This is a genomic window from Vibrio sp. 10N.222.54.E6, assembly GCF_041473955.1.
Lineage (GTDB): Bacteria > Pseudomonadota > Gammaproteobacteria > Enterobacterales > Vibrionaceae > Vibrio > Vibrio tasmaniensis_A.
Map to the genome: position 1 here is coordinate 188,012 of NZ_JBFRTD010000036.1, position 57,165 is coordinate 245,176.

Annotated in this window: 45 protein-coding genes and 2 pseudogenes; 24 read left to right on the forward strand and 23 right to left on the reverse strand. The window is 43.2% G+C overall.

All coding sequences use genetic code 11. From position 1 onward, the window contains the following. The first annotated feature begins 503 nt into the window (after window positions 1-503). Complete coding sequence (locus tag AB4513_RS20505) at window positions 504-2,174, forward strand: FapA family protein (RefSeq protein ID WP_017102241.1); 1,671 nt, start codon at window positions 504-506, stop codon at window positions 2,172-2,174. A 147-nt stretch (window positions 2,175-2,321) separates the two neighbouring features. On the opposite strand, the gene AB4513_RS20510 is transcribed toward AB4513_RS20505, so the two are convergent. From AB4513_RS20510 to AB4513_RS20535, 6 genes are all read right to left on the reverse strand, one after another. Then, window positions 2,322-4,436, reverse strand: coding sequence for a type I secretion system permease/ATPase (locus AB4513_RS20510; protein WP_009846012.1), 2,115 nt, complete (start codon window positions 4,434-4,436; stop codon window positions 2,322-2,324). Between the two features lie 17 nt (window positions 4,437-4,453). Next, on the reverse strand, window positions 4,454-6,364 hold the full coding sequence (locus tag AB4513_RS20515; RefSeq protein WP_009846011.1) for a LapD/MoxY N-terminal periplasmic domain-containing protein: 1,911 nt from the start codon (window positions 6,362-6,364) through the stop codon (window positions 4,454-4,456). A gap of 5 nt (window positions 6,365-6,369) precedes the next feature. Further along, window positions 6,370-7,038 (reverse strand): transglutaminase-like cysteine peptidase, encoded by a 669-nt coding sequence (locus AB4513_RS20520; RefSeq protein WP_012600028.1) that lies wholly within the window; start codon window positions 7,036-7,038, stop codon window positions 6,370-6,372. Between the two features lie 59 nt (window positions 7,039-7,097). Further along, window positions 7,098-8,489, reverse strand: coding sequence for an HlyD family type I secretion periplasmic adaptor subunit (locus AB4513_RS20525; protein WP_009846009.1), 1,392 nt, complete (start codon window positions 8,487-8,489; stop codon window positions 7,098-7,100). 112 nt (window positions 8,490-8,601) lie between these two features. Then, a complete protein-coding gene (locus tag AB4513_RS20530; RefSeq protein ID WP_102257707.1) occupies window positions 8,602-9,906 on the reverse strand; it encodes a sigma-54 dependent transcriptional regulator in 1,305 nt (434 codons plus the stop codon). Window positions 9,907-10,006: 100 nt separating this feature from the next. Next, window positions 10,007-11,905 carry an ATP-binding protein gene (locus AB4513_RS20535; protein ID WP_372070652.1) on the reverse strand — a complete coding sequence of 633 codons (1,899 nt, stop codon included), beginning with the start codon at window positions 11,903-11,905 and terminating at the stop codon, window positions 10,007-10,009. A gap of 190 nt (window positions 11,906-12,095) precedes the next feature. On the opposite strand from AB4513_RS20535, the gene pdxH reads away from it, so the two are divergent. Further along, window positions 12,096-12,731, forward strand: a complete 636-nt coding sequence (pdxH, locus tag AB4513_RS20540; protein WP_009846006.1) for a pyridoxamine 5'-phosphate oxidase — start codon at window positions 12,096-12,098, stop codon at window positions 12,729-12,731. Window positions 12,732-12,818: 87 nt separating this feature from the next. On the opposite strand, the gene AB4513_RS20545 is transcribed toward pdxH, so the two are convergent. The 3 genes from AB4513_RS20545 to AB4513_RS20555 all read right to left on the reverse strand — a co-directional run bounded on the left by AB4513_RS20545 (window position 12,819) and on the right by AB4513_RS20555 (window position 17,075). Then, entirely contained in the window at window positions 12,819-13,601 is a 783-nt protein-coding gene (locus tag AB4513_RS20545) for a helix-turn-helix transcriptional regulator (RefSeq protein WP_102257702.1), read from the reverse strand. A gap of 376 nt (window positions 13,602-13,977) precedes the next feature. Beyond that, entirely contained in the window at window positions 13,978-15,807 is a 1,830-nt protein-coding gene (locus tag AB4513_RS20550; RefSeq protein ID WP_009846004.1) for a formylglycine-generating enzyme family protein, read from the reverse strand. A 158-nt stretch (window positions 15,808-15,965) separates the two neighbouring features. After that, window positions 15,966-17,075, reverse strand: a complete 1,110-nt coding sequence (locus AB4513_RS20555; RefSeq protein WP_009846003.1) for a PEGA domain-containing protein — start codon at window positions 17,073-17,075, stop codon at window positions 15,966-15,968. A gap of 498 nt (window positions 17,076-17,573) precedes the next feature. Between AB4513_RS20555 and AB4513_RS20560 the strand changes: the two genes are divergently transcribed. From AB4513_RS20560 to AB4513_RS20570, 3 genes are all read left to right on the forward strand, one after another. After that, on the forward strand, window positions 17,574-18,398 hold the full coding sequence (locus AB4513_RS20560; protein ID WP_102257703.1) for an AraC family transcriptional regulator: 825 nt from the start codon (window positions 17,574-17,576) through the stop codon (window positions 18,396-18,398). Between the two features lie 181 nt (window positions 18,399-18,579). Continuing rightward, complete coding sequence (gene putA, locus AB4513_RS20565; RefSeq protein WP_009846001.1) at window positions 18,580-21,735, forward strand: bifunctional proline dehydrogenase/L-glutamate gamma-semialdehyde dehydrogenase PutA; 3,156 nt, start codon at window positions 18,580-18,582, stop codon at window positions 21,733-21,735. Window positions 21,736-21,746: 11 nt separating this feature from the next. Next, window positions 21,747-22,451: a 1-pyrroline-5-carboxylate dehydrogenase gene (locus AB4513_RS20570; protein WP_009846000.1), complete on the forward strand. Its 705-nt coding sequence runs from the start codon at window positions 21,747-21,749 to the stop codon at window positions 22,449-22,451. On the opposite strand, the gene AB4513_RS20575 is transcribed toward AB4513_RS20570, so the two are convergent. Further along, on the reverse strand, window positions 22,448-22,603 hold the full coding sequence (locus AB4513_RS20575) for a hypothetical protein (protein WP_009845999.1): 156 nt from the start codon (window positions 22,601-22,603) through the stop codon (window positions 22,448-22,450). The two genes, AB4513_RS20570 and AB4513_RS20575, sit on opposite strands and share 4 nt — an antisense overlap. A 34-nt stretch (window positions 22,604-22,637) precedes the next feature. On the opposite strand from AB4513_RS20575, the gene putP reads away from it, so the two are divergent. Further along, entirely contained in the window at window positions 22,638-24,128 is a 1,491-nt protein-coding gene (putP, locus tag AB4513_RS20580) for a sodium/proline symporter PutP (protein WP_029222791.1), read from the forward strand. 440 nt (window positions 24,129-24,568) lie between these two features. Beyond that, complete coding sequence (locus AB4513_RS20585; protein WP_372071041.1) at window positions 24,569-24,739, forward strand: hypothetical protein; 171 nt, start codon at window positions 24,569-24,571, stop codon at window positions 24,737-24,739. A gap of 62 nt (window positions 24,740-24,801) precedes the next feature. On the opposite strand, the gene AB4513_RS20590 is transcribed toward AB4513_RS20585, so the two are convergent. After that, window positions 24,802-24,972, reverse strand: a complete 171-nt coding sequence (locus AB4513_RS20590) for a hypothetical protein (protein WP_009845996.1) — start codon at window positions 24,970-24,972, stop codon at window positions 24,802-24,804. Between the two features lie 279 nt (window positions 24,973-25,251). Between AB4513_RS20590 and AB4513_RS20595 the strand changes: the two genes are divergently transcribed. After that, window positions 25,252-25,740 carry an Lrp/AsnC family transcriptional regulator gene (locus tag AB4513_RS20595; protein WP_009845995.1) on the forward strand — a complete coding sequence of 163 codons (489 nt, stop codon included), beginning with the start codon at window positions 25,252-25,254 and terminating at the stop codon, window positions 25,738-25,740. Window positions 25,741-25,850: 110 nt separating this feature from the next. Here the strand turns inward: AB4513_RS20595 and AB4513_RS20600 are convergent, their stop codons facing one another. Continuing rightward, complete coding sequence (locus tag AB4513_RS20600; RefSeq protein WP_009845994.1) at window positions 25,851-26,555, reverse strand: DUF445 family protein; 705 nt, start codon at window positions 26,553-26,555, stop codon at window positions 25,851-25,853. Window positions 26,556-26,852: 297 nt separating this feature from the next. Then, a complete protein-coding gene (locus AB4513_RS20605) occupies window positions 26,853-28,703 on the reverse strand; it encodes an ABC transporter ATP-binding protein (RefSeq protein WP_009845993.1) in 1,851 nt (616 codons plus the stop codon). A 566-nt stretch (window positions 28,704-29,269) separates the two neighbouring features. Between AB4513_RS20605 and AB4513_RS20610 the strand changes: the two genes are divergently transcribed. Then, window positions 29,270-30,244, forward strand: a complete 975-nt coding sequence (locus AB4513_RS20610; protein ID WP_009845992.1) for an arginine deiminase-related protein — start codon at window positions 29,270-29,272, stop codon at window positions 30,242-30,244. A 150-nt stretch (window positions 30,245-30,394) separates the two neighbouring features. On the opposite strand, the gene AB4513_RS20615 is transcribed toward AB4513_RS20610, so the two are convergent. The 10 genes and pseudogenes from AB4513_RS20615 to AB4513_RS20660 all read right to left on the reverse strand — a co-directional run bounded on the left by AB4513_RS20615 (window position 30,395) and on the right by AB4513_RS20660 (window position 41,119). Then, window positions 30,395-31,027, reverse strand: a complete 633-nt coding sequence (locus tag AB4513_RS20615; RefSeq protein ID WP_009845991.1) for a triacylglycerol lipase — start codon at window positions 31,025-31,027, stop codon at window positions 30,395-30,397. Window positions 31,028-31,160: 133 nt separating this feature from the next. Then, window positions 31,161-31,244: pseudogene (locus AB4513_RS20620) on the reverse strand (AraC family transcriptional regulator); the annotation flags it as partial. Next, a complete protein-coding gene (locus AB4513_RS20625; RefSeq protein ID WP_009845990.1) occupies window positions 31,238-31,783 on the reverse strand; it encodes a mechanosensitive ion channel family protein in 546 nt (181 codons plus the stop codon). The gene AB4513_RS20625 and the pseudogene AB4513_RS20620, both read right to left, overlap by 7 nt. After that, on the reverse strand, window positions 31,783-32,718 hold the full coding sequence (locus AB4513_RS20630) for a CorA family divalent cation transporter (protein WP_009845989.1): 936 nt from the start codon (window positions 32,716-32,718) through the stop codon (window positions 31,783-31,785). The genes AB4513_RS20625 and AB4513_RS20630 overlap by 1 nt, the downstream gene beginning before the upstream one ends. A gap of 325 nt (window positions 32,719-33,043) precedes the next feature. After that, entirely contained in the window at window positions 33,044-34,666 is a 1,623-nt protein-coding gene (locus AB4513_RS20635) for a phosphoethanolamine transferase (RefSeq protein ID WP_009845988.1), read from the reverse strand. A 231-nt stretch (window positions 34,667-34,897) separates the two neighbouring features. Next, entirely contained in the window at window positions 34,898-35,467 is a 570-nt protein-coding gene (locus AB4513_RS20640) for a porin family protein (RefSeq protein ID WP_372071036.1), read from the reverse strand. 617 nt (window positions 35,468-36,084) lie between these two features. Beyond that, window positions 36,085-36,381: a Bor family protein gene (locus AB4513_RS20645; RefSeq protein WP_009845986.1), complete on the reverse strand. Its 297-nt coding sequence runs from the start codon at window positions 36,379-36,381 to the stop codon at window positions 36,085-36,087. A 122-nt stretch (window positions 36,382-36,503) separates the two neighbouring features. Continuing rightward, window positions 36,504-37,823, reverse strand: a complete 1,320-nt coding sequence (locus tag AB4513_RS20650) for an ATP-binding protein (protein ID WP_009845985.1) — start codon at window positions 37,821-37,823, stop codon at window positions 36,504-36,506. A 36-nt stretch (window positions 37,824-37,859) separates the two neighbouring features. Beyond that, on the reverse strand, window positions 37,860-38,564 hold the full coding sequence (locus tag AB4513_RS20655; protein ID WP_009845984.1) for a response regulator transcription factor: 705 nt from the start codon (window positions 38,562-38,564) through the stop codon (window positions 37,860-37,862). 359 nt (window positions 38,565-38,923) lie between these two features. Further along, complete coding sequence (locus AB4513_RS20660; RefSeq protein WP_102257704.1) at window positions 38,924-41,119, reverse strand: EAL domain-containing protein; 2,196 nt, start codon at window positions 41,117-41,119, stop codon at window positions 38,924-38,926. Between the two features lie 278 nt (window positions 41,120-41,397). On the opposite strand from AB4513_RS20660, the gene AB4513_RS20665 reads away from it, so the two are divergent. The 15 genes and pseudogenes from AB4513_RS20665 to AB4513_RS20735 all read left to right on the forward strand — a co-directional run. Beyond that, window positions 41,398-42,501: a hypothetical protein gene (locus tag AB4513_RS20665; protein WP_009845981.1), complete on the forward strand. Its 1,104-nt coding sequence runs from the start codon at window positions 41,398-41,400 to the stop codon at window positions 42,499-42,501. A 426-nt stretch (window positions 42,502-42,927) separates the two neighbouring features. Next, window positions 42,928-43,530 carry a transcriptional regulator BetI gene (betI, locus tag AB4513_RS20670; RefSeq protein ID WP_009845980.1) on the forward strand — a complete coding sequence of 201 codons (603 nt, stop codon included), beginning with the start codon at window positions 42,928-42,930 and terminating at the stop codon, window positions 43,528-43,530. A 116-nt stretch (window positions 43,531-43,646) separates the two neighbouring features. Then, window positions 43,647-45,107 carry a betaine-aldehyde dehydrogenase gene (gene betB / locus AB4513_RS20675; protein WP_009845979.1) on the forward strand — a complete coding sequence of 487 codons (1,461 nt, stop codon included), beginning with the start codon at window positions 43,647-43,649 and terminating at the stop codon, window positions 45,105-45,107. A gap of 72 nt (window positions 45,108-45,179) precedes the next feature. Continuing rightward, window positions 45,180-46,907 carry a choline dehydrogenase gene (gene betA / locus AB4513_RS20680; protein WP_009845978.1) on the forward strand — a complete coding sequence of 576 codons (1,728 nt, stop codon included), beginning with the start codon at window positions 45,180-45,182 and terminating at the stop codon, window positions 46,905-46,907. 152 nt (window positions 46,908-47,059) lie between these two features. Continuing rightward, complete coding sequence (locus AB4513_RS20685; protein WP_009845977.1) at window positions 47,060-48,037, forward strand: choline ABC transporter substrate-binding protein; 978 nt, start codon at window positions 47,060-47,062, stop codon at window positions 48,035-48,037. A 107-nt stretch (window positions 48,038-48,144) separates the two neighbouring features. Next, the gene (gene choW / locus AB4513_RS20690) at window positions 48,145-48,987 is read left to right on the forward strand and encodes a choline ABC transporter permease subunit (RefSeq protein WP_009845976.1); all 843 of its coding nucleotides are present in this window, start codon (window positions 48,145-48,147) and stop codon (window positions 48,985-48,987) included. A 2-nt stretch (window positions 48,988-48,989) separates the two neighbouring features. Next, window positions 48,990-50,204 (forward strand): choline ABC transporter ATP-binding protein, encoded by a 1,215-nt coding sequence (choV, locus tag AB4513_RS20695; protein ID WP_009845975.1) that lies wholly within the window; start codon window positions 48,990-48,992, stop codon window positions 50,202-50,204. A 363-nt stretch (window positions 50,205-50,567) separates the two neighbouring features. Next, window positions 50,568-51,050 carry a MarR family winged helix-turn-helix transcriptional regulator gene (locus AB4513_RS20700; protein ID WP_009845974.1) on the forward strand — a complete coding sequence of 161 codons (483 nt, stop codon included), beginning with the start codon at window positions 50,568-50,570 and terminating at the stop codon, window positions 51,048-51,050. A 442-nt stretch (window positions 51,051-51,492) separates the two neighbouring features. Further along, entirely contained in the window at window positions 51,493-52,149 is a 657-nt protein-coding gene (locus tag AB4513_RS20705) for a Qnr family pentapeptide repeat protein (RefSeq protein ID WP_009845973.1), read from the forward strand. Between the two features lie 232 nt (window positions 52,150-52,381). Beyond that, window positions 52,382-52,642, forward strand: a complete 261-nt coding sequence (locus AB4513_RS20710; protein WP_009845972.1) for a DUF5062 family protein — start codon at window positions 52,382-52,384, stop codon at window positions 52,640-52,642. A 468-nt stretch (window positions 52,643-53,110) separates the two neighbouring features. Further along, a complete protein-coding gene (gene ectA / locus AB4513_RS20715) occupies window positions 53,111-53,644 on the forward strand; it encodes a diaminobutyrate acetyltransferase (protein WP_009845971.1) in 534 nt (177 codons plus the stop codon). Between the two features lie 35 nt (window positions 53,645-53,679). Continuing rightward, window positions 53,680-54,945: a diaminobutyrate--2-oxoglutarate transaminase gene (ectB, locus tag AB4513_RS20720; protein ID WP_009845970.1), complete on the forward strand. Its 1,266-nt coding sequence runs from the start codon at window positions 53,680-53,682 to the stop codon at window positions 54,943-54,945. Between the two features lie 13 nt (window positions 54,946-54,958). Next, window positions 54,959-55,345 (forward strand): ectoine synthase, encoded by a 387-nt coding sequence (locus AB4513_RS20725; protein WP_009845969.1) that lies wholly within the window; start codon window positions 54,959-54,961, stop codon window positions 55,343-55,345. 79 nt (window positions 55,346-55,424) lie between these two features. Continuing rightward, on the forward strand, window positions 55,425-56,849 hold the full coding sequence (locus tag AB4513_RS20730; protein ID WP_009845968.1) for an aspartate kinase: 1,425 nt from the start codon (window positions 55,425-55,427) through the stop codon (window positions 56,847-56,849). A 182-nt stretch (window positions 56,850-57,031) separates the two neighbouring features. Next, window positions 57,032-57,165, forward strand: a pseudogene (locus AB4513_RS20735) (IS4 family transposase); the annotation flags it as partial.

Consider the following 57,165-nt stretch of genomic DNA (forward strand, 5'->3'; position numbering starts at 1 on the left):
GAACGACAGAGCATATGTAGAGCTGTTAATTAGATTTACAGTGTAAATTAGAAGGCCGGATTTACACTGTAAACTGAACAGCAGTATGTAATGACCTATGTAATTTCAATTATCCAATCTTTATGCAATTTCTCACTTTGTTGAACATGTCCATCATGACGCTCATTTCCTATCTCAATTCTACCGATCTAATCATCGCCGTTGTTTGGAAGGTATAATTTCATATTATCACATCCATTCATCCCGAATCGTTTGGTGATGAAGATCCGTCGCTGTATTGCGATCTTATGCTCGTACCCAATATTCATAGTTTGAAAAATCGTGAAAGAATTTTTCTTGTAAAGGTGAAGAAGAGATTAGAATCGGTCAGTCTTATTTATGAGTCCCTTTGCAACATCGAAAGTAAGTGATGTGACGCTGATTATTCTACTGTAGTGATTCTAAGCACTGAGCGAATTATATAGACTGCATAACAACAGAGTTATTAAGGGTACACAATTCGAATGTGGGATAGCATCGTTACATTGTCGGAAGATAGGAAGCAAGTGATGGCATGTCTGCCGTCTGGGTTTGTGGTCAACGCAAGCTTTGACAATAAGACATTACCAACAACCTTAGAAGCTTTGAACGCATCAAACTATTTTATTTTCGAAGAAGAGATACTGCGTTTTGTCACTCTTGCTAAAGAAGGTAAGGGAGAAGCTTATCAAGGAATATTGATTGCTGAAGTTCGTAATTCCAGTGTTACGGTTGAACTGTCTGATGATGAGATGCTCGCAAGTCTTGTTGTAACTGGGGCATATAATGGGCAGGCATTACGTGGCAGCGATATCATTCATTGCTTGGCTCAGGCTCACATAACGAAAGGAATTAATAAGCTAGCACTTAGAAAAGTCTTAATGATGAGTAGCAAGCTAAAGCCGGGTGAAAAATTTACTCAGCCCGTTGCCAAAGGTTCTCCAGCTGTGAAGGGTAAAGATGCTAAGTTTTCAGCATTGGTTGAAGATATTACTCATCAAGTATTAAAGCCTCGTAGTAAAGACGCCGGTAAGATCGATATGCGAGATCTCGGCGAAACCATTACCGTTGGCCAGAATGACCCGCTAATGAAACGTACTCCTGCCACCAAAGGTATTGCGGGCTTTACCGTCCAAGGTCGAATTATCCCACCCCTTCCGGGCCAAGACAGTTTGATTAAGCCAGGAAAAGGAACCCACATTTCCCCTGACGACCCTAATTTATTACTTTCTTCATCCTCTGGTCTGCCCATTATTAAAGAGCGAAGTATCGAAGTGGATGACGCCTTATGTGTTAGCAATGTCGACGTATCTACTGGGCACGTTAAATTCAAAGGTAATGTGTTTGTCTCTGGGAATATAGAACCTGGAATGATAGTGAAGGCGACCGGAAGCATTACTGTTGGTGGCTTTATTGAATCTGCAGAAGTTCAGGCTCAGGGGGATATAAAAGTCGCGAAAGGAATTATTGGTCATACGACCAAAGAGGATGAGCCAAAAAGCTGTAAGGTACTTAGCAAAGGCTCTATCACAGCAAGCTACGCACAGAATACTGAACTGCAAACCGGCAATGACATTCTACTCAATCTACATAGCATGAGTAACGACATTCGTTGTGGCAACAACCTCATTGTGATGGATACCTTTAAGAAGCATGGCACACTTAGTGGCGGTGAAGCTAAAGTCGGCGGTAAAGTGGAATGTGTTTTCTTAGGCGTTGAAGGGGATACAGCAACTAAGGTTCATGGTTTTGCTCGCTTCGAGGGATATCAAAAAAAGATAGCTCAACTGAAGGAGATTTATAAGCACGCTCAAGAACAAACCATGGACGTCATCCGTCAAGAACTCGAATTTAAGAAGCGACCAAAAGCGGAAAGAAGCGAAGAGCAAGCGTTGGAGATTGAGCAGCAACGGGAAAAAAACAATCAAGCGATAGAGAAGACTAAATCGCAGTTGGATACACTCGAAGCTGAATTTGAGACAAACCTTGCCGAGTGCACAGTAGAGGCGCACGAGAAAGTGTACACCCGTGTATCTGTTTTGTTTGGTGATGAGATGGTGACGACTAAGAGAACGCACGGCGGCAGTGTTTTCTCGTTCAATCAATATGAAATTCAATGTTCTTTCAAAATGGAGAAAGAAGATATCTCATTGTAATTGAGCGACTCTGAAATTGCCCAAGACAGAATAGAGCGGTTCGAGCCGTTTTCACTCATTAGAACAAATAAGAAAGGGGGAGCTGATGCTCCCCCTTTGTTTTTGCTGATATTGATTTAGTTTGATTCTTTAAGTCACATGAGCGCTTTAACTTGCCGCTTTTACCTTTCCTTGCTTTAAGTCTGACAGAACTTGTGATTTTGGTCCGTCGGCAATAATGCTGCCTTTCTCCATCACAATCACTCTATCTACGATATCCAACATCGACGTTTTGTGGGTGATAAGAATCAAAGTCTCACTAGGTAACAGCTGGCTCAGCTGATGCTTAATGTGCATCTCTGAACGGTTATCCATAGCGCTGGTAGGTTCGTCCATCAATAATACAGGAGGGCGCCCTAGGAAGGCTCTAGCTATGGCTATCGACTGACGTTGACCTCCTGAGAGTAAACCACCACCTTCACCTACTTGGCGTTCTAAGCCTGCCGGATCTTGCTGAGTAAAAGCGGTTACACCTGCACGGTTGGCAGCATCCATGACATCACGATCGTCAACCAACGGGCGTCCCAAGGTAATGTTGTCTCTTACCGTGCCATAGAATAGGTTACTGTCCTGCGGCACACAGCCTATATTGCGTCGTACGTCGACATGGTGAAGTTGTTCCATATCGGTGTCATCAATGCGAACATGACCTTCTGTGGGCTTATACAGGCCCATAATCAGGCGTTCAAGTGTGCTTTTACCTGAACCAATTCGCCCAATAATCGCGACCTTTTCACCTGGACTAATATTAAGAGTCAGGTCTCTTATAGACGCGATTGGCGAATCAGGGTAATGGAATGTTACTTTATCAAGCGCGATATGCCCTTGAATAATCGGACGGTGGATGTATCGCTTACCTTCCTCTTGTTCACTGGGCATCGACATGACTTGTTCAATCAAGGTCATTGATGACTTCGCTTGGTTATAACGCGTAGAAAGCAATGATAACTGGACAAGAGGACCAATTGCTCTACCACTCAACATAGTAGCGGCAATCAAGCCACCCATTGTAAGAGTGCCTTCTGCCATTAGGTACACACCAAAAATAATCATTCCCACATTGGTACTTTGTTGAACAAAGCCAGCAGTATTTTGGATGCTATCGGTAATACGACGACTCTTGATATTCCAGTTCGCCATGTGCGCAACAGCTTCTTCCCAGCGGAATTGGAACTGGCTTTGAGCGCTGAATAGCTTAACGGTTTCTAGCCCCGCTAAACTCTCAATTAAGTTTGCGTACTTCTGAGAAGCAAGGCGAGAGCCTTCTTCAATGGTACGACGCAGCGGGCCTTGTATTAACAACGCATAGATGATCAGTATCACCACGCCAACGACAGGAACAAACACAAGGTTGCCAGCCATTAACCAAATTAACGCCAAGAACATAAGAGCGAATGGCAAATCGATTAATGAGCCTATTGTTGCCGAAGTAAAGAACTCACGGATTGACTCGAATTCTTGCAGGTTTTTAGCAAAAGCACCGACAGAAGCAGGCTTCGCTTCCATACGAATCCCGAGCACCTTACTGAACAACTTAGATGAAATCAGGATATCGGATTTCTTACCCGCAACGTCAATAAAGTAGCTTCGCATTAACTTTAAAAGTAAGTCAAAGAGGAAGACGACAAAAATACCACTCGCGAGTACCCATAGCGTCTCAAACGCAAGGTTTGGTACCACTTTGTCGTACACCAAACGAGTAAACATTGGAGCTGCAATAGCGAAAAGGTTGATTAGAATTGATGCGATCAGCACATCACGATAGATTTTTTTAGATTGCCAAATCGTGCTCCAAAACCAGTGACCTTCGCGCGTTTTTAAAATTTCTGGTGAGCGTTCATCATAACGGAATTGTTTCTTTACTAAGAAGTAACGGCCGATGAATTGCTCTTTCAATTCTTCGATAGGGATGACGATTGGCATCATCCCACTTTCCGTTGTGATGATTTCGGCTTCTTGCTTCTCAATATCGATACTATTAAGAACGCAAGCCTCACCTTGCTTGAGTAACAATACGGCTGGCAGAATTAAGTGAGGGATGTTTTCTAGATCGGAACGGTTTTCTTTGGCCACTAACCCCGCACGCTCGGCAGAGCGAGGGAATAGGAAAGGGGTTAGCTTTCCATCAGAGAGTGGTAGCCCATTGATCAACGCTTCGGGCGAGTTGGCTAACCCGTAATACCGACTAACGTAGATCAGTGAGTTTAATAGTGGATCTTGCATGCGATATAACCTTACAACTATTTATCAACAATGAAGCCTTGGAACACTTCTACGTAGTTATCAGACAAAATATCTAACTGAGTCTGAGTTTCAATTCGTGACGCAATAGTCGTCACACCAAGGTTATGAGCCGTTCTTGAGATAGACGTTAACGTAAATTTCTGTTTTTCGTCATCAAGGTTATGAGTAAATAGGTAATCCAGCTTCACATAGCTAGGGCGGTACTCGTTGATGTAATCGAGTGATTGGAAGTTGCGTCCATAGTTATCGACACCAAACACCGCATCAGCGTTGCGAATGGTGTTACACAATAGTGCTGTGTAGTGAGGAACATTGACGAAACAGTTTTCTGGAATTTCAAAATGCAACAGATGAGCGATTGACGCATTTTTCTCAAGAGACTTTCCGATCCAACGGATGAAGCTTGGCTGAGAAATACTGCTTGGCGAGATATTGATAGCAACGGGGCTCGTAAGCTCTTTTGCATTCAGTTTATCAATCATCTTCTCGATAACGTATTGATCGAGGATGTGGCTCATTTCAAGCTGTTCTAATGCGTATAAGTATTGGTTGGCACCGTAACGAACCCCCTCTTTCTCAATCGCAGAGAACACTTCTTGGTGATAGGTTTTGCCAAAACTATTATTTGCAGCTTGGAAGCGGAAAGTTACTAGGTCATTGATGATTGCTTCTTCGACCAACATGCGCCATTGCTGTTTACCCATTACAGCGCCATGGTCGTCAGCAGTTACGTAACCGTAAGCGAGCTCACGGTTAGCTTTCGCGCTAGACAGTGCGTTATCGACCAAAGACATGATTTCAGTACTGGTTTTACGTTTCTTGCTGTATGTCACACCGAGAGCTATGTGTGGATTTGCCATACCTGTTGGATCTGAACCTAGATTTTGAATGCAGTTTACGATGCTGCTCGCGACGAGTTTCAGTTCATTTTCATCAATGTTCGGCATAATGAAGCCAAACTCATCACTAGAAATACGAGCGATAGTAATATCTGGAGATGAAATAGAAGCCTGTAGCTGTTCAGCTAATTGGTGAACTAAGGCATCGCCTTCTTGATAGCCTTTGTCATCATATTCTTCACTAATAAATTCGGCTTTTAGCACCGCCAGACCACCTAAACTAGACTCTTCTAACCACTGAGTTAGTTGAGACATGTAGTAAGCACGGTTACCTAACTGAGATACAGGATCGATATACGCGCGTTCACGAAGTCGTTGCGCTTCTTGTGCTTGGCTCTTAAATGCAAGTTCAACTTGAGTCGACATGTGGTTAATACCGTCGACGACTAAGATGAGGTCTTTTGTTTTAGGGCGAACCAGAGGCTCACCGAACTGATTTTTGGCGATTTGATCCATTTTTTTTATGATTAATGACAGCGGACGTAGTGCTCGTTGGAGTATCCATGAAATCGAGATCAAACCCAGTAAGAAAATCGCTCCAAAGAAGGTCACTAGCCGTGTAAATGCCTCCCAAAGCTGAGTATAGGCTGGGCCTGGGTGGCTCACTATCTCAACTTCAGCAAGTTGCATCCAACCACTGGTAATCACGCGGCGATCATGAATCGGTTTAAACAAATTCAGGTTGGTAAACCATTGTGGGACACCACTTGGTTTCACAGGGTATGAACGAAGAATATCATCTCCTGTGTCTAAAAAAATCAATCGTACGACAGAGTAAGAACTACCATCAAACAGTGCGTTGATAACAGACTCTACAGCCACTTGATCCTTTTCTTCGAGGTAAGGGGCGAGCGCCAGTCCAACAGTATTAATGGTATTATTTACTTCAGAGCGTTGCTGCTCTTCTAAGTAGTCACGGGTGGTATTGAATTCGATCATAAAAACTGAGGTCATCAGTAATATGAAAACCGCAACCATTCCGACCACAAGCTGTTTATATAAAGTCATTGTACCTACTCATCGTAATTGATAATGGGTTTGTTTAATTTTAGAGAGCGCTCACGCGAACGTAAGTCGTTCCATAAGCTCAATCTTGAAGATTTTCCTGATAACTTGCCGCTGCCTGCCGCCGACTTGATTAACCATAGGTTTTTACCATTGAAGCTGTATATCGGTCGTAGATCTCTGCGCTTGGAGCCGCGTTTTATTTCAGGGTTTAAGTTGTCTAAAATTAGTGGTTCTGCACTGGGTGTAGAGTAGTAAGCCAACACCATATGGAATTGGTTTAACTCAAGTGCTTTTACATACACTAATCGTAATTTCTTATCTGGGACGCCGAGTTCAAGTAAAGAGAAGTATTTTGCGATAGTGAAATCTTCACAGTCACCCGCGTTACTGCCCAAAAATTCCAGCGGTGTCGCCCAGTAGTCATTCTTTCCCCAAAGTATACTGTCATCGACAAAGTACATTTGGTTGAAGAACCGATTTACCGAATCGAGTTTCTCTTTTTCACTTAACCCTGCGTACGACGTCATATTTGAGCGCCATGTCGACACTCGCTTCCCTGCTCTTTCTCCGTAGGTTACAGAGACTGCGTCGATCCACCTTTGGTCACTCTTGTTCAGTGCCCCGGAAGTAAAAGAGGTAAGGAACAGTAGCAATAACGAAAACCGAGACTTCATTGCTGCTGCTCTTGTTTTTTCACTGCTCGTAGGAAGACGTTATCAAGCATTAACCGTCCTTACTCTTTTAGTGCATTGTTTTGAGCACTCAAAATTGGCTTCAACATATATTCAAGCACGGTTCTTTTGCCGGTGATGATATCGACAGAAGCGGTCATACCAGGAATGATAGGCAGCTCTTCATTAGCCCCAAAGCTGTACTTCTCGGTACGAACACGCACGATGTAAAAACTATTGCCTTCTTCATCTTGAGTGGTGTCAGCACTGATGTGTTCTAACACACCCACTAAACCACCATATTTAGTAAAGTCATAGGCACTGAATTTAACCACAGCGCTCAATTCTGGACGGAGGAATGCGATATCTTGTGGAGCAATTTTCGCCTCAACTAATAGGGAATCTTCAGTTGGTACAATCTCAACAATGTCCATACCCGGCTGGATAACACCGCCTACGGTATTAATACCAAGCGTTTTGACGGTTCCTGTTACTGGAGAAACTACTACAGTTCGATTAACTCTGTCTTCAAGGCCAACCGCTGATTCCGTCATTGCAGAGAGCTTATCTTGTGCTTGGTTTAGCTTCTCTTGTTGTTCTGATCGGAAGTTCAATGCAGCATCGATACGACTGAGCATCGCTTCTTTGATTGCTGAACGTAGAAGAGGGATTTTGAGTTCGCTAGAGGTCATTTCTCGGCGAGTGTCGTTAACTTGTCTTTGCAGCTTGAGCAGTTCAATTTTTGGCACCACCCCTTCATCAGCAAGAGGCTTGGTAATATCCAGCTCTTGGCGGGCAAAGTTGTAACTCTGTCTTAAATTCTGAACACGCGCTTTTATTTCAACTAGGTCTTGTTGCTTCTGTCCAACCTGTTGATCAAAAACGGAAAGTTGGTTCTTCAGGTTATTCAGATCTTGACGATATTCTGCTTTTTGGCGATTAACCAATTTGGGGTGAAGGTCGTAGAATAGTGGTGGGAAGGCGAGTTTACCATAATCGAGTAAGACACTTTTTTTCCACTCTTTTACTGAGAATTCTTCATTGATAACCACACTGGTCAGTGAGGCGGACAGCATGAGTACATTAGCCGTTAAGTTCGCAACTTGTTGCTCACGTTCACGAAAGTCAGAGCGGAATCGAGTGTCATCTATTAATAGTAATTGTTGCCCTTTTTGAACTCGTTGCCCTTCTTTGACTAAAATTTCTTTAACCAAACCACCTTCAAGGTTTTGCACCACCTGAATCTGAGAGGAAGGGATCACCTTGCCTTGGCCAACAGTCACTTTGTCGATTTCAGCCCAAGCAGACCAACCAATAGCAGCGACAAAAAACAGAACGATAACCCACAACATAATACGCGCACTGGTGGGCGTATTGAGGAGCAGTGCCGCTGTTTTGTCATCGACATACTCAAGTTCGGTCTCATTCAATTTGCTGAAATTTTTCTGACTCATAACAGTCCTTGTTCGCTAAATAAAAGTGCAAGCTTTGTGAGTGTATTCTTACTTTTGATAAATGTTAAGGCTTTGCTCCTTTAAATCTTTGAATTTATATATTTTTTAACTCTTATTGTTTTTTGAAATCTGTTTTATCAAGTTGGTGCTTTCTCAGCTTGTCATAAAGCGTTTTTCGCGATACTTGCAGCTCTTGCTGTACCTCTTTTAAGCGCCCTTGATGACGATGTAGTGCCTCTATCAAGAGGATTTGCTCAAAGCTATCGGTTCGTTGGCTTAATGACAGTTGTTGCTCTTCAGTCTTTAGATCGATGTGGTCTTTGTCGCTTTGCTCTTGATTATGATTAGGCTCTGATTCAAGCGATGCCAGCTTGGGTTTAGTCAACACTCTGAGCTCTGCATGTTGGCGAAGCTGTCGAATATTTTCACTCCAGTGAGTGGCGATCAATCGTTGAACCTCTTTTTCTGTAATCACCGGAGGGGGTAACTGATATCGACTTGCCGCACCACGAGCAAAATGTTTAAACAAAGAACCAATATCTTCTGTTCGTTGCGCTAGCGGTAGCAAATCAAATCGACGGAACTCACTTACCATTGTAGTAGGAAGTATTGTGGTTGCTAAAATGATACAAGTTGCACTGGTCTTGCATGAGTTTTCACGAAGTAGAGTGGGTTTTAGGTTCGCTAGCCACTGCCATTGGTCTTGAGTTAATGCTTCTGTTTCATGGATATAAAGTGTCCCACCCTGATGTTTCAAGAACAGTTGCAAAACAAACTGATGGAATGTCGCTTCGTCACTGCGTGGCAAATTAAACGCAGCAACAGGGCAAAGCTCTGCGGCTTGATGGCTGTGAAGATCGTGCGTGTACTGCGCCGTGACCCTTTTACCCGTTCCTAAATCGCCGACGAACAGTAGAAGTGGGTTAGTTTTGGTATCTAGAGAGATCAGTTCTCGGCGTAATGTCTGCATTGATGGCGATTGACCAATCAACTTTGGACCCACCTGATTCTGTACCGCCAACTCTTTACGTAATAGATTATTCTCTTCAACCAGTGCCAGCTTATCCGATGCTTTTTTTACTGCGGTCAGCAGGGCATCGACCACAAACGGTTTTTCCAAAAAATCATAAGCGCCAGCTTTCATTGCGGATACGGCTGTTTGCACATCCCCATGGCCTGTCTGTACGATGACCTGAAAATGAGGGTTTTGATTCAGCAGCTTTTGTGTCAATTGAATACCATCCATCACTGGCATGTGAATATCGGTAATGACAATCCCAGCTTGCGTCACATCTATTCTCTTTAGTGCCTCAATGGCATTGGGGAAGCAGGTAATATCGATGCCTTCAATGAGCATGGCTTGTTCTACGGAGTCTCGAATGGCGGGTTCATCATCGACAAAATAGAGTTTAGGCAGAGGGTGCAAAAGTCGAATCCTTAACAGTATGTGAGGTTAGCTATGTGTGAAATTAGCAGTATGTAAAATTCATTTTCTAATCAACGATAACAACGGCACGTTAGCCCTTATCGTTATATAACGGGATGTTTAGCGAGAATACCATGCCTGAAGGCTCTAATCGGTTGGCGCTGATCGTGCCGTGATAAGCTTCAATAATCCGTTTCGATATTGAAAGCCCTAGCCCTAAGCCTTCCGGTTTAGTGGTAAAAAATGGGTTGAACAGCTGTTCTAGCTTATCGTCCGGCATGCCAATTCCGTTGTCCCAAATGATCAGCTGACAAGAGTTATGATGCAGTTGCCATTCGATGCCTATCTGTGGGCTGGCCGGTTGGTCAACGTTTTCCAGGTTTTGTTGCTCCTGCAAGATTTTCTGTTCAAGAACTTGTTGTTGAAGCGCTTGGGTCGCGTTGTGAATTAGATTCACCAGTACTTGCTCAAGTTCGGTTGGATGAATGGCAATATTAATGTGATTTGGCACTGTGCTTAACCTTAGCGTGATGCCTTGTTTGATCATTAGCGCACTAAGAATACTGGTCGCGTTGTTGATCGATTGATGCAGGTTTGCGACGTGATGTTCTTGCTTGGTGACCTTACGAGTGAAGACTTTAAGACGCGCGATGATGTCGGTAATTGAGGTATTCAAAGCAATCATCTTATCGAGATTGCTTTTGACCAAATCTGTCCGTTCCATTTCTAGCAGCTTTAAGCTGTTCTCACTGTAGGTTCGAAGCGCTGCAAGCGGTTGGTTGATTTCGTGGTTAATGCTGGCTGACAGCTCTCCGAGTACCGCTAATTTTGCTGTTTGGGTCAGCTCTTGTTCTGTCTGCTTCAGCTTTAACTGCGATGCTTGGTATTGAAAAATGGTTTGCTGAAGTTGTTGATTGGATTTCTTCAAATAGTGAGTACGTTTATCAACGGTTTGTTCTAGGTTTTGGTTGAGCCGGGTTAGCGCCACTTTCGCGACGTAAGTCTGTCGCCACGACCACGCGATGAGCATCACCAAGCTGTAAATCACCACGAAGATGACATCGATCTGCAGCACTTTAATAAGTTCTGCTTCGGCCTTTTTTAATGCGACAACTTGGCACTGATTGTTACTGAAGGTTGCGGGGTAAAGATTGAACGGCCCAAGTTTAAACAATCGGTTTGCCGTGAGTTCTCTTTGTACTCGATTTGGTTGAATGTTGTTGGGCTGATTGGCGTCGTTAACTTGTTGTTGATAGTTGGAAGAGCGAAAAGCTTCTATGATCGAAATTTCGCTTTGACCGTATTGGCGCTGCAGGGCGATATCGGTTTGTTGCTTCTGGCTTAATGGCAACAACGAGTGATAAAGCCACTGAGTTTGGCTGGAGAGAAAAACCACTTGGTTAGAGTCGAGTACCACAATCTCAAAATCATCGCTGGTTAGGATGTTTTCAAGGTTCTCTAGACTCACTTTAACGGTGATAACCCCAACAATGTCATTCTCTATATACAGGGGCGAAGACAAAAAGTAACCGCGTACGTTGGAGCGAGCACCCAGTGCGACATAGTGTGTGCTGTTACCTTCAATCGCGGACGCAAAATAAGGACGAAACGAGAAGTTCTCACCCACGAAAGTACCGAGCTTCTGGTAATTACTGGAAGCGACCACAGTACCGCTTGGGTCATGAATATAGATGGTGTCAGCTTGGCTTTGATTAGACCATTCAAATAGCAATTGATTGAGCTGCGCCGCGGAAATCTTGTCTGTTTGTGGTGATGAGTCAAAATAAGAGAGCAGACGTGGGTCATGGCTGAGCAAATCAGGGATCTGTTTGAATTTATCCAGTTCAGAGTCGATTTGTAGGTTCGCTTTATTGGCTGCTTCGTTGAGCTTTTGAGTGACCACTTTTTCTTGAAATTGTACTGCCAAAAAATGAGTTGCGCTCAGCCCAATAGCCCCCAATAACAATGAGAATAAAACGAAGGGAGTCATTATGTTAAGCAGTATCTTAGTCACTAGGATCTCAGCATGTCATCGGTTTGTATAAAGATTATCAATATGATGGATAGAGTACCGAGATCTTGTTAACACAGAGCACCTTCTGTGAGACAAAACCATGGCTTAGACTTGTGTTTCAAAGGATTACAGCGCAAAATCAAAAAAAATTGAAAGGAGCAACCAAATGGAACTGACCGATATTCGTCGCGAATACGCTAAGGGTGGATTGAGACGTAAAGACTTAGCCGCAGACCCGATTGAGCAATTCAATCTATGGCTAGAGCAAGCTATTGAAGCTAAGTTGACGGACCCTACTGCCATGACAGTTGCTACGGTTGATGAAAATGGTCAGCCATTCCAGCGAATTGTTCTGCTAAAGAATGTTGATAAAGACGGCTTCGTTTTTTACACCAACTTAGGTAGCCGTAAAGCGCATCAGCTAGAGCACAATAGCAAAATCAGTTTGCATTTCCCTTGGCACCCTCTTGAGCGACAAGTTCATATTACGGGCACGGCTGAAAAACTGACAGCAATGGAAAATATGAAGTACTTCTCGTCACGACCAAAAGAGAGCCAATTGGCCGCAATTGCAAGTAAGCAAAGTAGCCGTATCTCTGCTCGTGGGATTTTAGAAGGTAAATATCTAGAGCTTAAACAGAAGTTCGCGAAAGGAGAGATTCCTGTGCCTTCTTTCTGGGGTGGCTTCCGTGTGCGTGTGGATAGCATTGAGTTTTGGCAAGGTGGAGAGCACCGCTTGCATGATCGCTTCTTGTTCTCACGCCAAGATAGCCGTTGGGATATCGACCGCCTAGCGCCTTAATTTGCTTAACTGCTTAACTGATCCAAAAATACCGTTGATTAGACTTATCAACGGTATTTTTTTGTCTGCATCTCATCAAACCAATATCTAGTCACTGTGCAGAACAACGGAGATCTGCTTTTTAAGCAGGGTTTCTGGGATCATAGAGCCTAGCCCCGAGTCCAACGCATACTCAATCAACCGGCTTTTACTGCGCGCATCAAATTTCTGTTTCAACCTGGCGACATGCCCTTCGACTGTTTTGATTGAAATGTTCAACGTAGACGCGATGTACTGTGGTTTCTTGCCGAATAGCAGCAAGAACAGCACTTCTGATTCTCGCGAAGTCAGTCGCTTTTTGAGCTTTGATATGCGTGGCTTTGATCCTGCAATGGACACTTGATTGTCTTTTTCGCAAGTTGCCTGACACACCCAATGGCCTACTTCTAAGATGGCGGTGTCGGTGAGTTCTTGACCATAAAAAATGGTGCCTTGAACTTCGCCATTCCCATCAAGCCAAGGGGTTTTAGTAAAAATATGGGCGTGCCAGCGTCCGTCTGGATAAGGGTGAATATCGAGGATTTTAAGAGTACTGCGTGTATCCATTACATGTTTGTCTTGAGCCCTGAAATCCTGCGCGCATTCGGTTGTTTGACTAGGCATATCGAAATCGGTTAAGCCCGTACAAGTTTCGTTGGGTTTTAAGCCAATTAATTGGTTGTAAGCAAGGTTGGCATACACGAAGACAGAGTCAGTATCTTTGCACCCCCAGCAACCTGGAAGTTGTTCAAATAAAGAACGATGTATGGAGTTGAGGGGATTCGGCAAGGTTTTATCTCGTAAGAGGAAGTATTGCAATGATATCAGTTTCTTATAGAGCTGCAATGACAATTAGAAGTCGAGTTATGCATCAAAAATGGAGTGTGATTAATGGTTGAACGGTATGTTGTTTAAGTGTGCCTTTATTGATCAATAGCTAAGCAAAAAGGATGAGAAAAAAGCAAAAAAAAACCAGCCTGAAGAAGGGCTGGCCAAAGACAAGATATACCTTGTCGACACGTAGAAGATTTCCAGTTTAATTTACGAGGGTCATGTAAATTAAGCTGAGGTATCAGATAGATACCCAGAGTGACTTACTACTCTATCGACGAATTTACTCCTAGGCGAGATCGAATATAAGGAGGGAATTCCCCTATAAACACTGACTCAACCTGATACTAGGAGAATCTAAGGTAAATATTTGAGGGCTTTGAGGAATACCAAGAGCTTATAGCTCTCGTAATACTCGGAATCCTAAGTAGTTAGCGGCAGTAGAAGGCGAAACGTACAGTTCAGCAAACACTTTTGCCTCTTCAGGAGAGAAGCTCCACGCGCCCCCCTTAGCGATGCCTTTTTGGGTTGCAGTCCATTCCCAAACGTTACCTACCATGTCGTAGAAACCCGTTGGCGTTGGCAAGAATGATTTTACAGGAGAAGTACTGACGTTTGACCACTGTGTACCAGACCAACCAGTATTAGCTCTACCTGAACGGAATTTGTTGCCCCACCAGAAGCTGGTATCTTGACCCGCTCTTGCCGCCGCTTCCCACTCTTGTTGTGTTGGTAGGCGGTAAGTAAAGCCTGTTTTTTTAGATAACCAACGTGTGTACGCTTTCGCATCGCTTTGGCTGACGCATACAACGGGTGAGTTATCGACTTGCTTGAAACCAGGAGCTTTCCAGTCATTGTCTGACACAGTCGTGATTTCTGCATTCACGAAGGTATCACAAGTGTTCATCAGCTCTGCGTCTGTCTGGTAACCCGTATTTTTCACAAATGCTTTAAAATCTTGAACACGAGTTGGGGTTGCCGCTAATGCAAATGGCTGTTTGATCGTGACTTGCTCAGCGTTATTTTCACCGAGTAGGTAAGTCCCAGATCCAACCACAATCATTTCTGGACTTTGAGCACCATTGCCCATTGGGTCAGCAAACTTAGTCCCCACATTCAGTGAGTTCTGCTTCGCTTGTAATACTGCTCTTAGGTTGTGATCTCGGGCTATTTTCAGCTCTTGGTGGAAAGAAAGGTAACCTTCTTTCTCAATCGTAACCATGTGTTGCCCTGTAGGTAGCATCACTTCAACCGGTGTGCTGCCATAGTTCACACCATTGATAGAAACCTTGTCATTATATTGATTTGAACGAACCACCAAGTTAACCCAAGCAACTTCTTTCTGCTGATCATCGGCTTGCAGATCGCTCTGATCGAAACAGTTTGAGGATTGAATGCCAAGTAAGCGGCAAGGAGTGTTCTTATCTGGACGAGTTTCTAAATTCGCAGCAACCACTGCTCGGTAACGGTTATCTTCGGAGAAGCCAGATGATTTCACGCTGTGTTGTAGAACGTGAATATTCAAAGATGCAGACGCTAGGTGTTCTTTTACTATTTTTGATTCTGTCGCGTTGGATACAAGGCTATTTTGAAATTGTTTTACTGCTTTTTGAAGTGTCAAAGCCACCGTTTGGTCTGAACATTGAGCTAACGTCATGTCGCTGCTACAGCGGTTGGTAAAGCTAACAGTATGTTCTTGTGTTTGAGTGACCTCGCTTCTTAATCTCTCAGCTCTTGCTCTTAGTTTGTCTTGATTCAAATGGGCGATAGACATTTCTACAGCCGATTTTTCGGCTTTGATGGCCTCTAGTTCCATCACTAAGCTTTGAAGCTTTTGCTCTGAATCCGAAATCGTAAGCTTGTGCTCTTTTACCGATTTCCAGGCATCTTGAAAGCGGTTTTGAGCTGGTGAGATATCGAAATCTGGCTCATCAATCATGCGAGTGTAATCTTGCTCTAGGCTAGTTTTCGCCGTTGCGAGTTTTTGCTCTGATTGAGCTAATAACTTGGCTTGACGTGCCATTTGCTCTGCTTGGTTGTCGACTTGATTTTGTTTGTCCGCCATCTTCTTCTCGATAGCCGTTAAACTGGCATGTTCTTCGAAAAGAGAGCTTTCAATGTCGATGACTGATGACGTGATTGCTGGAGATGTCGCTTCAGCGAAAACAGCAGGCGTCATTAAGCATGGAGCAAGTGCAAATAATAGAGTAGGAAAACCTTGGCGCATGTTGGGCTACTTCAGTCGTAATTTAGGTTAATTGAATATTCTAACGAAAACGCCATTTCGTTTGAAGCTACTTTCTATAACTACAAACAAGATGGCGAGTATTCATTCAGCTTTGTGAAATAGGCACGGCTATTTATATCAGGCTTAGCTTTATATATTTAGATTTCATTTTCTTTACTAGGAAGGAGTTTCACCCAAATAGTATCGCTGCCGTTGATAGTCACTGTGCGGTTGTATGATTCGTAACCTTCTTTTGAAATGGTTACTTGGTGACGACCGCTCGGTAGCGAAACCTCTAGGGGTGTGCTGCCGTATTTAATGCCGTTGATAGTGACTGAGTCATTGTACTGATCAGAACGTACCATCACGTTTGCCCACTGCTTGTCGCTCTTCTTTGTAACCTTAACGTCGCTGTCCGTTAAACAGTAGCGAGTTGAAACGTTCAATAAGTTACATGCTGCAATCGCTTCTGGTTTTGCTTGAAGTTGAGCTTGCATCTGCACAAAGTAAGAGTTGTTTCCAGAGAAACCGCTCTTGATTGCTTGGCTGTCTTGAACATGAATGTTCAATTGAACACCTTGTAAGTTTTGCTTCGCTAGCGTGCTTTCTGTGAGCTGTTCAAGTAATTTGCTCTTGAAGTTTTGTACTGCTTTCTGCTTCGTCAGGTGTTTACCTTGAGCAATACACTCACCCAGTGTCATTGTTGATGAACATGTGGTGGTGTAGCTCGTTTCAAGAACGGCACTTTCACGAAGTTCTGTTGCAATACGTTTAACGCGAGCTTCAACTTTTGATTCTTTCAAGTTAGCCAGCTCATTATTCAAACGAGCTTGCTTTTGCTTAATTTGAGAAAGGTAAATTTCGTTCTCATTCATCGCTTGCTGATTATCTAGCTGAGACGATTGATTCTCTTTAACCGCAGCCCAAGCATCTTGGTATCCTTTCTGAAAAGAAACCAGATCCGTTTCTGGATCGTCAAGTAAGCGACTGTATTGTTTGTCGAGTACAGATTTAGCTCGGTTACGTTTTGCCTTTAACTCTTCACCTTCACGTAACAACTTACTGTTCTGGTTTTGTAGTTGTTTTAAGGTCTCAGTTGCCGATACTTTGGTCGCTGAAATACGCTCAATATCTGAGTTTTTCTCTGTTAGCTTTGCATCGATAGCTGAAACGGGATCGACTTGATTCAGTTCTTCAGCTGATAACGATGCAGATACCCAAAGTGGGGATAGCGCAAGTAAAAGCGCTGAAATTCGAAAGTTAGTCATAGGTCCCTGCAACTTGTATATTTAAAATTGGCTCGTTAATAAAGTGTCTACTTCCTAGTTGTCAGTCACTAGTTATTAGCAATTAACACAGTACCCGTCTTTATACCGTTTTATTGCCCTCCAATCTACTCAAAAGCTAAGTTTCGGTACTTCGGATACACTTTTTACATATTTACACCGAAATAATTGAGCTATATAAGAAAATATTGTCGTTATGGTGTAGTCATTTGGTTTCCATTTGTGACTTGCTTTGACTTTTGGTGCTCAGATTTATTTGCTCTTGGAACAAGCAAGAGTGGCCTAAAGATTGGAAGGTTGACTTTACAAAGCCCGTAGTTTGGGCTCACTTGATCATACTTCCGGAGACATGATCACGTGGTTATCAATAATGATCTTTCTTTGAAGAAGAGAAAACATCTCTCATGATCATTTACAAATTCATCTTCTGCAGATTTCAGAGTATTATTCTTACTATGTCGACCTGAGTATTTTGATGTTATGCCTAAACCGTTACCCTTTCCGAACTTTGACTTGTCCCCGCTAAGCCTTACTGGCCCTCGCCCTGCGGAGATCATTACTTTGCCTTCGCATATGGATTGTCACGATCACCATTATTCGCAGGTAGTCATTGGTTTAAAAGGTCAGGCGGAATTTGAAGTGAGCGGTAAAGGTAATCTTGTCGGTCCAGGGCAAGGCTGTGTAGTCACGGCTCGCTCTGATCATGCTTTCGGTGGAGTGGTTGGTCAGTCGGATATTCTCGTACTCAACATGCCTATGCCAACCGATGATGACCCTCTGATGCTAGAGAAGATTAACCAGTTAGAATCATCCAACGTCTACTTCCAATTAGATGCGCAAATTCAAAAGCTTATCCATATGTTGGTGCAAGAGATGCAGGCCAGTCCTGATGATCTGTTGTTGAGTCGAGCTTGTAATGACACGGTGATTGCGTTGATGCAAAGACACATCTCGGCATTTGAAACCTCGATTAAAGATTCGCGTTTCGATCTTGAGTCGTTGGATCGCTACATCGAACAACACTTGGCTAATAAGATCTCAGTCGCGCAGCTTGCAGGCAGTGTGTTCTTGGGCGAAAGCCAATTCCACATGCTATTCAAAGATCAAATGGGCATTACCCCTCACCAATATGTTTTAGGAAAGCGTATCGACCGCTCTCGACACCTTATTGAACAAGGTAATTTAAGCCTTGGACAGGTTGCAGAACTGGCTGGTTTTTCCGGTCAATCCTCCTTTACTCACACCTTTTCTCGCCTTCAAGGCATGTCACCATCTCAATACAAAAAGCAAACTTCTGTTAAATAGTGAAACAAAACGGCATATTATATTAAAGTTTCATATGTGACCTTGTGTTTGTTTTGTTAATAAAGCGAGTTTTTAGCAAAAAACTCGGAGTTTTTGACAAGTAATCCTTATATACTCTAAATACACTGCAGCCATTGTAGAGATCCCGGGCTAATTCCGGGTGTGAGATTAAGGAAAACGCATGTTTACAGCTACTGATGTGTTAAAGCCAGAATTCAACGAGCAGTCGCTTGCTGATCTATGGTCGCTTATCTCACCATTATATATGGTGGATGAAACCCAATGGCTAGAGCAACTTCTGCCGCTAGCTACCCCTTCTGAGTCAGAAAAGCAGCAGATCACAGACAAAACGACATCATTGATCGAAGCTATCCGTGCGGATAAGACTTCTATCCAGATGATCGATGCATTGTTGCTTGAATACAGCTTAGATACTCAAGAGGGCATCTTGCTAATGTGTCTGGCGGAAGCCTTGATGCGTATTCCTGATTCAGCAACCGCTGATGCGCTGATTCGTGACAAATTAAGCGTTGCGGATTGGAAGTCTCACCTAAAGAATTCAGACTCAGTATTTGTTAACGCATCCACTTGGGGATTAATGCTAACAGGTAAGGTGGTTGGACTTTCATCTAAAGAGCAGAGTGCGGGTCAAGCCGTTAATCGCTTAGTGAACAAGCTTTCTGAGCCGGTGATTCGTAAAGCGATGCACCAAGCAATGAAGGTGATGGGTCACCAATTCGTTCTTGGCCGCAGCATTGCTGAAGCGCAAAAGAACGGTAAGTCTATGCGTGATAAAGGCTTTACCTACTCATACGACATGCTAGGTGAAGCGGCACTGACCACTGCTGACGCAAATAAATACTTCAAAGATTACCTAATGGCGATTGAAGCCGTAGGTCGAGACAACTATGTTTCTCCACAATCGAAGGTCTCTTCAAAATCGAGCCCTGCGCCATCGGTATCGATCAAGCTTTCTGCGCTTCACCCACGTTATGAAGTGGCGAACGAAGACCGCGTACTGACTGAACTTTGCGACACGCTAGAGCAGCTATTGCGCCGTGCAGTAGAGCTCGATGTTGCGATTACGATTGATGCGGAAGAAGCGGATCGCCTAGAGCTTTCTCTTAAATTATTCGAAAAACTGTACCGTACTGATCTTGTAAAAGGTTGGGGTAAATTTGGTCTGGTTATTCAAGCCTACTCAAAGCGTGCACTACCGGTTCTAGTATGGCTAAACCGCCTAGCGAAAGAGCAGGGTGATTTGATCCCGCTTCGCTTGGTGAAAGGCGCGTACTGGGACAGCGAAATCAAATGGTCGCAACAAGCTGGCTTTACTGATTACCCAGTTTACACTCGTAAAGAAGCTACTGACGTAGCTTACCTTGCTTGTGCGCGTTACCTATTGAGCCCAAGTGTTCGAGGCAATATCTTCCCGCAGTTTGCGAGCCACAATGCTCATACGGTTTCTGCTATTGCCGTCATGACCGACCATAAAGACTTTGAATTCCAACGCTTACACGGCATGGGTGATTCTCTGTACAACCATGCGATGGAAGCTTACCAACAGTCGGTACGTATATACGCACCGGTTGGCAGCCATAAAGATCTACTGCCATACCTAGTACGTCGCTTGCTAGAAAATGGTGCAAACAGCTCGTTTGTCCACCGCCTAGTTGATGCGCGTTGCCCTGTGGCAGAGCTGACTCAACATCCTGTCGATATGCTTCTGGCATTCGATACATTGCACAACACTAAGATTCCTCTGCCTCCAGCGGTATTCCCTGAGCGTAAGAACTCTTACGGTGTGAACATTGATATTGAAAGCGAAGCGCATCAATTTGAAGAGAAAGTAAAAAGCTTCTTAAACAACCAATGGACTGCGGGCCCTGTGATCAACGGTGAATCTCTTGCCGAAAGCATGATCAAGGCTGATCAGAACGTTGAGCAAGTGACGGCACCTTATGATCGTCGTATTCATGTGGGTCAGGTGGCTTTTGCTAACCTTGATCATGTTTCCGCAGCGATCACTGGCGCAGACGCAGCATTCGCTGATTGGAACGCAACTTCGGTTGAAACCAAAGCGGCTGCACTTGATAAGTTGGCTGACCTGATGGAAGACAACCTCGCTGAGCTGGTGGCGATTTGTCATCAAGAAGCGGGTAAGACAATTCACGATAGTGTTGATGAAGTACGTGAAGCAGTCGATTTCTGTCGTTACTACGCAAAACAAGCTGACAATCTACAAGGTTTCGAACTAAAAGGTTTTGATGGCCAAACACGAATCGCTTCTCGACAAGGTCGTGGTGTGTTCGTTTGTATCAGCCCTTGGAACTTCCCTCTAGCTATCTTCCTTGGCCAAATTACTGCAGCACTAGTGGCGGGTAATACGGTTGTGGCTAAGCCTGCCGAGCAAACAAGCTTGATTGCTGCTCGTGCGGTTGAACTGATGAATGAAGCGGGCTTCCCTGCTGGCACGATTCAGCTACTACTGGGTCGCGGTGCTGAGATCGGCAGTGCGCTCACCAGTCATGATGCGATTGCGGGCGTTGCCTTTACTGGTTCTACACCAACGGCACAGCGTATCAATGTGTCATTAGCCACTCGTAATGCTAAGCCAGTTCCGTTTATTGCGGAAACAGGCGGCCAGAATGCGATGATCGTCGACAGTACTGCACTGCCTGAACAGGTAGTTCGTGATGTGATTCGTTCAGCATTCGCTTCAGCAGGTCAGCGTTGTTCTGCACTACGTGTGCTTTACATCCAAGAAGACATTGCAGACCGCGTGGTTGGATTGATTCACGGTGCAATGGACGAGCTGAGTGTTGGCATTCCACACCTTCATAAAACCGATGTTGGCCCTGTTATCGACCAAAACGCAAAACAGAAGCTAATGGCGCACTTAGAAAACATGACCAATACCCAGAAGAAGGTGGCTCAACTTTCTCTAGGTAGTGATTGTGAACATGGTGATTTTGTTCCACCAAGTGCTTTTGAAATTGATGACATCAACTGCTTGAAAGAAGAACAGTTTGGCCCAGTGCTACACATTGTTCGCTTCAAAGCGAGTGAGCTAGCGCAAGTGGTAGACCAAATCAACCAAACGGGCTTTGGCTTAACCATGGGTATCCACAGCCGTAACGAGACAACTTACCGTTGGATCGAAAAACACGTTCGTGTGGGTAACTGCTACATCAACCGTGACCAAGTGGGCGCCGTTGTTGGTGTTCAACCATTTGGTGGTCAAGGCTTGTCAGGTACTGGCCCTAAAGCGGGTGGTCCTCACTACCTATATCGCTTTACTGATATTCATTTCTCTCAATCACAAGACAAGGCATAAGGAGCATTATCATGGTTCATCAAGTGACAGGTTTTTCTGATGCTTTGCTAGCGTGGGAACAATGGAATCTTACCGATTTTGATTACAAGAGTGCTCAGGTACTTGCGCTTAAATCAGAGATCGAAAGTCAATCTGCGCCTTTGGCGATGGTGGCGACTTATCATCTAGAGCAAGCGTCTGCACTGCTTTCTGAACATCACCTAATGGCAGGTCCTACGGGCGAAACCAATGAGCTATATGCCGCAGGTCGCGGTGTGGCTTTGGTGATTGTTGATGATTGCGAAGTGAAAGTGCCAGCGCTGCAAACTGCAATGGCTTTGATTACTGCCGCGCTATTGGCAGGTAACAGCGTTCAATTGTGCAGTGATGATGTGCAGTTCAATACGTTAGTTGCAGACGCAGCTAAGTCGGCGAACTTGCCAACTAACTTGGTGCAAGTTGCCTCGTATGACGCTGCTCAACAGTTGTTGTCTTGCGATGTACGTAGCGTGGGTTACGTAGGTAACTCGCAAACGGCACAAGCTATCAATTTACAGCTTGCTAAGCGTGACGGTGCAATCGTCGGTTTAGTAGCTGAAACGGATCTGGTGACAATGAATGTTGCTAATGATCCACACCTATCGCTGCGCTTCATTACCGAGCGTACGCGAACTATAAATATAACAGCCGTGGGCGGTAACGCGACCTTGCTCGAACTTGGAAGTGAAGCTCACTAACCTTCAGTAAAATTGGCTCTAAGTACTTTTGGTTTTTTCCATTGTTGGGTTTTCTCCATCTTTGGATTTAATTCATAGTGCCTTGGAGCCTCAATACCTAACTCAATGCACTCGCTTGCCTTACGGTGAGTGTCTTGCATTGAATTAGGCATGGAAGGCTTTCTACAAAATGAGGACTATCAAATGATAGAAAACAGTTTTGCAATAACGACGACGTTCATTGCGTATCTAATTATGATGCTAGCGATCGGTGTTATTGCTTACAAACGTACATCTAACTCAACAGACTACTTCCTAGGTGGTCGTTCGTTAGGCCCATGGCCTGCTGCACTTTCTGCTGGTGCATCAGACATGAGTGGTTGGTTGCTACTTGGCCTGCCTGGTTACGCTTACGCTGCTGGCTTTGAAGCATTTTGGCTTGCTGGTGGTCTACTTGTTGGTACTTGGGCAAACTGGTTAATCAGTGCAAAACGTCTACGTACTTACAGCATTACGACTGAATCACTGACGCTGCCTGAGTTCCTATCTCGTCGTTTCAATGATAATTCTAAGCTGATCCAAACAATTTCTGCTTTCTTTATCCTTTTATTCTTCCTTTTCTACACAAGTTCAGGCTTGGTAGCAGGTGGTAAATTGTTTGAAACGGTATTCGGCCTTGATTACACAACAGCGGTAATTATCGGTACAGTCTGTGTAGTTTCGTACACTCTGTTTGGTGGTTTCCTAGCGGTATCTTGGACTGACTTGGTTCAAGGTCTACTCATGTCTGCAGCGCTATTGATTGTACCAATCGCGGCAATGAACGGTGGCCTAGGTCAGCTTTCTAGCGACCTACACAACATCAACCCAGAGCTGCTAACGCTATGGAATGATGCGAAGGGTGAGCCACTGTCTGCTATTGCGATCATCTCACTAGCGGCATGGGGTTTGGGTTACTTCGGTCAACCACACATCCTTGCGCGTTTCAAAGCAACACGTAGTAATAAAGACCTAACAACAGCGCGCCGCATTGCCGTTATCTGGACTGCACTGTCTATGATTGGTGCAATGCTTGTGGGTCTTGTTGGTCTAATCTATGTGACGAACTCTGGCGCACCTAAGCTAGACGATGGCGAGAAGATCTTCATGCTTCTTGTGAACGCGATGTTCCACCCAGTAATCGCCGGCATCCTACTTGCTGCCATTCTAGCGGCAATCATGAGTACTGCGGATTCACAACTTCTTGTTTCTTCATCTGCAATGGCAGAAGACCTGTATAAGCAAGTTTTGAAGAAAGACGCAACGTCAGAAGAGATTGTTCGTGTCGGCCGTTTCGCGGTTATTCTAATTTCTCTTGTTGCTCTTGTTCTGGCGATGACACCAGACAGCTCAGTACTTGGCCTTGTATCTTACGCATGGGCTGGTTTTGGTGCTGCATTCGGTCCTGCAATCGTATTAAGCCTATACTGGTCTCGTATGAACCGTAACGGCGCTCTAGCGGGTATCGTGGTTGGTGGTGTTACGATTGTACTTTGGAAGCAGTTCACGGGCGGTTGGTTCGATGTTTACGAAATCGTACCGGGAATCATCCTATCGACGCTTTCTATCGTTATTGTGAGCCTAATGACTGGCGAGCCAGAAGACGAAGTGAAAAAGCAACACGCTGAGTTCAAGAAGAACCTAGTTGAGCTAGACTAATTTACATTGTAAAACATATGTGAATTAGCAAAGAACATTAGCTAAAAAGCAATTGTAAAAAGTAATTGAAAAATAAAAGTAATAGAGTCACTTCGGTGGCTCTATTTTTTTATGTGGGCACTACCTTTGTCTTATAAAAAACCAGTAGGATACAGAAGAAGCACGGCTGTTATGAGGTTTACAATGTAAATCGAAACCAAATGATAGAAGGGAAATAAATAGAAGATAAAGGCTTTTCATAGCGCTTGATGTCAAAAAATAACCGATAAAATGGCTATTTTTTGAACTTGGCGCTCACTTTTGTTATTAGCTCGGTGAATTATTACACTGAATTGGACATCATGTGTCAATTATCAGTAACCACTAAAGACCTATAGGACAAAGGTATGCCTGATCTCTATTGCAAAGGATGTAAAAAAACAACACTACATAAGTCTATAATGAAACGTTGTGAATCTGAGCCTGAGACAACCTCTGGCCGTGTGATGCAATGGACGTCAAAGCTATTTAGTGGAAACCTGTACTACGACATGGAAACTCAACACTTCTGTCGAACGTGTAACTGTCGTTGTGAAACAGGAACTGCAGTTCCCCAAGTTGGTCTGGCTTAGATTGTAGTAAGTGCTTACTAACTTAGATTTAAAAACCTCCCTGATGGAGGTTTTTTCGTTTTTTATGCCGCTTTTAGTGAAGGTTCTGCCTCGACGACATTACCATCAATCTTAACTTCCCAGCCATAGTTTGAGTATTCACTTGCGAGTGCTTGGGCAACATCTTTTGATACCGTTACGTGTGTCCATGAACCGATTCCGTAAGGTTTATATGCGAGTTCTTGCGTTTTCATAATAGAGTCATCCTTTCTCTTTGAGAATTCTATTATTCACTTTGGCCTATATCCTTTCTTTCGTTTCTGGCTCAACTTATTTGTTAATCGGGTCATTTCTATAATAATTTGTTAATAACTGGAGTTTGATTTATAAGGGTTGTTATCGCTCCGTTCGGTTTTATATTTAACGTGAATAGGAATGGTCTATTTAGTTTTCTAAATGTGTGAGCAAGGTTTTCTTCGATTGCTCTTAGTATGGAATATACTGAGCGCAATCTAGAATGTTTAAGGAATATTATGTCTCAGCATCAACTCGATCGTATCGATAAAGAGATACTAAGAATTCTGCATATGAAAGGCCGTTTGCCCGTTGTTGAACTAGCGAAACAGGTCAACCTAACAACTTCACCTTGCTCTGATAGGTTGAAGCGATTGGAAAAAGTGGGCTACATCACAGGCTATCATGCTGAGCTTTGTTCAGAAAAGTTGGGGCTCGATGTCCAAGTGTTTATCCATATTCGCCTCGATCAAACCAGTTTTTCAATTTTTGATAAATTTGCACAAGCGGTTGAAACGATGCCTGAGGTCGAAGAGTGCTATTCGCTGTCGGGGGATTTTGACACCATGATCAAGGTTCGAGTAAAAGACATGAAGGCGTACCAAGCGTTTATGGCAACGAAATTGGGTACCCTGCCAGGTGTGATTCAGACACGCAGCGAAGTGGTGATTGAAGAACACAAGAAGGGCTTTGGTGTTAACCCTGAGCTGTTGGCCACCATAAAATAGTGACCTGCTTTCGCCTTACCAAGGTTATTTACATATAAAAAATGGAAGCCAATAAGCTTCCATTTTTTGTTGAACGTCAGATAAAGAGCAATCGGATAAACTTCTCCGTCTTACAGCGTAATTGCGGCAGAGATTAAACCAATCACACCGCCGAATACCCCACCCCAAACGACCAACCAACCAAGGTGTTTTTTGATCATGGTCTGAACCATCTCTTTAACCAGTTTTGGTGTCAGTTCATTCAAGCGCTGATCGATGATCGCTTCAATGTTCTCTTTGATTTCATCCATCATCGCAGGTGATTCAAGTTCATCCTTGATGGCATTTTTTACCGAATCACTCTTGCTGATTTCGATCACAGACTCTTGCATCTTCTCCACGAATGGCGCTTTCATTGGCTGTAGTGCTTCAGTGCCGCCAACCATCGCTAGCATGCCACCAAACTGTGAGTTTTCGATAACATGCACCAGCGATTCGAATGCAGGGTTAAAGTCGATCTTCTTAATCACAGGCTCTAGGTTGAGTGACTTTCCTGTCATCTCACTACTCAGAAAACGGTCGATGTTACTTTCGGTAAAGAACTGTTCCATCATCAGTTGTTTGATGGCTGCCTTGAACTCTTCAAAGCGCGCTGGAATAACGCCAGAACCATATAGGCCGGGTACTTTCTCGAACAACATGTGAATCGCAAGCCAGTTGGTGATGGCACCAGAAAATGCGAATAAACCTGCATAAAGCAAGTATTGGTTTGCTGTCGCATAGCCGCCAGCAAGCAGTGCTAACGCAATAACGTTAGTTAAGACACTTTTGTTCATGGTTGATCTCTAAAAAGAATACTGCGCGCATTTTAAGAAAAAAACGCCAAGAAAAAAACAAAAGGATCGATGAAGTTTATAGAACCAATGAAAACAGATGAGAAAGGGGCAGAGAATAACAGGCATAAAAAAGGCTAGCCTCCCCCCGAAGTCTAGCCTTATTCCAGAACGCGCAAGCGAAGCGTCATTGCTGTTAATGTCATTATATGATTACGACATAACATTCTGCCATGTGTAATTTACCGCCAATTAACATTTTGGTGTGAATTACGCCGCACTTTTAAAATGGAATATAAATTAAGCGCTCGTTGTCTGTTCAAGATCATCACCAATAAAGCCACCAGTCTGGTGATTCCACAATTGAGCATAGATGCCATTTTGTGTAATCAGCTCTTGGTGCGTGCCTTCTTCGACGATATTACCTTGGTCGAGTACGATCAAACGGTCCATTGCTGCAATCGTCGATAAACGGTGTGCAATCGCGATAACGGTTTTGCCTTCCATTAGTTCAATCAAGCTCTCTTGAATCGCTGCTTCTACCTCAGAATCGAGAGCAGATGTTGCTTCATCTAGAACCAACAGCGGAGCATTTTTCAGAAGAACACGTGAGATAGCGACACGTTGACGCTGCCCACCAGAAAGCTTAACGCCACGTTCACCTACTTGAGCATCGTAGCCAACGTTACCAAACGGGTCAGTTAGCGTTTCGATAAACTCATGAGCGTGTGCCTGTTTAGTCGCCGCGTATACCTCTTCGTCTGATGCCTCTGGTCGACCGTAAAGAATGTTGTCTTTGATCGAACGGTGCAGCAGTGAGGTATCTTGAGTCACCATACCTATGTTGCTACGCAGAGAATCTTGAGTAACGCTCGAGATCTCTTGGTCATCAATCAGGATGCGACCACTTTCTACATCGTGGAAACGCAGCAGTAAGTTAACTAGGGTCGATTTACCTGCACCTGAACGGCCAACCAAGCCGACTTTTTCACCCGGTTTGATGTTTAGGTTTAGGTTGTTAATCACCCCCTTATTCTCACCGTAGTTAAAGCTCACGTTGTCGAAGTTGATACCGCCTTGTGGAACGTCCAAAGGCTTTGCGTCTTTCTTGTCTTCGATAGCAATGGGCTTAGACAGTGTTTTAATACCATCAATTACAGTACCTAGGTTTTCAAACAGACCGCCGATTTCCCACATGATCCATTTCGACATACCGTTAATACGCAGAGCCAAGCTGACTGCAATCGCAATCGCACCGACCGTGATTGCGTTATCTAACCATAGGTAAATAGAGATACCGGCAATGCTGAATACCAATAGATAGTTAGCAAATTCAACGCAGATGTTGAAGCCTGTAACCAAGCGCATTTGGCGATGGACTGTGTCTAGGAAGCCTTCCATCCCTTCTTCTGCGTACTCGGTTTCTCTTTTACTATGAGAGAAAAGTTTGACCGTAGCGATGTTGGTGTAGCTATCAACAATGCGTCCTGTCATCAGTGAGCGAGCATCCGCCTGTTCTGAAGACACGTCTTTCAGCTTTGGTACGAAGTGCAGTTGGATACCGACGTAAATGAACAACCAAATCAACATTGGAGCCATTAAGCGCCAATCCGATTCAGCGAGCATGAACAGCATCGCTGTAAAGTAAACCGTCACGTAAACAAACACATCGACCATTTTGGTCACGGTTTCACGTACCGCGAGCGATGTTTGCATGACTTTGGTGGCAACACGCCCGGCAAAGTCATCTTGATAGAACGACAAACTTTGCTTCAAAAGGTAGCGGTGCGCTAACCAACGAATCGACATTGGATAGTTGCCCAGCAAAGTTTGGTGAAGCAATAGCGAATAAACACTGATCAAGATTGGCATCACGACCAACAGCAGAACGCCGAGCCCCATCAGTGTCGACTCGTTGTCTGCTAAGAAAGTGTCCGGGTTGCTGGTTGATAGCCAGTCAACCAGTTGTCCCATGTAACCGAACAGCGCAACTTCGATGATCGCGATGGTCATGCTCATCAATCCGAGCAAGATCAACGGCTTTTCAAAACCTCGTGTGTAATGGCGGCAGAATGCCAGTATTCCAGTAGGAGGTTGTATCGGCTCTCCCTTTGGAAAGGCTTCAGTAAAGCCTTCAAATTTCTTGTACATAGTTTTCCCTTTATAAGCTACTGCATCTTTGATGCTAGAGCATCGTGATGTGCAGCTTTGTTTTTATAGTCTTGATTTGAATTTTTCAGTTTTAGTTTGAAATTATATAAGTGCCAACGCGTTCTTATAAGTATTAAGCCATTCGATAGATTTTTGTTTAGTTCTTATGTAAGTACTTGGTTTAAGCGACACAGAACACCTCCAAAGAGTGTCTTTCATGAAGCTAATTTTAGATTGAATTAGACAGGAAAAGTTAAGCTTATTTCAAACGTAATTGATGGTTATGCAACGGTGATAATCCTAACGTTAAATGGATTAAATTGTAATCAAAACTCGTGTGGAGTTGAAAAATGAAATGAGAATATTTATCCAGTAAATTCTTTAACGAATATGCATACAGTTGGTTCTTTCTGATGTGCTGTTATCTTGCAGTAAAAATTACCGACTAATCTAAAATTCGCAGTAATTACTTGGGATAAATATTCAAATCATTGTGATTTTCAGTGAATTTTGTCGTAACAAGTTGTTTACAATTCTGAGGTAAATAAAAGATAGGGACGGTTAAAATGTTAAACCTACACAAAAAATCACTGCATATTACTAATGTTCAAAACGCAAATTGCGTTGTTATGGTGCCGCCAAAAGAATTTAAATTTAACGAAGAAACAGCCCGTGATAACGAGTTTCAGCACAGAGTCGATCTGACTGAAGCTGAGGTAAAGTTAGAAACGATGGCCGAGTTTAAGGCTATGGTGGTTTCGCTACGTAAAGAAGGTGTGCAAGTTGTAGAGTTTGATTATCCGGAACTGGGTGTTGAAACCCCTGACGCAGTGTTCCCAAACAACTGGTTCAGTACTTGTAGTGATGGAAGCCTATTCACTTTCCCTATGGCGTGTGAAAACCGTCAAAATGAAGTTAAGCCGAATGCACTTATTGAAGCGTTGGAAGCGTCTGGTCGCATTGTTAATCACAGTGAGTCTATGGAGTCGTACGTTGCTCAAGGTTCTTATCTAGAGAGCACAGGCGTGATGGTGATCGACCATATCAACAAGACCATTTATGCTGCGCTTTCACAACGTTGTGACCGCGAAGTATTGGAAGATTACGCGAAGCGCATTGGCTATTCTCGCGTGGTCTCGTTCCAAACGGCATTACCGTCTGGTCAACCGATTTACCATACCAATGTGATGATGGCGATTGGCGATAATTTCTGCGTGATCTGTGATGAAGTGATCCCAGAGTTTGAGCGCCGCTTTGTTGTGAAGTCTCTTGCCAAAGACAAGCAAGTTATCTCTATCTCAATCGATCAGATGAATCGTTTTTGTGGCAACATCCTTCAGCTTGAAACTGTGAATGGCGACAAGGTGATCGCGATGTCTCAATCGGCTTATGATGCGTTTTCTCCAGCTCAGTTAGCTCAGCTTTCGACACACGGTAAGCTACTACCATTTAACGTGAAAACGATCGAAGACATCGGCGGTGGTTCGGTGCGATGCATGTTGGGCGAGGTGTTCTTACCAACCCGAGTGAATCGTCTGTAGCAAGTATAGAAAGTATAGCAAGCGCTCATTTCCAGCAATGGATCTTCGAATACCACTCTTATCGCAGAGTGGTATTTTTGTTTTTATCTATCACAAATAAGAGAACAAGAGCTCGATACAGGAGTCAACGCGCAAAGCTACTGAAAAAAGCTATGAAGCGTCCTTAAAAGCTCTGTGTTCAATGAACTGAGCCGACAGTGTTACGACTTCCTTAGAGTAGACCAGCGCTGTGTGGTTGAGTTTGAGGGCGTAAGTATCAGTGGCTCCTCTCAGGTTGGCGTCTTCGAGTGTTACTGTGCCATCCCCAGGATTTCTTCCCAATACAATGCGTCCTACGCCAGCGTCGTAGGTGCCAGTAATTACGCCAATCGGCACATCAATATCGTAGTCACCCAAGCCATCGCTTAAAATCATTTTGCTCGAACCAAATATAAATCCAAGCCCATGATTAGACAGTGTTTTGGCGATGGTTGCCCCATTGTGCGGAGTGCCTGCTGTAATAATGCAGGTGTCGGCGAAGTGTGGTTGGTAGAATTTAAAGTAATGACGAATCAGCAAGCCACCCAGTGAGTGACCGAAAAAATAGACCTCATCATACTCATTAAAACGAGCATTCACGAAACGATTGAGACGTTTGGCTGCAGAAGGGAAACGCAGCGAGTTGTAGGCAAACTTGTGCGTTGTAAAGCCGCGTTTTTTGAAGTTTCTATCCAGATATTGCATGATCAACGCAGGCATATATAGACCATGAATTAAAACTATATGTTTGTTTTTATTATTCATTTTTGTCCTCCGTCTGATGGTGTCTCCAGTATATTTAGTCGCAAATCTAAACTCAATAAAACTTGCGGCTAATGGGACACAAAAGACAGAGCCTTCGCTATAGAAAGAATGTGCGTTATAGACAAAGAGTGGGTTACTCTGATCTCACTCCTCCATACACATCAATCGTTAACCCAACTTGTTTGGCATAGGTATTCGGTGTTAGGCCTGTTACCTTATTGAAGCTTCACTTTTTGCTTCAGGTTCAACCAAAACCTTTATCACGCCTTTTTGTAAAATCAGGTTGTTGGGGTAGGTGATAATGTTACCCGAACTGTGTCGAAGAATAACGTGGAACATGGTGATATCGATGATCACACCGCTGATGTCTTCGTCTTTCTCCGCGACTCTTACTCTGTCGCCAATGCGATAAGGGAAGACAAAAAATATTAGTACGCTGGCTGTGAGGTTACTTAGAATGGACCATTGCGCGAATAAAGCGACACCCAGCACCGCAAATATGGATGATAAGAACAGCGAAATATCACCAAAACCCAAGTTAAGAACAATCGTAAACACAGCGATGAAGAGTAGAAACAGAACAATATTGAAACACTTAATCACGAACTGCTTTCGCTTCAATTCGACACGCTTATTTTCCGCTAATGTTTCTATCCAGTTCTTACCTAAGCGTTTGATCACCCAATACACAGTGATAAGAAGTAAACCTAAAACTACTTGTCTAAGCCACATATTGGATTGCAAAAACTCAACCATTAAATAAACCTCAATTTTTTCAAAATAATGACCTCTGCCGCTATGACTACGAGCAGCCCAACGCAAAAGAGTGGGAATGCTATTGGGTTATCTGTTCCGGGTATCCCCGCGATATTGACACCCAGTAAACCGGTGAAAAACCCAGCAGGGAGGAAAATACCTGCAATGATAGAAAATAGGTACGTATTTCTATTCATTTTTTCAGCTTGTTGCTGACTTAGGCTCGCTAAAAATACATTAATTTGTTCGATGTAAAACTCAACAGACTCGTTAATTCTCAGGATGGTATCAAGGCTGTTCTTTATATGACTGTTGTGATTACTCAATGGTGCAGGTAGGTCACTCATTAAATCTTCAAAAACGTATTTCTGTGGCTTCAAATAACGCCTTAGTCTGAGTAGCCTTGAATGTAGAGCGTTAATGGATCTTATGTCGATATTGGAGTTAGATTCTAACTCGTCAATTAATAGTTCGACGGGTGCTAGGAAGGTTGAAATACTGTGGTTGATTCCACGGATCATGCCCAACAACACATCAGGCAATGATGTGGGGCCTTGGTTTTGAATGAGATCAGACACCAGATTACTGACCGCTTTTGAAGGAACTTTACGTGTCGATATTAAAGTGCCTTTGTACCATAAGATGCGTAGGCTAAGCATGTCGTCAGGGTTAGCACCTTCGTTTAGATTAATGCCTCGCAGAATCATCAAAAAACAGTCGTGTCCAAACTGTTCGAACCGAGGGCGGGTGTCATCGGTGAGTAATGAATCGATGATGGCATTTGGAACCGTATTACTGTGGAGCCATTCTCTCAAACCGTCAGCATCTCTTTGGCAGTGATACCAAGTTGATTGCTCGAATGAGGCTGGGCTGGTGGTGTGTTCATGTGCCACACCCTCAGAAAATTGCCAGCTTGAAATTATGAAAGCGTCCATTCATTTGTCCTTAATGATATGACATTAACATTGATATTAGGCGCCATTCAGGCACGGTATTGAACTGAGCTAATCTTGGTAAGTTCAATGAGCGATGTGAGTGAGATAAAGTCTAATAAGACAGGTTGGTCTTTGGAGCACGACGGACTCTTCCATTATTGTTTCTATTAAATGTAGCTCATTGTTTCGTCGTTATAAATTAGCACTCTGGCTCCATGTTAGCGACGAAAAAAAGAAAAGACCGAGGTCTTTTCTTTTTAGGGGAAGTTGAGGAGAGCTTATTCAGGCAACTCGAGTTTTCCGATGGTTTACATAAGCAAAAACACTACCGACACGCAGCAAAAATATCTTGGCTCGCTCGGTATTCTTTAGTTTGCACGTCCATCAGGCCAAGCAAGGAGTCGAACAGGTTATCGTGAGAAAAGCTCTGCTCTTTCCCCGCCTTTCTTAAGCAGGTCTCGCTTATCCCTTTCTGCGCAGCAAAACCATCAGACATCCATAGGATCATCGGTACGTGGGTTTGTTCTTTTGGTGCCAGCGAGTAGGGCATGCCGTGAAGATACACGCCATTCTCCCCTAAAGACTCTCCGTGATCCGAGATATACATCAGTGCGACATTGTACTTGTCGGTCAGTTTCTCCAGTTTCCGAATCGCCTGTGAGAGAAAGAAATCCGTGTACAAGATGGTGTTGTCGTAGGTGTTAACCACTTGCTCTTTGGTGCAGTTTTCAATGTCTGCACGAGCGCAGTCAGGCGTAAATTTCTTATGTTCTTCTGGATAACGCTCAAAGTACGTTGGGCCGTGAGACCCCGAAATATGATAGAAAATGATGCTATCTTGTTTAAGATCTTGAGTATCTTGTTCGAAGTTCTCTAGCATGGCTGTGTCATAGCACACATCTTTATTACACAGCGGGTCGCTGTCTTTGGCGACGAGCGTCATCTCTTTGATTCGATGTGCGACCGCCTTGTCTCCCCCATCATGCTCTCGCCAGATAGAGTGAATGCCCGCGCGGTTCATCATGTCGACCACGTTATCTTGGTTGTAGGCTTTGTCGCGATCGTAGTTGCTGCGATTCATGTTCGAGAACATACATGGCACAGAAACCGCGGTGGCTGTTCCGCACGACTGAACATCAGAGAAAAATATCGGGTTGTAAGGCTTGGTATGAGCGTTGGTTTCTCTCTCATAGCCATGATATTGGTAGTTGTACACGCGTGCGGTTTCACCAAGAACAAACACTAATAATGTTGGTTTGGTTGCCGCTTTGGCTTGTGCTGTTTGCTTCGCATCTAATCCTAACTCTTGATAAGGGATGGGCTGTTTTATGTAAGTGTTATTGATATATTTAACCGTTGATGACACATACTCGGTCGGGATGATCATCTTTTTGATGTGCGAATGATTACGACCAATCGATACGTAATCTTTGTAGAAAAGCCCGGCAATAATGGCAATGACGATCAAGGAAGAGAGCAGCCCAATCGATTTCCAGACAAAGAAATCTTTCCAAGATTCTTTTTCAAGTTTGGTGAACAACAGGATGAACGATGGAATACCGCCCATGGCAAGTAACCATAAGATGGAGTGGGTACTTACATAGCTTGCTGCTTCACCACTATTGGTCTCAAACACATTCTCTATCATCCCGTAGTCGACGAATATGCCGTAATTGAACATGCTGTAGCTGACTAAGGTTGAGGTGATCAGTAATAAGATGAAAAACGGCTTGGAGAATATCGGCCAATTAAAGACTTGGAAGATAAAATTGAAGGCAGCAAGGAAGAAGAACGGGATGGATATAAGAAACGCGACACTTTCAGACTTTGATACCTGAACAATACTAAACAGTTCTAGGGAGAGAGGGATGTTGATGATAAGCAGATAATACACAGCCAACACAAAGGGCAGTTTGTTTATCGACATGTTTAAGCTTGGTAGATTCATAGGTCTTTTTTCCTGCGTATCTTATCTCTTTATTTTAGTCTCCCTATCAAGAAAGCTCTAATATCAACGCATAAAGATCGAGAAGTGATGGTGAGTGATAACCGGCTAAAGTGAAATGACTCGATAGGGTGTATAGATACAAAAATTCACTTTACTGTGCTGCCTTATCATAGGGCAGAGTAGCAAAGTGAATTTGAGTTATTTACTTACAACGTGGCCGTGAGGAGCACATTAGAAGTTGTATGAACCACCGAAGCTAACACTGTTGAACGCTAGTGTGTGGTCATCGTTTTTGAGAGAACCCTGATAGGAATAGTCATCAACACTCACCGCGTCAGCTTGTGAAATAAGGCGAAGTGTTAAGTGTTCAATCGGCGTGTATTCAACACCTACGCCAAAGTGGAAGCCAGTACCGCTGTCGTCCCCATAGTTTGCCGCTTGATTCGCGTGAAGGTCAACAGAGCTTAAACCAGCCAACACGAATGGACGAATAGTGTTGTCAAACGTATAACCGATATTCGCTGATGCAGAAATAGAGGTTGGCGAGAGTTTTTCTGCGCCATTTTTGTAATCTGCATAATCGTTGTAGCCAAGCTCTACGCCAACAATACGGTTGAATTGGTAACCACCGTATAGGTTATAACCCATACCATCTGAATCTAAATTACCGTGACCATCTGTATCGGAGTCTTGATAGACACTAAGTCCACCACCTACATACGCGCCACCATTTGTGCTTGCTGCAAAAGTTGGAAGTGAAACTAAACCGATTAAGCCGAGTGCTAATACTGATTTTTTCATGATAATACCTTGTTTACTCATCCTGTGATGTAAGTCACGGTATCGCTGACGAATGATTTATAAAACCCTCACAAATGAAACCTATTTTTTCATTGATAAAGTGACTATCTGTAGTCCTTGATTTATCAAGAGGTAAGGTCATATTTGTTGGTTATATTCTTTATAAATAAAATTCACATATTGACAAAAGGTTAAATTTGCTAAATAAAACGATGTTTTTTAAGGTTGAAGTGAGGTCGGGTTTATCTAACTAATGGAAAATAAAACATAACAAACATTGTATTTATTCTATTGTAGTATTTGTTGCGGTGTTTGTTGAAAGCAAAGCAGTACGCTGATTCTAATCATGACAAGGAGAGTTGGATGTTAAACCGAGCAAACACAGGTTTGGTGGTTGTGGACTTGGATGAGGCTTTGAGTGGGATGAGATATTGCATGTTTGCATTTTAGGAGGAATAAACGGGGAGATGTTAGCACCAGCCCCCGTATTTACAGTCAATATGACGGTATTCTATGCTCAGTCCTTGAGCACCAGCGAAAGTATTGAATGTCAGGTAGAAGCTTCCAAGACCAAACTTTTGGTGTCGTCAGTTGGTTCGTGGACAAATAACGACGAGTTAAGCTTTGCAGTAAACGCGTGCTTCTCGTGGTGTATAAATACCAAAAGTCACGGCTGCTAGTAAACCATTCACGAATGTCTCTTGAACTTCAACTTTAGCAACGTTGTCGATACCGTTACATACTTTAGCTGCATCAATTTGCTTTTTCTGCGCTAGACCGTTGATGAAAAAGTGGTGTGACTTTTCAGTTGTTGGTGTTGTTGCTTCGCTCTCTTGAGGGGCCATTACGAAAGTTTGTTGAGCGCAACCTGTTGCTACTAGCGATAGTGCCGCGATGATCAGTAGTTTTTTCATGTGTTTCTCCAGAGATAAAATTCAGCTCACGTCAGTAAGGGTGAACGAGTGTTGTATGGTTTGAAGGGGATATGTGGTCCCCTCCAGCTGATGTTGAACATTATTCCAGAGATGATTGGTCGTTACTGTATGAGTTTGTCAGTCGAATCGTTACACAGTGGAAAGGCTATAGTGAATACGGCGCCCTTTAAAGTATTGCTTTGTGCGACTTGTACTGTTGCACCGTGTTGAACACAGATCTTCTTGACGATAGAAAGCCCTAGACCATGGCCACTCTTGGCTTTGTTACGCGCTTTATCTCCAACATAAAAAGGTTCGAATAGGCGAGAACGGTGCTCTTTTGCTACGCCGTCACCGTCGTCATGCACGGCGATTTGTAGCATATCGTGGTGCACGCTTGCTTCTATCGAAATTTGTGAACGTGCGAATTTCATCGCGTTACGTACTAGGTTATCTAACGCGCGATTGAGCAGCGTATCATCTGCTAATATCAAATGAGGTTGTTCTGGTAGTGATAGATCAATGTTAAACTCAGTCTCTTTGTTCCAACGGCTCATTGCATGATCGAGAAAGTCTCTTATCTCTAATGGCTGTTGCAAGTTCTCTAGATCACAACTGTCGAGTTTTGCGTAATATAGTAACTCATCGACCATTTTTTCCATCTCTTCTGTGTCTTCAACAATGCTCTCGATAGTATCTTGCTGCCCCTCGTTGAGTGGCGTGTCTTTGAGCATTTCAGCCTGCCATTGAATTCTAAATATCGGAGTTCGCAGTTCATGAGCTACCGCATTGGTAAGTGAACGATTACTCTCGATTAAGCTATGGATTCGGTCGGCCATCAGATTAAAGGATTTATTCAGAGTTCCAATTGCACTGCCGCCTGATGTTTCAGCTCGCGAAGAGAGGTCGCCTTCAGAGAAGCGTAATGTGGCATTTTCAAGCTTCTTAACTCTGCGGAAAATAATCAACAGATGACCCAGGCCATATACGATGAAGCTCGCGATAAAGAATACCCAAATGAGGTCATCTTCGAGCTCTATTTTTTGTCGAACGAGCGTGTCGTCGTTGGGCAGGTAATGATAGATGTTTTTACTGTTAGCTAAGCGAAACCATAACTCCCGATAGTCGTCGTGAAAAATAAATACGTTGGGGTTAGCAGTAAAGAACTCAGAAACTGGAGTCGGTACTTCATCATTCGATTTGAATGTGACGAGGGTATAGCGGGAGGTGTCAACAAACTGATTTATGGCTTGATGAGCGGCTTCGAGGCCCTGATTATTCGCTATGTTTTCTAGGAGCTGTTGGTGGGCCGTTGCTTCGTAATCTTGCAATATATATTCATAGTCGGTATTGAGCTGATAGACACAAATTTCGTAGGCGAGAAGACCAACAATAAAGCAAGTTAACAGCCCTAGTAGGGACTCCAAATAGATACGTCGCATAATCGCTCTCTTTCATTGCGCCCGTACTGAGCGCGGTTAATGCCATGCGGTCGAAACAAATAAGTAACCTTTTCCGCGAATGGTTTGAATTTTCTCTGCTGGTGCTTTGTCGTCACCAAGTATTTTTCGCAAACGTACTACTTTGTTGTCAATCGTCCGGTCGATCCCGTCGTACTCGATCCCACGCAGCGTTTGAGTTAAGTAATCACGTGACAGCGGGGTATCAGGGTTGGATGCTAACAGCCAAAGTAGGTCAAATTCACTGTCTGTCAGTGATAAAACTACATCTGAAAGCTCGCACTTTTTATAGGTGTTTTTCAGCGTAAGTTGACCAAACTGAAGGCTACTTGAATCATCAACCAGAGGTGTATTGGTTTCTTGACGGCGTAATAGCGAGCGGACCCTTGCCAGTAGAACTCTTGGTTTGATTGGCTTGGTGACATAGTCATCAGCACCTGTCTCTAAACCTGCAACGTGATCAAAATCATCATCGCTGGCGGTGAGCATTAAAATTTTACCCTTAAAGAGCGTACGAGTCTGTCGGCAAATTGTCAGCCCATCGGTTACAGGAAGCATTAAATCCAACAACACGATATCAGGTTGATCGTCAAGGATGGTTTGCACAGCATCACTGCCATCGTCTAACGCGGTGACCTCAAAGTCTTGTGCTACAAAGTAATCCTTTAGCATTTGCTGAAGTTTTAAATCGTCTTCAACGATGATCATTTTAGGTTTTGTCATTCCGTTATCAGCCTTGTTGTGCGTTTAATTTATTGAAATTACGTGAGTGCGTTTAATTTTGGCAGCTCCTACTGTTGCATATTCATCACAAATGCGTCACGAAGAAATTCCTGATGTGAATGATTAAACACTTTCCATGCTAGTTCAATGCCGATTTGTAATTTTTGCTTGGGTTTTTCAGTAGGTTAGAGGTGGTGTTTTAGTCTGTTAGCGAAGAAGGCCGGAAATGAGAGCTCTAATGTCGAGTTTTTAGTTTAATAACAGAAGAGCCAGCCATGAAGCATCTTTTTAAAGAGGTTTCATGGCTGGTTGGAACTTAATTGGATTTTAACTCAAAAATTAAGGCCTACGGTTTGAACCTAAGCATGCGTATTTATGAGTTCCGAGTTATGATTTTTGGCAAACAGAACAAAATCGTCTAGTGGCATTGGTTTTGCGAAATAGAAGCCTTGTACTTCGTGACACCCTGCTCGGCCTAAAAATTCAAGTTGCTCTTTTTCTTCAATGCCTTCAGCAAGTACATTGAGTGAGAGTTCGGTTGCTAGCTTACAAATCATGCTCAAGATAGCTTGGTCATCGGTGTTGCTAAGTAAGTCCTTTACAAACTCTCGATCTATTTTCAGTCGATCTATAGGGAGTAGCTTCAAATAGCTAAGAGATGAATAACCAGTACCGAAATCATCTAACGCTATTTCAATGTTTAACTTCTTTAAGTCATTCAATACAGCCACGACCTTCGACACATCACCCAACATGGCACTTTCTGTTACTTCTAATTCCAGTAAACTCGGAGAAAGGCCAGTTTTTTCTAAGGTTAGTTGTGTCAGATCTAAAATGTTCTGTTCCGAAAACTGAATGCTCGAAATATTAACGGCAACCTTTACACCTGCAAGCGCTTTATGATTCTGCCACTGTTGGCAATCAGTGGTAGCTTGTTCGAAAATATGAGCCCCCATTGGAATGATTAAATGGGATTGCTCTGCCAGTTCTATAAAAAGGTCAGGCCTTACGAGGTCTCCATTTGGCTTTTTCCAACGCATGAGCGCTTCGGCACCAATGATACGATTGGTCTTTAAGCAAAATTGAGGTTGGTAATAAGGAATAAATTCTCTGTTTTCAATCGCATTGTTTATCTCTTTGATTAACGTTATACGTCGCAACGCAGCATTTGACAGTTCAGGTTGATGCTTAACCGTAATGTCATCGCCTTTTTCCTTGGATACATATAGAGCGATGTTCGCTTGAATGAGCATTTCAGAACTGCTTTGTGCGCCATTTGAACTGCAGGTTGCACCAAGGTTAGCCACTAGTTTTATCTTGTTCTCATCAATGATAATTTCATTTGAAACCACATCAATCAACATAGCAAAAAAAGCATCAGAACCTTGATCGCCATTGTGTTCTTTCGCAGGCACTGCGATACAGAACTTATTTTCATCCAATCGAGCTAGGTTAAAATCAACCATGGTTGCGCATGCGGATAAGCGGTTGGCTAGATGAAGCAAGATTGTGTCCCCAGCTTTATAGCCGAGTGTATTGTTGATATCTCTAAAACGCTTAATATCAATGATTAACACGGTGATGCGTTCATTTTTTTCTTTGTGTTTATTAAGCAACTCATCAAGCGAACGCAAAAACCCAAGACGGTTCGGCAACTTAGTGAGCGAATCATAGTAAGCCAGTGTTTCGATTTCTTTTGTTAATGCTCTGCGTTGCTGTTCTTTATCATAAAGGCTAGAAAAAGCACTTTGTAGTTCTGTTATCTCGTAATATTTTGCTGGTGGTAAAGACGCACTTTCTTCTTTGCCTTGTGCCAATAAACTAAGAGAGCGAGTGATGTTTTTTAACGGAGTCGATACTCGACGAGCGATGGCAAAGTTAATAAACATCACCGTCATAAAGCTGATTATGCTAATAGACATCAAAGATTGATTGATCATCTTTCCATATGTTAGCCATTCATCTACAACTGTATTTACCTCGAGAATCCCTCGTACATCGTTGAGTTCCCAATCGTGTTTAGGCGAGTCGGGGTGGCTATTGTGGCAGTTTACACAAGTTTGGTCATTGAGGCGGTCTGCCCGAGCGACGCGTACTCGGGTTCTGTCTTGCTCTTGTACAAACTCGACGTAGAACTCATCTGGTTTCTTGTTAATCGCTACCCACGCCCGTTGTTGAAATTCGTCAAAAAGCCTACCTTGACGGTTTTTAAAAGGATAAGGGCTGGTAAACGAGGTCGTGATGGTGAGATCTTTATCAGATTTATCAAGCATTTCGATTAAGAAGGTAGCAGGAACCGGAATAGTGTTCTCTAAGGATTGGTGCTGGGCTGTTGCCACGAGTTCTTGACTATCAACAACTTTCTGTATGACATTTGATGAGTAATAGTTACGAATACTATGAAATGTAGTCACGTAGTTCTTTGCATTTTCAACCGACACTTTTTGAACGAAATCTTCAAGGATAACGGTCGATATTAAAGAGAATAGTAAAATACAAGCAAGTGCTATTCCTATGATTGGATAAATAATGGTCCAAGATAGTGAACGCTTCATTGTCTACCTTTATTGATATTTTTAATTGCCTGACACTACTGAAGTGGCTTTCCATGTGGCTTGTTGATGATTTGTTAGCATTATATATAATTTTAGAGTGGCTGAATGTAAGCTCGTGTAACTGGTCTTATGAGTTGGTTTGCACTCTGAAGTGAGTGTTTTTAGCAAGGAAGGGGGGCGAGGATATAGATGAAATACATTCCATTACATAGTTACGACAGATAATTTAATTGTTAACCAATAGAATTTCTCCAATCAAAATTTTGGGGAATAATGGTATGAAGTACTATCGAAATACGTTGCTAGCGTTACCTTTGGCTCTCTTGGCTGGCTGTAATTCAAGTTCAAACACGGGACAATCAACCACCATTTCGCAAAAGGAACCGAAGGCTGACTACGTATTTTCTTCAGCTAAACTTGGTGAGTTGTATCAAGAGAGGCAAGAGCTCCAAGAAGAGGCTATGAAGCTCTCTTACGATGGTATTTTGTATGAAAAAATTCAGTTTGCTGAAGACATTAGTGATAAGCAAAAAGTGATTAGGCTTTTGGATGGCTTAGGTCAAAGTGTTGATCTGTACTTTCCTGAAGCTGGGTTTGATAGTTGTGGTATTTATACAGAGAGCAAGGGCTTGGATCTATTTGATTGTGATGCAGCACAACGCTTTACTTCTAGTGATACTACGTCAATAAAAGCAATGACGAAGGATAAAAAAGTCTCCGTTAATCTTGAATACCAAAACGAGTTGTCGCAATACGTGACGAGCCTAGGTTCGACGATTCTGAGTAAATCCAAAAATGGTAATAAAGTCACCATTACCACATCGTTTGCCTTCAACGCTTTTTACCGCGATGTGCTCAACGAGACTGGCGCTGTTGAACGGATTACTTCCACTCTAGGCGCATCAACCTATTCTCAGCTTTTTGATATCGTGAAGTTATACCGAGGCAGTGAGATGACGTTGAAGTTTACCAACCATATTGGCGGTAGTGCTGATGACGAAATCAACATGTACACCGGGCGTATGATCAATAACAACAAGATGACGACGGTTGTGACTCCAACGGGTTCGGTTTTTTCGGGTGGTACGGATCTATTTGCTGCTGGCAACCCACGCATATTGCAACGCGCTGATACTACCAAGGTCATTGAACTGAATAAACAGGTGGGTGTGCATAGTTGGGCTGAAGGGAATAAAACGGCCAAAGAATTCCCATACACCAATGAGAGTCATCGTCAGCAAGCGACCTATTTTAAAAAGGTGATGGGAGAAAAAGGGATAGACTTCTATATCTTCACTTTAGATTCTGCCCCGGCTTCCGGTGAACACTGGATGACCAAAGCAGACTCTGATAAGTACGGTTTTATTACTCGTATTGAGTAGTCAAAGAAAGTAACAATAACGACTCCGCAAAGGTTGGTGATGGCTCTGTCATTATCGGCCTTTTTTTTGTTCATGTCTTGATTCGTTACTTTGTTGAGTGCAGATTTCCTAATCTTAAATTTCAGTATTAAGACTCATTGATACTACCTTTTAACTTCCCCCCAAAAAGTGTCTACACGTATTCCTACTGATTTATTTTTTGCTCTTCCTAAGCAAAACTTTTGACCCGTAACCATCATACCTCAAATCTTTAATGATTTTATTTAGTGATCTAAATGATATTTAAAGCATTGTTTTAAAATAATTTATTTGATTTTGAATGGTGTGTTGTTACGAATTTGTTTTAAATAATCATTTGAACCCTAATTAAATTTCTGTCATTTTATACTTAACTGAACGTTCAATATAAAATAGAAGGAATAAGAAATGCCCAAGGTTGGGATGCCTGACATACGTAAACCACAGCTTGTTCAAGCCACCATGACGGTGATTGATCGAGTGGGTTTGCATGCCGCGAGTATTGCGTTGATCAGCAAAGAAGCGGGAGTCTCCACTGGCATTATTAATCACTATTTTGGTGGAAAGCATGGGCTGCTCGAAGAGACCATGCGAGAAATACTGCGCCAACTTTCGAATACCGTAACAACAGAATTAAAAGCGCTCCCTGCTGATGCTCACCAGCAAAGGATCAACGCTATCATCAACGGTAATTTCGAAGGCTATCAAGCGGAAAATAAAGTGTCGAAAACATGGCTCGCATTCTGGTCTTATTCGATGCATGACGCTCAACTCAAGCGCCTTCAGCGCGTGAATGAAAAGCGTTTGATTTCTCACTTACTTATTGAATTAAAATCGTTTTTTCAACCTGATCAAGCGGAATTGATCGCACACGGCATCGCATCATTAATTGATGGCATCTGGCTGAGAGGGACGCTCAATCCTGAAGGCATTAACGCCGACAAAGCTCGTGCAATCATCAATGACTACTTAGACAAGCAGCTTACGTTTTACTCGTGTCAGCGTGATTAATGAGTCATCAAAAATTCTAGTGAGTGAGCTCAAAAGGCTCGCTCTCAACAACGATATGCATTCACAAATACATAGACCGATAGAGTCTAACAACAATAATTAAGTCAGAAGATCAAATGGAAATGAACTCGTTATACATCGATGGTAAAGCGGTTGACGCTACCTCAGGCGAAACTTTCGTCAGCATTAACCCTGCAAACGGCGAACCTATCGCAACGCTTGGCCAAGCTTCTTCAGCTGACGTCGAAAATGCGATTGAATCGGCGAAGCGCGGGTTTGCGGTATGGTCAGCAATGACAGCCGTAGAACGCAGCCGCATTCTTTTAAAGGCGGTAGAGATACTTAGAGCTCGAAATAATGACCTTGCGAACCTTGAGGTTGTCGATACGGGCAAGCCATTACAAGAAGCGATCGAAGTCGATGTGGCTTCTGGCGCCGACGTTATTGAGTACTTCGCAGGGCTAGCACCTACGCTGCAAGGCGATCAACAACCTCTTAGTGACACCCAATTTTTCTACACACGTCGTGAACCGCTAGGTATCTGTGCGGGCATTGGCGCGTGGAACTATCCTATCCAAATCGCAATGTGGAAATCGGCTCCAGCACTCGCTGCGGGTAACGCGATGATTTTCAAGCCTTCAGAAGAAACGCCGCTAACGGCACTTAAACTTGCTGAGATCTTCACAGAAGCTGGCCTTCCTGATGGTGTGTTTAACGTAGTTCAGGGCGATTACCGTGTCGGCCAAATGCTAACGGCGCACCCAGACATCGCTAAAGTGTCGTTCACAGGCGAAACCGGTACGGGCAAAGCGGTAATGTCAGACAGTGCTAAAACACTCAAGTCTGTAACGATGGAGCTCGGCGGTAAATCACCAATGATCATCTTTGATGATGCGAAATTGGACGATGCGGTGTCGGCTTCAATGGTCGCTAATTTCTACACCCAAGGCGAAGTATGTACTAACGGTACTCGTGTTTATGTACACGAAAACATCTATGACGTATTTATCGACCAACTTAAAACACGCACTGAGAAGCTAATCATTGGTAACCCAATGGATATGGAGACTCAGATCGGCGCGTTGATTTCTAAAGAACACCTTTCAAAAGTCCTTGAAGCAATTGAGCTGGCTAAACAGTCGGGCGCAACCCTGCTGACTGGCGGTTATCAAGTGACGGACAACGGCTTAGCAAACGGCAACTTTGTTATTCCTACGGTATTCACCGATTGCCATGACGACATGCCTCACGTTCAGCAAGAAATTTTCGGCCCTGTTATGTCAGTGTTGAAGTTCACCGATGAAGACGATGTGATTCGTCGTGCTAACGATACCAAATACGGCCTTGCGGCTGGTGTGTTCACGCAAAACCTTTCTCGCGCTCACCGTGTTATTCATCAAATGCAGGCGGGTATTTGTTGGGTTAATACATGGGGTGACTCACCTGCAGAAATGCCTGTTGGTGGCTACAAACTTTCAGGGGTTGGCCGCGAAAACGGGCCAGAGACTCTACTCCACTATACGCAGACTAAGAGCATTCTTATTGAACTTGGCGACTACGCCAGCCCTTATGCCTAACGCGTAACACTCAATTTTATGGGTTAGCTTAACAGAGCTAGCCCTACTGACTTATCTCAGGGAAATCAAAACATGGAACAACGCTACGATTATATTATCGTCGGCGCGGGTTCGGCCGGCTGTGTGTTAGCGGATAGGCTAACGGAAAGCGGTGAACATAGCGTTTTACTATTGGAAGCGGGTGGTACGGATAAGAGTATTTTTATCCAAATGCCGACTGCGCTTTCTTACCCGATGAATACTGAAAAGTACGCTTGGCAATTTGAGACCCAACAAGAACCGGGCCTTGATGGACGTGAACTGCATTGTCCACGCGGCAAGGTGTTGGGTGGCAGCTCATCGATCAACGGCATGGTTTACGTTCGTGGCCACGCTTGTGACTTTGACCAATGGGAAGAAGAGGGCGCAGCCGGTTGGAATTACCAAGCTTGCTTGCCTTACTTCCGCCGTGCTGAATCATGGAATAAAGGTGGTGACGAATATCGTGGCGACAATGGCCCTGTCGGCACTTGTAACGGTAACGATATGGAGCTCAACCCGCTTTACCAAGCATTCATTGATGCAGGTAAAGACGCCGGTTACCCAGAAACACAAGATTACAACGGCTACCAGCAAGAAGGCTTTGGCACCATGCATATGACGGTAGACAAGGGTGTTAGAGCCTCAACCTCTAACGCTTATCTACGTCGTGCATTGAAGCGTTCAAATCTTACCTTGAAAAAAGGCATCGTGGCACGTCGTTTCTTACTTGAAGCACTCGTCGCAAAAGACCAGTCATCAGAAGGTCAATCAGGCCTGAAAGCGGTTGGTGTTGAGTTTGAAAAGTCAGGCAATACCCAAGTGGCCGTGGCGAACAAAGAAGTGATCTCTTCTGCGGGTTCTATTGGCTCGGTTCAACTGCTGCAACTTTCTGGTATCGGCCCGAAAGCGGTACTTGAGAAGGCGGGTGTTGAGCTTAAACACGAACTCAGTGGCGTCGGTGAAAACCTACAAGACCACTTGGAAGTGTACTTCCAATATCACTGTAACGAACCCATCACGCTCAACAGCAAGCTTGGTTTAGTCAGCAAAGGCATGATTGGCGCAGAGTGGATTCTGACTCGCAAAGGCCTTGGTGCCACTAACCACTTTGAATCGTGCGCGTTCATTCGTTCTCGCAAAGGATTGAAGTGGCCAAACATTCAATATCACTTCCTGCCAGCAGCGATGCGTTACGACGGGCAAGCGGCCTTTGATGGTCACGGTTTCCAAGTACACGTTGGGCCTAACAAGCCAGAGAGTCGCGGTACGGTTGCGATCACTTCTGCTGATCCGCATGCCAAGCCAGAGATCATTTTCAACTACATCTCGACTGAACAAGATCGCCAAGATTGGCGCGATTGTATTCGTCTGACGCGTGAGATTTTGTCTCAACCTGCGATGGATGTGTACCGAGGCAAAGAGATTCAGCCGGGTCTAAATATTACTTCTGATGAAGCGATTGACGAATGGGTTAAGCAGAACGTTGAAAGTGCATATCACCCTTCATGTGGCTGCAAAATGGGTTCAGATAACGACCCAATGGCGGTGCTTGATGAAGAGTGTCGCGTTCGCGGTATCGACAGCTTACGTGTTGTCGACTCATCGGTTTTCCCAATCATTCCAAACGGTAATTTGAACGCCCCGACCATTATGGTTGCCGAGCGTGCTTCCGATTTGATTTTGGGTAAGCCAATGCTCAAAGCGCAGGACGTTCCAGTGTGGATTGCACCTGAGTGGCAAGAGAAGCAAAGAATAAATAAACCAGTAAGAGAAGCGTAAGCCTCTGTTATTAGTTCAAAAATAGAAAATAGTTCAAAAATAGAAAAAGCAAAAAGTAACAACAAAAATTAGTCAAAAGTCAAAAGTCAGAAGAACTGCTCTCTATCGGTGTTGATATCGAGCAGAAAAAGGAAAGATAAAAAGGAACCATTATGACGACTCTAAATATTCAGAACATGACCACGAAAACGTTAACAGCACTAGCCATCAGTTCATTTGCATTTGCATTTGGTGCTAACGCTTCTATTGAACCACAACAATGTGAAAACGTACGCTTCGCTGATGTTGGTTGGACAGACATTACCGCAACAACGGCGGTCACTTCAGAGCTACTGAAAGGCCTAGGCTACAAAACAAAAACTGACCTACTTTCAGTACCTGTTACTTACTCTTCAATGGCGAACGGCGATATTGACGTATTCCTAGGTAACTGGATGCCAACTATGGAAGGCGACATCGCTAAGTACCGCGAAGCGGGAACGGTAGAGACAGTGCGTGCCAACCTTGAAGGTGCGAAATACACACTAGCCGTACCAAAATACGTGTACGACTCTGGCGTGAAAAGCTTCGCCGACCTAGCAAAACATGCCGACAAATTTAAAGACCGCATCTACGGTATTGAGCCGGGTAACGATGGCAACCGCTTAATCCAATCAATGATTGATGCTGACGCGTTTGGCTTGAAAGATTTCAGCCTAGTGGAATCAAGTGAAGCGGGCATGGTATCGCAAGTATCTCGCGCTGCTCGTCGTAGCCAGTGGATCGTTTACCTTGGTTGGGCACCGCACCCAATGAACAGCAATGTTGAGATGGAATACCTATCAGGTGGTGACGACTTCTTCGGCCCTAACTACGGTGGCGCGAATGTTTACACCAATGTTCGTTCAAACTACGTGTCTGAATGTGCAAACGTCGGTCAACTTCTGCAAAACCTAGAGTTCACTCTAGAGATGGAAAACCAGTTGATGGAAGAGATTCTTAACCAAAAAGTGAAGCCTGAGAAAGCGGCTCAACAATGGTTGAACAATAACCCTCAACAAGTTGAAGCTTGGTTAGAGAACGTAAAAACGCATAAAGGTGAATCAGCGGCTCAAGCGGTTACTGAATACCTAAAACAAGTTAAAGCTTAGTTTTACCTACCTATCGATCTATTTATCAAAGCTCTATAAATAAAAAAGGTGGGCTTGCCAATTGTCTATTGGTTTGAAGTAGCCCACCCATAATAAAAGGCAATATTGTGAATTTTATTACGGAAAACAAAATCCCTGTTGGTCAATGGATGGAAGCGGGTGTTGATTGGCTAACAATCAATGCAGCAGGATTCTTTGACGCTATTTCGATTTTTCTAGAAACCGTCATTATGTTTTTAGTCGATGTATTTAAGTGGATGCCACCGGCTTTACCAATCGTGATGACCGCAGCGATTGCATGGTATTTACACCGTAAACCCTCGCTTGTGATTTTCGTGGTTGCAGCTTTGCTGACTATTTTAAACCTTGGCTACTGGCAAGAAATGCTGGAAACCTTTGTCCTCGTGTTTGCAGCGACAACGATTTCCGTATTAATTGGCGTTCCAGTTGGCATTATGGCCGCGCATCGCCCTTGGTTATATACGGTGCTTAGACCCATTCTTGATTTAATGCAGACGGTTCCAACGTTTGTGTATCTGATTCCGACTTTGGTTTTATTCGGCTTGGGCATCGTTCCTGGCTTAATCTCGACCATCATCTTCGCCATTGCCGCACCAATTCGTTTGACTTACTTAGGCGTCACCAAAGTACCTGAAGAGTTGATTGAAGCGGGTAAAGCGTTTGGTGCGAGCCGCATGAAATTGCTGATGAAGGTCGAATTACCGGCTGCTTTACCAAGTATTATGGCAGGTGTCACTCAATGTATTATGTTGTCGCTTTCGATGGTGGTTATCGCTGCTCTTGTCGGTGCTGACGGGCTTGGTAAACCTGTTGTTCGCGCATTGAACACAGTGAACATCTCACAAGGTTTTGAAGCCGGGCTGGCGATTGTATTAGTCGCTATCATTCTTGATCGCTTGTGCAAAACACCAAACCAGAAGGAAGCATAATCATGTCTAACTCTCAGGAAAAAAAGACAATGGACGCGATTACCATTAAGAATCTCGATGTTGTGTTTGGTGATAAGCCGAAGCAAGCGCTTGAGTTGCTCGATCAAGGTAAAACTCGCCAAGAGATCATTGATGAGACTGGCCAAGTCGTTGGCGTAGATAATGTGTCGCTGACCGTTGAAGAAGGCGAGATTTGTGTGCTGATGGGTTTGTCTGGTTCTGGTAAATCATCTTTGCTTCGCGCAGTTAACGGCTTGAATGAGATCAGCCGTGGCTCATTGGCGATCAAAGATGGAGACAAGCTGGTTGATTTAGGTGAACAGTGCGACGAAGCGACCTTGCGTCATCTTCGTACTCACCGCGTTTCTATGGTGTTCCAAAAATTTGCCCTAATGCCTTGGTTAAACGTGTTAGATAACGTGGCGTTTGGTCTAGAGATGCAAGGTGTCGCCAAAGATGTTCGTCGTGCTAAAGCGCGTGAACAACTTGAAATGGTGGGTTTGGCTGAGTGGGAAACCAAGTATCCGCATGAGCTTTCTGGCGGTATGCAGCAACGTGTTGGCCTAGCGCGTGCTTTTGCGATGGATACCGACATTCTTCTTATGGATGAACCGTTTTCAGCGCTTGATCCGCTGATTCGTGCGCAGTTGCAAGATGAGCTAATTCTATTGCAAAACAAGCTTAACAAAACGATTCTGTTCGTGAGTCATGATTTAGACGAAGCGCTGAAGATTGGTAATAACATTGCGATCATGGAGTCAGGCAAGTTGATTCAACATGGTAAGCCTGAAGAGATCGTACTCACACCAAAAACGGAATATGTGAAAGATTTTGTCGCACACACTAACCCGTTGAACGTATTGAAAGGTCGTTCGTTGATGCAGCCACTGGATTCTTTGAAACAAGAAGATGAAAGTTGGAAGATCTGTGACTCTAAAGACTTATGGATTGAGCAGAGTGAAGGTACTTTATCTGTAAAAGGTGAATCAACTTTAGCGCTTGTTGAGTGGAACGAATCTGACGATTTAACGGCAATCAGCGCGTCGAGTGTGGTAGTGGCAAGCCCAGAGATTGGCATGCGCGATGCGATTAAACTGAAACAGCTAAGTAATCATCCGATTTTGCTGGTGGAAGACAATAAACTGGTCGGTATTTTGGATAACAGTGAATTTTATAATGCGCTTACTGGTAACTTTCAGATGAATACCGCTGCGTAAAATTTCGTTTTTAAGCTTAGCAATTTAGGCTGGTTTTTTATTAGGTAGAGAGGGCTAAATCTCTCTACCTCTATGATTATTAAAATATATTATTCTTTTAGTTTGTATTCTCTGACTCATTATTTTTGCCGTCATTGAAGCTTTGATTCCCCCTTCATTAAGCAAAAGTGCCGTACCACGCAAGTTTAGTGGTATAGAAAAGATTGAGAATAGTATTAACATCAGTACAATGCGGAAAAATCAATGAAGTAAATTATCAATTTACAGTGTAATTCGAGCGATCCTAAGCTGTTCAGTTTGGAAAATCTCATCGCCACGACCCTGTAAAGTCACTCACAGTATATTAGTACAAAGGTCTGCATCTTGGATAAACATGACGAAATCTTGGTCGCTATTCGCCAAATTATTCGCGCTATCGATTTACACTCGAAAAAGCTGAGTAAAGAGTATGGTTTGACGGGCCCTCAATTGATTTTAATGCGCGCAATCCAAGAGATGGGTAATGTGACGATCAAAGAATTGTCTAATCAAACTAATGTGAGTCAAGCGACGACAACGACGATCATCGATCGCTTGGAATTGAACGGCTACGTACAACGTGTTCGCAGCTCGTCAGATCGCCGCAAAGTACACGCAAATCTGACTGAAAAAGGTCAAGAGCTACTTAACAATGCGCCACCACCGCTACAAGATAACTTCGTTAAAAAATTCCAAAATTTAGAAGCATGGGAGCAAAGCTTACTGCTTTCTTCGATGCAACGTGTGTCTGCAATGATGAACGCCGAAGACATCGACGCAGCTCCAGTTCTACAGCTTGAAGGCATTGCAAACGTCGTCAAGAGCTAACGTAGTTTTAAATTGTCTAGCTAAGAAAAAGTTTAAAGAGTTATAAAATGGTCGCATCAAGCGGCCATTTTTTGATCTTGGCCTCCCAATTTTTCTGACTTTACTAATAAAAATCATCTTTTAGTTGTAGCCTATCGATATAAGCTAAGGTTTTCGAAAGACCAAGTATCAAGCGAAGGTATCTATATAGGCTATTGTATCAAGTTTGTGCTGACATATGATGATCTTCTCGTTGTGTTTAATCTCCCCCGCTTCTAAGCGACAAAACTTTTTTCAAGATAAGCGCATGCCATAAAACGAAAATAACAACCTTAAACGGCTCGTTTGGTGCCTTAAAATGGCCAAATTATGGTGTTTTAAGTTGCTGTTTTTGTTGGTTTTTAATTTGATGTTTTCTTAAGATCACAATGGTAGTCTTAGCTTGATTTCTTTAGGGGGTTAAATGGACACTAATAACAGCACTTATCATCAGCACAGTTTTGCTCAGCAAGATCTATCAGAGCTTACATTTACGGCCTGTACGTTTATCCGTTGTGATTTCAGACGTTCGAACTTACGTGATGCAACGTTTATTAACTGTAAGTTTATTGAACAAGGCGATATTGAGGGGTGCCACTTTGATATTGCCGATTTACGAGACGCAAGTTTCCAGAATTGCCAGTTGGCGATGGCGAACTTTAGTAATGCGAATTGCTATGGGATTGAGCTGCGTGAATGCGATTTAAAAGGAGCGAATTTTACTCGTGCTAACTTTGCCAATCAAGTAAGCAATAGGATGTACTTTTGCTCTGCGTATATTACGGGCTGTAACTTGTCATACGCCAACTTGGAGCAGGCCTGCTTGGAAAAGTGTGAGTTGTTTGAAAACCGCTGGATAGGGACTTACCTTGGCGGTGCGTCACTGAAAGAGTCTGATCTCAGCCGAGGCGTGTTCTCCGAAGATGTATGGGGGCAATTCAGTATGCAGGGGGCTAACTTGTGTCATGCGGAATTAGAAGGGTTAGACCCTCGTAAAGTGGATACGACAGGGATTAAGATTGTCGCTTGGCAACAAGATCAGTTGCTTGAAACCATGGGTATTGTTGTGATGCCTGATTGATTTTCCAATTCTGCATATCACGCTGTAAAACTCGGTTGTCGTATCACTCTGTCGTAATTAACCACAGCAGTTAGAAGAAAAGCCCAAAGCTAACAACTTTGGGCTTTTCCGTATTTGGAGTCCGTAACCTGCAATTTATCAAAGCGACTCGTCAAACTGAGAGCGAAGTAATCTTGTGAGTCTTTCGGTTTGATATACTCAGTGTTCATTCGATTAAGATGATGGAGATGATATGTCGAAAACCGCGAAGATCATTAATGAAGATAAATTGCTAAAGAAAGCTCTGGAAGTCGGTTCTAAAATGGCAAAGTTACAAGGCTTTGATTTGCCACACTCATCTCAACCTATAAAAGTTAAGGCTGTGTACTTGTTTCTTGTTGGAGTTAATCAGATCACGCCTTTACCTGAAAGTAAGCTTGATGGCGCGAATATTAAGAAGCGTTTAGCATTATGGATACACAAGGCTCTGCCTGATAATGATCCCCTGAAGTAATTCGCGATTAACTCAGTGATTCGAATTTGTTTCTTTTGATTGATTGCCAATTTATGTTTACTTGAAAAACCTAGCTATCTCACGCTAGGTTTTTTTGTTTTAGGTATCTGCGTTTCAATATTAGAGCCTAAGCCATCTCTTTTTAGAGCGTCACTGTTTACCTTATTCAGTATTGGAGTCGTCGATATTTTTGCTGATTCCTATCCTTCCTACTCAGGCACTTGAACGCTGTATTTTATGAATTGCACTAACGATTTCCTTTCGTCTATTCCCTTCAAGACTCTCAAATTTATACCGACCCAATAAATACATTAGAACTCAAAGTATTATTTAATACATATAATACTTGCGCAAGTGTGATCTTCGTCGCTAAAATTTGATTTTTAGCGCTAATGTGTTGATCTTTGTGTATGGGAAATGCTCATAATTAAAAGGAATTTAATTAGAGTTCAAAGGAAATGTCTCGGTATGATTACATCAGCGCCTTGGATATTGTATCCAGAGGTTGTAGAAAAGATGATTGAAAAATGGAATTTTCGTGAGCCAGAAGTTTCGGATGGCAACAACATTTATCAATTAATTTCAGAGTGCCCTCCATTAGATACTAACTCTTCATATTGCAATTTCTTGCAGTCTACTCACTTTAGTAAAACTTGTATTTTAGTGGAGCATGAAGGTGACCTTGCTGGCTTTATTTCTAGTTACCAAAAACCCAGTGAGCCCAATGTTCTCTTTATTTGGCAAGTGGCGGTGGCGCCTAAGTTTAGAGGCAATGCTTTAGCCTACAAGATGCTGAACACCTTACTTAAACGAGAGGGCCTAAAGAGCATTGAAGCGATAGAAACGACTATCACTGAATCAAACCAAGCGTCTTGGGCATTGTTCAAAAAGCTGGACGAAAAAAACGGTAACACCGGGAAAGTGACTACTTTCTTAGATGAAAATCTTCACTTTAACGGGCAGCACGATACCGAATACCTCTATCGAATCCTCCTTAAATAATCAAACACTTATAGGAATTAAATAACGGCATTATCATGGATATTTTTAAAAAGCAGGAATCTAACGTACGTTCATACTCGAATAGTTTTCCAGTTACTTTTAGTAAATCAAAAGGTTGCTGGCTTGAAACGAAACAAGGTGATCGTTACATCGATTTTCTTGCTGGAGCAGGATCTCTCAATTACGGTCACAACAATCCAATACTTAAGCAAGCCTTGCTTGATTACATTGAAATGGATGGGATTACGCACGGTTTAGATATGCATTCAGAAGCCAAAGCTGAATTTTTAGAAGCGCTTACTCGCTTAATTCTAGAACCAAGAGATCTCAATTATAAAGTTCAATTTACAGGCCCAACAGGAACTAATGCCGTTGAAGCCGCGATTAAATTGGCTAAAAAAGTGAAAGGCCGAAGTAGCATTGTAGCGTTTACCAATGGTTTTCATGGTTGTACTGCAGGTGCACTGGCTGCTACGGGTAACCAACATCATAGACAAGGCGCGGGCTCAAACCTTAACAACGTTACGCGTTTGCCATTTGAGGGTTACGCTGGCATTGATGGATTAAAATTGTTCGAAACGATGTTAGCTGATAATTCTGCCGGTATGGATAAGCCAGCAGCCGTCTTATTGGAAACGGTTCAAGGTGAAGGTGGATTGAATGTCGCTTCAAATGAGTGGCTACAGCGTTTGAGTAAAATTTGTAAAGCTCACGATATCTTAGTCATTGTCGATGATATCCAAGCGGGTTGTGGTCGAACGGGTACGTTCTTTAGCTTTGAACCATCAGGTATCAAGCCAGATATAGTCACGCTGTCTAAGTCGATAAGTGGTTATGGCTTACCGATGGCCGTCGTTTTATTAAAGCCTGAATTAGACAAATGGCAGCCGGGAGAACACAACGGCACCTTCCGTGGTAATAACCATGCGTTCGTTACCGCTACGAAAGCGTTAGAAATGTATTGGTCAAATGATGATTTTGAAAATCATATTCAACGTAGCTCAAGCATGGTCGATGATGTCATTCAACGCAATATCAAGCGTTTCCCAGAGCTATTCGTTCAACGCAAGGGACGTGGAATGATGATTGGCATTGAATGTAAAGATGGAAACACGGCTGACGAAATTGCCAAAACGTGTTTTGAAAACGGTATGGTCATTGAAACAGCTGGCCCTAACGATGAAATAGTTAAGTTCTTTTGCCCACTGACGATATCTGAATCGGAACTGATGCAAGGTTTAACCATCTTCGAAGATTCAGTAGAAATTGTAGCAACTAAGTATTTCAAAAAAGTATCGTAATAGGGACAGCAAAATGATTGTTAGAACACTTGATGAATGTCGCAATAGCGAAAGACGTATTGTTTCGGATAATTGGGAAAGTACTCGCATGTTGTTGAAAGATGACAACATGGGTTTTTCATTTCATATCACGACAATTTATGAAGCGACGGAAACACATATTCATTACCAAAACCATTTAGAATCAGTATATTGCATGAGTGGTGAAGGCGAAATTGAAGTGGTTGGTGGTGAGACTTATCCCATCAAACCTGGGACGCTTTATATCCTTGATAAGCACGATGAACACTATTTACGTGCGTATAAAAACAAAGAAATGGTTATGGCGTGTGTATTCAATCCGCCAATTACTGGCGCTGAAGTTCACGATGAAAACGGCGTTTATCCTCTGGTTGATTAACCGACTTTTTCTGGGGTGAAATCTCACCCCAATTTCCATTTATCTAGTCTTTATTGCTTCTCTATAACTAAGGTCTTTTATGACATTTACCGTAGAAAAAATCGGCGGTACATCCATGACAGCATTTGATGCTGTGCTCGACAATATTATTCTCCGCCCGAAAAACCCGTACAATCGAATTTTTGTTGTGTCTGCTTATAGCGGGATGACAGATGCACTTTTGGAGTGCAAAAAAACAGGCAAGCCAGGTGTTTATCAATTGATCGCAATGCGTGATGATTCTTGGGAAGAAGCGTTATCTTACATTGAAAGCCGTATGTTGTTGATCAACGAGCATATTTTTGCAGATCCTATGAATCGTGCGCGTGCTGATAAGTTCATCCGGTCGCGTATTTCAGAAGCGAAGAACTGTATTACAAATATCCTTGAAACGTGTCAATACGGTCAGTTTTCATTGAGGCATTACTTGCCTCAGATCCGCGAGTTTCTTTCTTCAATTGGCGAGTCACATAGTGCGTATAATACGGCTCTTAAATTGAAAAATATTGGTATTAATTCAACCTTTGTTGACCTTTCTGGTTGGGATAACAAGACTCCTCAGAGTTTGGACGATACCATCAGAGATGCTTTTTCAGACATAAATGTGGCTGAAGAGCTACCTATAGTGACGGGTTATGCCTATTGTAAAGAAGGTTTGATGCATACTTATGATCGTGGTTACAGTGAGATGACGTTTAGCCGTATCGCGACTATGACTAAGGCATCACTAGCTATTATTCATAAGGAGTATCACTTTAGTTCGGCCGATCCAAAAGTGGTTGGGGTTAGCTCTGTTAAACCAATTGGAGCGACTAATTATGATGTTGCCGATCAGTTAGCAAACCTTGGTATGGAAGCTATTCATTCTAATGCCGCAGCAGGGTTGCGCGAGAGTGGAATCGAACTACAAATAAAGAACACTTTTGAACCAGAGCATGAAGGTACACTGATTTCTTCAGATTACCGCCCAGACACCAATCAGATAGAGATTATTGCTGGAAAGCAGAAAGTATATGCATTGCATGTATTTGATCAGGGGATGGTCGGTAAGGCTGATAACGTCAGTTATGAACTAATGGAAATTATCGCGGATGCGAGAGTTAACCTTATCGGAAAAGAGATGAATGCTAACTCTATTACGTATTATCTAGGCGGCAGTTCAGAAAGTTTAAATAAGGTGTTTTATAAGGCAGAGAAGCGATATCCGAAAGCATCTATTTCGGGACGTATGGTCGCTATCATTTCGGCGATCGGCTCTCAAATTGACACCAATAAAACGCTAGCGAATGGCATATTGGCTTTGATGAGCAATAGTGTTACGCCCATTGCGTTACATTCGTCGATGAGAAACGTGAATGTACAATTTGTTGTGAGCGACGATAAGTATCAAGAGGCCATTTGTGCATTACATGAAGAGTTTTTTGAACAAAAGCAAAAGGTCACATCATCAGTGAATGCTGCTTAAATAAAGAGCGGTGAGCCCATCCCATCCCATCGACTAACTGAACGTTTGATCTGTAGGGTTGAGACTGCAAAAAATTCTGTGTAAAGGCCATTTTTATGATTAATGCCGATCGTTTAAGAAGACTTGAACGATCTTGCAGTTAGCAGATAATCCCCATCAACAACGTTGATGGGGATTTTTTTATGCTTGAACAAGAATTAGCAATGGCACACGAGACCATTGAAGATGCCGACAATTATGAATCTGTTGTCGACGCCATTCAGATTGAGTGGATAGAACAAGCTCTTCTTGAAACCAATAAAGCGAGCATAAGACG

Excerpts from the sequence above, each read along its gene's own strand:
- AB4513_RS20505 (WP_017102241.1), top strand. The coding sequence starts at position 504 with ATGTGGGATAGCATCGTTACATTGTCGGAAGATAGGAAGCAAGTGATG.
- AB4513_RS20510 (WP_009846012.1), bottom strand. The coding sequence starts at position 4,436 with ATGCAAGATCCACTATTAAACTCACTGATCTACGTTAGTCGGTATTAC.
- AB4513_RS20515 (WP_009846011.1), bottom strand. The coding sequence starts at position 6,364 with ATGACTTTATATAAACAGCTTGTGGTCGGAATGGTTGCGGTTTTCATA.
- AB4513_RS20520 (WP_012600028.1), bottom strand. The coding sequence starts at position 7,038 with ATGAAGTCTCGGTTTTCGTTATTGCTACTGTTCCTTACCTCTTTTACT.
- AB4513_RS20525 (WP_009846009.1), bottom strand. The coding sequence starts at position 8,489 with ATGAGTCAGAAAAATTTCAGCAAATTGAATGAGACCGAACTTGAGTAT.
- AB4513_RS20535 (WP_372070652.1), bottom strand. The coding sequence starts at position 11,905 with ATGACTCCCTTCGTTTTATTCTCATTGTTATTGGGGGCTATTGGGCTG.
- pdxH (WP_009846006.1), top strand. The coding sequence starts at position 12,096 with ATGGAACTGACCGATATTCGTCGCGAATACGCTAAGGGTGGATTGAGA.
- AB4513_RS20550 (WP_009846004.1), bottom strand. The coding sequence starts at position 15,807 with ATGCGCCAAGGTTTTCCTACTCTATTATTTGCACTTGCTCCATGCTTA.
- AB4513_RS20555 (WP_009846003.1), bottom strand. The coding sequence starts at position 17,075 with ATGACTAACTTTCGAATTTCAGCGCTTTTACTTGCGCTATCCCCACTT.
- AB4513_RS20560 (WP_102257703.1), top strand. The coding sequence starts at position 17,574 with ATGCCTAAACCGTTACCCTTTCCGAACTTTGACTTGTCCCCGCTAAGC.
- putA (WP_009846001.1), top strand. The coding sequence starts at position 18,580 with ATGTTTACAGCTACTGATGTGTTAAAGCCAGAATTCAACGAGCAGTCG.
- AB4513_RS20570 (WP_009846000.1), top strand. The coding sequence starts at position 21,747 with ATGGTTCATCAAGTGACAGGTTTTTCTGATGCTTTGCTAGCGTGGGAA.
- AB4513_RS20575 (WP_009845999.1), bottom strand. The coding sequence starts at position 22,603 with ATGCCTAATTCAATGCAAGACACTCACCGTAAGGCAAGCGAGTGCATT.
- AB4513_RS20585 (WP_372071041.1), top strand. The coding sequence starts at position 24,569 with ATGAAACGTTGTGAATCTGAGCCTGAGACAACCTCTGGCCGTGTGATG.
- AB4513_RS20590 (WP_009845996.1), bottom strand. The coding sequence starts at position 24,972 with ATGAAAACGCAAGAACTCGCATATAAACCTTACGGAATCGGTTCATGG.
- AB4513_RS20595 (WP_009845995.1), top strand. The coding sequence starts at position 25,252 with ATGTCTCAGCATCAACTCGATCGTATCGATAAAGAGATACTAAGAATT.
- AB4513_RS20600 (WP_009845994.1), bottom strand. The coding sequence starts at position 26,555 with ATGAACAAAAGTGTCTTAACTAACGTTATTGCGTTAGCACTGCTTGCT.
- AB4513_RS20605 (WP_009845993.1), bottom strand. The coding sequence starts at position 28,703 with ATGTACAAGAAATTTGAAGGCTTTACTGAAGCCTTTCCAAAGGGAGAG.
- AB4513_RS20610 (WP_009845992.1), top strand. The coding sequence starts at position 29,270 with ATGTTAAACCTACACAAAAAATCACTGCATATTACTAATGTTCAAAAC.
- AB4513_RS20615 (WP_009845991.1), bottom strand. The coding sequence starts at position 31,027 with ATGAATAATAAAAACAAACATATAGTTTTAATTCATGGTCTATATATG.
- AB4513_RS20625 (WP_009845990.1), bottom strand. The coding sequence starts at position 31,783 with ATGGTTGAGTTTTTGCAATCCAATATGTGGCTTAGACAAGTAGTTTTA.
- AB4513_RS20630 (WP_009845989.1), bottom strand. The coding sequence starts at position 32,718 with ATGGACGCTTTCATAATTTCAAGCTGGCAATTTTCTGAGGGTGTGGCA.
- AB4513_RS20635 (WP_009845988.1), bottom strand. The coding sequence starts at position 34,666 with ATGAATCTACCAAGCTTAAACATGTCGATAAACAAACTGCCCTTTGTG.
- AB4513_RS20640 (WP_372071036.1), bottom strand. The coding sequence starts at position 35,467 with ATGAAAAAATCAGTATTAGCACTCGGCTTAATCGGTTTAGTTTCACTT.
- AB4513_RS20645 (WP_009845986.1), bottom strand. The coding sequence starts at position 36,381 with ATGAAAAAACTACTGATCATCGCGGCACTATCGCTAGTAGCAACAGGT.
- AB4513_RS20650 (WP_009845985.1), bottom strand. The coding sequence starts at position 37,823 with ATGCGACGTATCTATTTGGAGTCCCTACTAGGGCTGTTAACTTGCTTT.
- AB4513_RS20655 (WP_009845984.1), bottom strand. The coding sequence starts at position 38,564 with ATGACAAAACCTAAAATGATCATCGTTGAAGACGATTTAAAACTTCAG.
- AB4513_RS20660 (WP_102257704.1), bottom strand. The coding sequence starts at position 41,119 with ATGAAGCGTTCACTATCTTGGACCATTATTTATCCAATCATAGGAATA.
- AB4513_RS20665 (WP_009845981.1), top strand. The coding sequence starts at position 41,398 with ATGAAGTACTATCGAAATACGTTGCTAGCGTTACCTTTGGCTCTCTTG.
- betI (WP_009845980.1), top strand. The coding sequence starts at position 42,928 with ATGCCCAAGGTTGGGATGCCTGACATACGTAAACCACAGCTTGTTCAA.
- betB (WP_009845979.1), top strand. The coding sequence starts at position 43,647 with ATGGAAATGAACTCGTTATACATCGATGGTAAAGCGGTTGACGCTACC.
- betA (WP_009845978.1), top strand. The coding sequence starts at position 45,180 with ATGGAACAACGCTACGATTATATTATCGTCGGCGCGGGTTCGGCCGGC.
- AB4513_RS20685 (WP_009845977.1), top strand. The coding sequence starts at position 47,060 with ATGACGACTCTAAATATTCAGAACATGACCACGAAAACGTTAACAGCA.
- choV (WP_009845975.1), top strand. The coding sequence starts at position 48,990 with ATGTCTAACTCTCAGGAAAAAAAGACAATGGACGCGATTACCATTAAG.
- AB4513_RS20705 (WP_009845973.1), top strand. The coding sequence starts at position 51,493 with ATGGACACTAATAACAGCACTTATCATCAGCACAGTTTTGCTCAGCAA.
- AB4513_RS20710 (WP_009845972.1), top strand. The coding sequence starts at position 52,382 with ATGTCGAAAACCGCGAAGATCATTAATGAAGATAAATTGCTAAAGAAA.
- ectA (WP_009845971.1), top strand. The coding sequence starts at position 53,111 with ATGATTACATCAGCGCCTTGGATATTGTATCCAGAGGTTGTAGAAAAG.
- ectB (WP_009845970.1), top strand. The coding sequence starts at position 53,680 with ATGGATATTTTTAAAAAGCAGGAATCTAACGTACGTTCATACTCGAAT.
- AB4513_RS20725 (WP_009845969.1), top strand. The coding sequence starts at position 54,959 with ATGATTGTTAGAACACTTGATGAATGTCGCAATAGCGAAAGACGTATT.
- AB4513_RS20730 (WP_009845968.1), top strand. The coding sequence starts at position 55,425 with ATGACATTTACCGTAGAAAAAATCGGCGGTACATCCATGACAGCATTT.